At 54.5% G+C, this 57671-nt stretch carries 52 protein-coding genes, 2 tRNA genes, 1 other RNA gene and 1 pseudogene (2 of these 56 running past the window's edge); 20 read left to right on the top strand and 36 right to left on the bottom strand.

All coding sequences use genetic code 11. From position 1 onward, the window contains the following. The 5 genes from serS to V7Z75_RS03690 all read right to left on the bottom strand — a co-directional run. Positions 1 to 721: the 5' portion of a serine--tRNA ligase gene (serS, locus tag V7Z75_RS03710; protein ID WP_334107260.1), read on the bottom strand. Its footprint begins 575 nt before the window's first position; the window shows 721 of its 1296 coding nt (coding positions 1-721); it begins with the start codon at positions 719 to 721; its stop codon lies beyond the left edge, outside the window. Between the two features lie 441 nt (positions 722 to 1162). Further along, entirely contained in the window at positions 1163 to 1411 is a 249-nt protein-coding gene (locus tag V7Z75_RS03705) for a hypothetical protein (RefSeq protein ID WP_334107259.1), read from the bottom strand. Positions 1412 to 1615: 204 nt separating this feature from the next. Beyond that, entirely contained in the window at positions 1616 to 2917 is a 1302-nt protein-coding gene (locus V7Z75_RS03700) for a replication-associated recombination protein A (RefSeq protein WP_334107258.1), read from the bottom strand. A 47-nt stretch (positions 2918 to 2964) separates the two neighbouring features. Further along, on the bottom strand, positions 2965 to 3573 hold the full coding sequence (lolA, locus tag V7Z75_RS03695) for an outer membrane lipoprotein chaperone LolA (RefSeq protein ID WP_334107257.1): 609 nt from the start codon (positions 3571 to 3573) through the stop codon (positions 2965 to 2967). A gap of 21 nt (positions 3574 to 3594) precedes the next feature. After that, the gene (locus tag V7Z75_RS03690; protein ID WP_334107256.1) at positions 3595 to 5892 is read right to left on the bottom strand and encodes a DNA translocase FtsK; all 2298 of its coding nucleotides are present in this window, start codon (positions 5890 to 5892) and stop codon (positions 3595 to 3597) included. Positions 5893 to 6235: 343 nt separating this feature from the next. Between V7Z75_RS03690 and V7Z75_RS03685 the strand changes: the two genes are divergently transcribed. The 7 genes and pseudogenes from V7Z75_RS03685 (at position 6236) to V7Z75_RS03655 (ending at position 13999) form a co-directional block, all read left to right on the top strand. Continuing rightward, positions 6236 to 6706, top strand: coding sequence for a Dps family protein (locus V7Z75_RS03685; RefSeq protein ID WP_334107255.1), 471 nt, complete (start codon positions 6236 to 6238; stop codon positions 6704 to 6706). Between the two features lie 43 nt (positions 6707 to 6749). After that, positions 6750 to 7700 carry a thioredoxin-disulfide reductase gene (trxB, locus tag V7Z75_RS03680; RefSeq protein WP_334107254.1) on the top strand — a complete coding sequence of 317 codons (951 nt, stop codon included), beginning with the start codon at positions 6750 to 6752 and terminating at the stop codon, positions 7698 to 7700. A 45-nt stretch (positions 7701 to 7745) separates the two neighbouring features. Beyond that, positions 7746 to 8297 (top strand): Smr/MutS family protein, encoded by a 552-nt coding sequence (locus tag V7Z75_RS03675; protein WP_334107253.1) that lies wholly within the window; start codon positions 7746 to 7748, stop codon positions 8295 to 8297. Positions 8298 to 8490: 193 nt separating this feature from the next. After that, positions 8491 to 9138: pseudogene (locus tag V7Z75_RS03670) on the top strand (TolC family protein); the annotation flags it as partial. Between the two features lie 72 nt (positions 9139 to 9210). Beyond that, positions 9211 to 9768, top strand: a complete 558-nt coding sequence (locus V7Z75_RS03665) for a TolC family protein (RefSeq protein WP_334107391.1) — start codon at positions 9211 to 9213, stop codon at positions 9766 to 9768. Positions 9769 to 9787: 19 nt separating this feature from the next. Then, positions 9788 to 10903 (top strand): efflux RND transporter periplasmic adaptor subunit, encoded by a 1116-nt coding sequence (locus V7Z75_RS03660; protein WP_334107252.1) that lies wholly within the window; start codon positions 9788 to 9790, stop codon positions 10901 to 10903. A gap of 9 nt (positions 10904 to 10912) precedes the next feature. Beyond that, on the top strand, positions 10913 to 13999 hold the full coding sequence (locus tag V7Z75_RS03655) for an efflux RND transporter permease subunit (protein WP_334107251.1): 3087 nt from the start codon (positions 10913 to 10915) through the stop codon (positions 13997 to 13999). A 91-nt stretch (positions 14000 to 14090) separates the two neighbouring features. On the opposite strand, the gene V7Z75_RS03650 is transcribed toward V7Z75_RS03655, so the two are convergent. The 5 genes from V7Z75_RS03650 to V7Z75_RS03630 form a co-directional block, all read right to left on the bottom strand. Then, the gene (locus tag V7Z75_RS03650; protein WP_334107250.1) at positions 14091 to 14975 is read right to left on the bottom strand and encodes a universal stress protein; all 885 of its coding nucleotides are present in this window, start codon (positions 14973 to 14975) and stop codon (positions 14091 to 14093) included. A gap of 211 nt (positions 14976 to 15186) precedes the next feature. Beyond that, on the bottom strand, positions 15187 to 15669 hold the full coding sequence (gene ispF / locus V7Z75_RS03645; RefSeq protein ID WP_334107249.1) for a 2-C-methyl-D-erythritol 2,4-cyclodiphosphate synthase: 483 nt from the start codon (positions 15667 to 15669) through the stop codon (positions 15187 to 15189). Then, positions 15666 to 16370 carry a 2-C-methyl-D-erythritol 4-phosphate cytidylyltransferase gene (ispD, locus tag V7Z75_RS03640; RefSeq protein ID WP_334107248.1) on the bottom strand — a complete coding sequence of 235 codons (705 nt, stop codon included), beginning with the start codon at positions 16368 to 16370 and terminating at the stop codon, positions 15666 to 15668. The genes ispF and ispD overlap by 4 nt, the downstream gene beginning before the upstream one ends. A gap of 44 nt (positions 16371 to 16414) precedes the next feature. After that, positions 16415 to 16792, bottom strand: coding sequence for a YbaN family protein (locus V7Z75_RS03635; RefSeq protein WP_334107247.1), 378 nt, complete (start codon positions 16790 to 16792; stop codon positions 16415 to 16417). A 191-nt stretch (positions 16793 to 16983) separates the two neighbouring features. Then, complete coding sequence (locus V7Z75_RS03630; RefSeq protein ID WP_334107246.1) at positions 16984 to 19020, bottom strand: putative bifunctional diguanylate cyclase/phosphodiesterase; 2037 nt, start codon at positions 19018 to 19020, stop codon at positions 16984 to 16986. Positions 19021 to 19383: 363 nt separating this feature from the next. On the opposite strand from V7Z75_RS03630, the gene pap reads away from it, so the two are divergent. After that, entirely contained in the window at positions 19384 to 20874 is a 1491-nt protein-coding gene (gene pap / locus V7Z75_RS03625) for a polyphosphate:AMP phosphotransferase (protein WP_334107245.1), read from the top strand. Positions 20875 to 20932: 58 nt separating this feature from the next. Here the strand turns inward: pap and V7Z75_RS03620 are convergent, their stop codons facing one another. The 3 genes from V7Z75_RS03620 to V7Z75_RS03610 all read right to left on the bottom strand — a co-directional run bounded on the left by V7Z75_RS03620 (position 20933) and on the right by V7Z75_RS03610 (position 23645). Further along, a complete protein-coding gene (locus tag V7Z75_RS03620; protein ID WP_334107244.1) occupies positions 20933 to 21526 on the bottom strand; it encodes a DUF5610 domain-containing protein in 594 nt (197 codons plus the stop codon). A gap of 86 nt (positions 21527 to 21612) precedes the next feature. Next, a complete protein-coding gene (locus tag V7Z75_RS03615) occupies positions 21613 to 22881 on the bottom strand; it encodes an adenylate/guanylate cyclase domain-containing protein (RefSeq protein ID WP_334107243.1) in 1269 nt (422 codons plus the stop codon). Positions 22882 to 22988: 107 nt separating this feature from the next. Further along, positions 22989 to 23645, bottom strand: coding sequence for an HAD family hydrolase (locus V7Z75_RS03610; protein WP_334107242.1), 657 nt, complete (start codon positions 23643 to 23645; stop codon positions 22989 to 22991). Between the two features lie 132 nt (positions 23646 to 23777). On the opposite strand from V7Z75_RS03610, the gene ffs reads away from it, so the two are divergent. From ffs to recR, 4 genes are all read left to right on the top strand, one after another. Then, positions 23778 to 23875, top strand: an RNA gene (ffs, locus tag V7Z75_RS03605) — signal recognition particle sRNA small type. A 126-nt stretch (positions 23876 to 24001) separates the two neighbouring features. After that, a complete protein-coding gene (gene dnaX / locus V7Z75_RS03600) occupies positions 24002 to 25723 on the top strand; it encodes a DNA polymerase III subunit gamma/tau (RefSeq protein ID WP_334107241.1) in 1722 nt (573 codons plus the stop codon). 17 nt (positions 25724 to 25740) lie between these two features. After that, on the top strand, positions 25741 to 26067 hold the full coding sequence (locus V7Z75_RS03595; protein WP_334107240.1) for a YbaB/EbfC family nucleoid-associated protein: 327 nt from the start codon (positions 25741 to 25743) through the stop codon (positions 26065 to 26067). Between the two features lie 13 nt (positions 26068 to 26080). Beyond that, the gene (gene recR, locus V7Z75_RS03590; RefSeq protein ID WP_334107239.1) at positions 26081 to 26680 is read left to right on the top strand and encodes a recombination mediator RecR; all 600 of its coding nucleotides are present in this window, start codon (positions 26081 to 26083) and stop codon (positions 26678 to 26680) included. Positions 26681 to 26719: 39 nt separating this feature from the next. Here recR and V7Z75_RS03585 read toward each other — a convergent pair whose 3' ends face one another. The 19 genes from V7Z75_RS03585 to V7Z75_RS03495 all read right to left on the bottom strand — a co-directional run bounded on the left by V7Z75_RS03585 (position 26720) and on the right by V7Z75_RS03495 (position 47883). Continuing rightward, entirely contained in the window at positions 26720 to 27418 is a 699-nt protein-coding gene (locus V7Z75_RS03585; RefSeq protein ID WP_334107390.1) for an HAD family hydrolase, read from the bottom strand. After that, entirely contained in the window at positions 27418 to 28140 is a 723-nt protein-coding gene (gene ubiG / locus V7Z75_RS03580; RefSeq protein WP_334107238.1) for a bifunctional 2-polyprenyl-6-hydroxyphenol methylase/3-demethylubiquinol 3-O-methyltransferase UbiG, read from the bottom strand. The genes V7Z75_RS03585 and ubiG overlap by 1 nt, the downstream gene beginning before the upstream one ends. Continuing rightward, the gene (locus V7Z75_RS03575; RefSeq protein WP_334107237.1) at positions 28107 to 29489 is read right to left on the bottom strand and encodes a TRZ/ATZ family hydrolase; all 1383 of its coding nucleotides are present in this window, start codon (positions 29487 to 29489) and stop codon (positions 28107 to 28109) included. The genes ubiG and V7Z75_RS03575 overlap by 34 nt, the downstream gene beginning before the upstream one ends. Positions 29490 to 29548: 59 nt before the next feature. Continuing rightward, positions 29549 to 30655: an OmpA family protein gene (locus tag V7Z75_RS03570; protein ID WP_334107236.1), complete on the bottom strand. Its 1107-nt coding sequence runs from the start codon at positions 30653 to 30655 to the stop codon at positions 29549 to 29551. 81 nt (positions 30656 to 30736) lie between these two features. Further along, entirely contained in the window at positions 30737 to 31447 is a 711-nt protein-coding gene (locus V7Z75_RS03565; protein ID WP_334107235.1) for a (5-formylfuran-3-yl)methyl phosphate synthase, read from the bottom strand. Further along, entirely contained in the window at positions 31444 to 32019 is a 576-nt protein-coding gene (locus V7Z75_RS03560; RefSeq protein ID WP_334107234.1) for a DUF447 domain-containing protein, read from the bottom strand. The genes V7Z75_RS03565 and V7Z75_RS03560 overlap by 4 nt, the downstream gene beginning before the upstream one ends. Then, positions 32016 to 33578 carry a DUF6513 domain-containing protein gene (locus V7Z75_RS03555; RefSeq protein WP_334107233.1) on the bottom strand — a complete coding sequence of 521 codons (1563 nt, stop codon included), beginning with the start codon at positions 33576 to 33578 and terminating at the stop codon, positions 32016 to 32018. Before V7Z75_RS03555 ends, V7Z75_RS03560 begins: the two co-directional genes overlap by 4 nt. Beyond that, entirely contained in the window at positions 33554 to 34093 is a 540-nt protein-coding gene (locus V7Z75_RS03550) for a flavoprotein (protein ID WP_442919870.1), read from the bottom strand. Before V7Z75_RS03550 ends, V7Z75_RS03555 begins: the two co-directional genes overlap by 25 nt. 16 nt (positions 34094 to 34109) lie before the next feature. Beyond that, positions 34110 to 35432: an adenylosuccinate synthase gene (locus V7Z75_RS03545; RefSeq protein WP_334107231.1), complete on the bottom strand. Its 1323-nt coding sequence runs from the start codon at positions 35430 to 35432 to the stop codon at positions 34110 to 34112. 21 nt (positions 35433 to 35453) lie between these two features. After that, positions 35454 to 36617 carry an ATP phosphoribosyltransferase regulatory subunit gene (locus tag V7Z75_RS03540; protein WP_334107389.1) on the bottom strand — a complete coding sequence of 388 codons (1164 nt, stop codon included), beginning with the start codon at positions 36615 to 36617 and terminating at the stop codon, positions 35454 to 35456. A 23-nt stretch (positions 36618 to 36640) separates the two neighbouring features. Then, positions 36641 to 36826, bottom strand: a complete 186-nt coding sequence (locus V7Z75_RS03535) for a DUF2065 domain-containing protein (RefSeq protein ID WP_334107230.1) — start codon at positions 36824 to 36826, stop codon at positions 36641 to 36643. A gap of 15 nt (positions 36827 to 36841) precedes the next feature. Beyond that, positions 36842 to 37726 carry a protease modulator HflC gene (gene hflC, locus V7Z75_RS03530; protein WP_334107229.1) on the bottom strand — a complete coding sequence of 295 codons (885 nt, stop codon included), beginning with the start codon at positions 37724 to 37726 and terminating at the stop codon, positions 36842 to 36844. After that, positions 37726 to 38895: an FtsH protease activity modulator HflK gene (gene hflK, locus V7Z75_RS03525; RefSeq protein ID WP_334107228.1), complete on the bottom strand. Its 1170-nt coding sequence runs from the start codon at positions 38893 to 38895 to the stop codon at positions 37726 to 37728. Before hflK ends, hflC begins: the two co-directional genes overlap by 1 nt. Before the next feature lie 24 nt (positions 38896 to 38919). Beyond that, positions 38920 to 40047, bottom strand: a complete 1128-nt coding sequence (gene hflX, locus V7Z75_RS03520) for a ribosome rescue GTPase HflX (protein ID WP_334107227.1) — start codon at positions 40045 to 40047, stop codon at positions 38920 to 38922. Between the two features lie 22 nt (positions 40048 to 40069). Then, complete coding sequence (gene hfq, locus V7Z75_RS03515) at positions 40070 to 40315, bottom strand: RNA chaperone Hfq (RefSeq protein WP_334107226.1); 246 nt, start codon at positions 40313 to 40315, stop codon at positions 40070 to 40072. A 272-nt stretch (positions 40316 to 40587) separates the two neighbouring features. Next, a complete protein-coding gene (gene gltX / locus V7Z75_RS03510) occupies positions 40588 to 41985 on the bottom strand; it encodes a glutamate--tRNA ligase (RefSeq protein WP_334107225.1) in 1398 nt (465 codons plus the stop codon). Positions 41986 to 42112: 127 nt separating this feature from the next. Beyond that, positions 42113 to 43546: an efflux transporter outer membrane subunit gene (locus tag V7Z75_RS03505; RefSeq protein WP_442919860.1), complete on the bottom strand. Its 1434-nt coding sequence runs from the start codon at positions 43544 to 43546 to the stop codon at positions 42113 to 42115. Positions 43547 to 43554: 8 nt separating this feature from the next. Continuing rightward, on the bottom strand, positions 43555 to 46671 hold the full coding sequence (locus V7Z75_RS03500) for an efflux RND transporter permease subunit (RefSeq protein ID WP_334107223.1): 3117 nt from the start codon (positions 46669 to 46671) through the stop codon (positions 43555 to 43557). 12 nt (positions 46672 to 46683) lie between these two features. Next, on the bottom strand, positions 46684 to 47883 hold the full coding sequence (locus V7Z75_RS03495; RefSeq protein WP_334107222.1) for an efflux RND transporter periplasmic adaptor subunit: 1200 nt from the start codon (positions 47881 to 47883) through the stop codon (positions 46684 to 46686). Between the two features lie 131 nt (positions 47884 to 48014). Between V7Z75_RS03495 and V7Z75_RS03490 the strand changes: the two genes are divergently transcribed. Further along, positions 48015 to 48647, top strand: coding sequence for a TetR family transcriptional regulator (locus V7Z75_RS03490; protein WP_334107221.1), 633 nt, complete (start codon positions 48015 to 48017; stop codon positions 48645 to 48647). 66 nt (positions 48648 to 48713) lie between these two features. Then, on the top strand, positions 48714 to 49034 hold the full coding sequence (locus tag V7Z75_RS03485) for a hypothetical protein (protein WP_334107220.1): 321 nt from the start codon (positions 48714 to 48716) through the stop codon (positions 49032 to 49034). A gap of 40 nt (positions 49035 to 49074) precedes the next feature. Here the strand turns inward: V7Z75_RS03485 and rimO are convergent, their stop codons facing one another. The 4 genes from rimO to V7Z75_RS03465 form a co-directional block, all read right to left on the bottom strand. After that, positions 49075 to 50400: a 30S ribosomal protein S12 methylthiotransferase RimO gene (gene rimO / locus V7Z75_RS03480; RefSeq protein ID WP_334107388.1), complete on the bottom strand. Its 1326-nt coding sequence runs from the start codon at positions 50398 to 50400 to the stop codon at positions 49075 to 49077. A 59-nt stretch (positions 50401 to 50459) separates the two neighbouring features. Further along, a complete protein-coding gene (locus V7Z75_RS03475; protein ID WP_334107219.1) occupies positions 50460 to 51245 on the bottom strand; it encodes a ZIP family metal transporter in 786 nt (261 codons plus the stop codon). A gap of 232 nt (positions 51246 to 51477) precedes the next feature. Then, positions 51478 to 51562 (bottom strand) — tRNA-Leu (locus tag V7Z75_RS03470). Positions 51563 to 51611: 49 nt separating this feature from the next. Continuing rightward, positions 51612 to 51687 (bottom strand) — tRNA-Asn (locus V7Z75_RS03465). A 265-nt stretch (positions 51688 to 51952) separates the two neighbouring features. On the opposite strand from V7Z75_RS03465, the gene V7Z75_RS03460 reads away from it, so the two are divergent. The 6 genes from V7Z75_RS03460 to V7Z75_RS03435 all read left to right on the top strand — a co-directional run. Further along, positions 51953 to 54202: a nitric-oxide reductase large subunit gene (locus tag V7Z75_RS03460; RefSeq protein WP_334107218.1), complete on the top strand. Its 2250-nt coding sequence runs from the start codon at positions 51953 to 51955 to the stop codon at positions 54200 to 54202. 39 nt (positions 54203 to 54241) lie between these two features. Beyond that, on the top strand, positions 54242 to 54574 hold the full coding sequence (locus tag V7Z75_RS03455; RefSeq protein ID WP_334107217.1) for a cupin domain-containing protein: 333 nt from the start codon (positions 54242 to 54244) through the stop codon (positions 54572 to 54574). Between the two features lie 117 nt (positions 54575 to 54691). Then, positions 54692 to 54940: a hypothetical protein gene (locus V7Z75_RS03450; protein WP_334107216.1), complete on the top strand. Its 249-nt coding sequence runs from the start codon at positions 54692 to 54694 to the stop codon at positions 54938 to 54940. 168 nt (positions 54941 to 55108) lie between these two features. Next, positions 55109 to 56563, top strand: a complete 1455-nt coding sequence (locus V7Z75_RS03445) for a TolC family protein (RefSeq protein ID WP_334107215.1) — start codon at positions 55109 to 55111, stop codon at positions 56561 to 56563. Next, the gene (locus V7Z75_RS03440; RefSeq protein WP_334107214.1) at positions 56560 to 57624 is read left to right on the top strand and encodes a hypothetical protein; all 1065 of its coding nucleotides are present in this window, start codon (positions 56560 to 56562) and stop codon (positions 57622 to 57624) included. Before V7Z75_RS03445 ends, V7Z75_RS03440 begins: the two co-directional genes overlap by 4 nt. An 11-nt stretch (positions 57625 to 57635) precedes the next feature. Then, positions 57636 to 57671, top strand: the beginning of a protein-coding gene (locus V7Z75_RS03435) for an efflux RND transporter permease subunit (RefSeq protein WP_334107213.1). Its footprint extends 3108 nt past the window's final position; 36 of the gene's 3144 nt are visible here — the first part of the coding sequence; its start codon is at positions 57636 to 57638; its stop codon lies off the right edge, out of view.

Here is a 57671-nt window from a genome sequence, read left to right as displayed (position 1 = left end):
TGACTTCCGAAGTCGGGATCAGATACAGCGTTTCGTTGCTATCGCTCTCCTGTCCGCCCTTTTGCGCGGCGAACAGGTCGGCCTCGAACTTAGGCAATTGCCCCGTCCCGCGCAAGGTCTCGGCATTGACGATATAGGGCGTGTAACACTCGGTGTAGCCGTGCTTTTCCGTCTGGGTATCCAGCATGAACTGCGCCAAGGCGCGGTGCAGCCGAGCAATCTTGCCGCGCATCAGGGTGAAACGCGCGCCTGCCAGCTTGGCGCCAGTATCAAAATCCAGACCCAGCGGCGTGCCGATATCGGTATGGTCCTTGACCTCGAAATCGAAACTGCGCGGCGTGCCGACCCGGCGCACCTCGACGTTATCCTCTTCCGACTTGCCAACCGGCACGCTCTCATGCGGCAGGTTGGGCACATTGAGCAGCAACTGCTGCAATTCCGCCTGTATCGCTGCCAATCGCTCCTCGTCCGCCTTCAACTGCGCGCCCAGGCCAGCCACCTCGGCCATGATGAGCGCCACATCCTCGCCCTTGGACTTGGCAATACCAATCTGCTTGGAAGTGGCATTGCGCTTGGCCTGTAAATCCTGGGTGCGGGTCTGCACCGTCTTGCGTTCATTCTCCAGCGCGGTAAAAGCGCTGGTATCAAAAGCAAAACCCCGGCTGGCAAGACGCGCCACCACGGTATCAAGGTCGTTGCGTAACTGCTGGATATCTAACATGGAAATTCCTGGTATTGATTGCAAATATACAGATGCACACTGGATGATTGTATTGGCACGGGACGCGTTCTTTTGCCCCGCATCCCTGATTTTTTGCACATTTTACTTCAAGTCGAAACTTTATGAAGGAGGCCATGCCACACCCCAAGTGTCAATTAGTCCGGTAGCAAGGGAAAATCAGGGAGATGACTATGCTCTTGCCGCATGCATGTAGTCTGGCAAGACGACCCATCCATGCATGGTGCAAGGATGGGTTCTGTTGACCTTGATAATGCCTTCCTTTAAATATCCAATGTGCTGAACCAGCAAATCGTTGTTTTTGCGTTCAAGGCAATTCATCATGAAAAAGGATGTTTAATCCCAATCATTCATACGGCGCGCTTGCCTTTACAAGGCGAGTACGCCGTACGAGCTAAACATTGATCGTATCAATAAAGCCCGTCAGTCGAGAAACCAGTTAGTAACATAAATCACTAGAAGGGCTAGAAGAACTAGAAGAACTGAGAGGGCCAGCATCATTGCCAACTTTTTCATGAAGCTTGGTTTATCAAATACCATGCCTTCTGCTTCCCTCACCCTCCTCTCTTCATCAAAATGCCATTTAATAGCAAAATAGGCTCCAATACCTAATACAATAAGCTTAAAAGCTCCAGCAAAGTATGGAAAGAAGTTAGCCCAACTGCCGTTCATTATCTATCTCCATTAAATTCAATATCGATTTTGCGGCAGCATAATCAAAGGTTCATGTTTAGTGCGCACCCAAAGTCAGGCGTTCTAGCTAGCGCAAGTCTACTGCTCGCGCTAGCTGTCCATAACTCTTTTGCAATACCTGTAGCAGAGAAACGCCAGAGCATATGGCCCCTTCATCCGTCTTTTAATTGTTGGACAGGCTCATTACTTGTCAGCCTCTTCATCCCACTTTCTCAGCAGCGCCAGCTTCTCGCCTATCTTGCCCTCCAGGCCTCTTGGCGTAGGCTGGTACCAGCCCGGCTCCGCCATATCGTCTGGCATATAGGTTTCCCCAGCGGCATAGGCATTCGGTTCGTCATGGGCATAGCGGTATTCATGCCCGTAGCCAAGCTCCTTCATGAGTTTGGTCGGCGCGTTGCGGAGGTGCACAGGCACTTCCCGGCTTTTGTCTTGCCTGACGAAAGCCTTGGCCTGGTTATAGGCCATATAGCCTGCGTTGCTCTTGGCGGCCACGGCGAGGTAGATGACGGCTTGCCCGAGTGCGAGCTCGCCTTCCGGGCTGCCTAGGCGTTCGTAAGTCAACGCGGCGTCATTGGCAATCTGCATGGCCCTGGGGTCGGCCAAGCCGATGTCTTCCCACGCCATGCGGATAATGCGCCGCGACAGGTAGCGCGGGTCGGCGCCGCCGTCCAGCATGCGGGTCAGCCAATAGAGCGCGGCATCGGGGTGGGAGCCGCGTACCGATTTGTGCAGGGCGGAAATCTGGTCGTAGAAGTTATCACCGCCCTTGTCGAAACGGCGACTGTTCAGGGTCAGGGCATTCTGGATGAAGTCGGCGTCGATCTTCTCCACGCCGGAGGCCTTAGCAGCCATGGCACATTGCTCAAGCAGGTTAAGGAAACGCCGCGCGTCTCCGTCGGCGTAGCCGATGATGGTATCCACTGCCAAGTCGTCGAACTGCAAGTGCGCCAGGGCTTGTTCCTGCACGCGCTTGAGCAGTTGCTTCAGTTCGTCCTCGGTCAGTGATTTGAGCACATAGACCTGCGCACGCGACAGCAAAGCGGAGTTCACCTCAAAGGAAGGGTTTTCCGTGGTGGCGCCGATGAATGTCACCAGGCCGCTTTCCGCGTAAGGCAGCAAGGCGTCCTGCTGAGATTTGTTGAAGCGGTGGATTTCATCGACAAACAGGATGGTGTGCCTGCCGCGCGACAGGTTTTGTTCAGCCTGTTCCATGGCGGCGCGGATATCCTTGACGCCGGAGAACACTGCGGACAAGGCGATGAACTCGCAATCGAACGCTGTGGCTGTCAGCCTTGCCAGCGTGGTCTTGCCAACGCCAGGCGGCCCCCAGAAAATCATGGAGTGCGGCTTGCCGGATTGGAACGCCAACCGCAACGGCTTGCCTTCACCCAGCAAGTGCGACTGGCCGATCACTTCGTCCAGGGTTTTCGGGCGCAGTACTTCCGGCAACGGCGCCACGGGTTCCTGGGTGAAGAGGTCAGCCATGGTATTTTCTCTTCAGATGTATTTCTTGCAACCTGGGCAGCATGACATTACTCACCCACGACATCCGCGCCTGCGGGAACCTTGAATTTAAAGCTGCCGCTGTTCAGGGATGGATTGCGTTCCAGCTTGCTAAAGTGAATGGTAGTGGTGTGGCCAAAGCTGTCATGTAATTCCATTTTCTGCAGCCCATTGCCGCTGAACCCCAGCAGCACCTTGTCGAAACCACTTTCCTCAGCCTTGGGCACGGCCTGCACCCACTCCAGCCCGTCCGAACGGCCCGGTACGGCAGTCAGGGTGAAGTTGCGCTCCGCGTCCTGCGCCCCGGCCAGCAATGAAGCCGGGCTGGAGCCGATGGCCTTGTTCATGGCGCGTACCGTCACCTGGTTGAGGTCGGGGTCGTACAGCCAGACCTTTTCGCCGTCGCCGATAATCTGCTGCACATAGGGCTGGTCATAATCCCAGCGGAACTTGCCCGGGCGCTGCAACTGCATATTGCCCTGCACTTCCTGCACCTTGCCGCCTTGCGCATCCGTCACCACCTGGTGGAAATGCGCCCGCATGGCATTGGTGGACTTGAAAAACGTCTTGAGCGACTCGATGCCGTCCGCATGGGCCAGTAACGGCACGGCCATCAACAATGCTGCTATCAACCTCATGCCTGCTGTCTCTTTCGCTGCTTAATCATGGTTATTCGGGGCAATCACTTCGCGGTTGCCGTTACTCTGCATGGCGGAAACCAGGCCGGCCCGCTCCATTTCCTCGATCAGGCGCGCAGCGCGGTTGTAGCCGATGCGCAACTGGCGCTGCACGGAGGAAATCGAGGCGCGACGCGACTTGAGCACGATCGCCACCGCTTCGTCATACAGCGGGTCGGCCTCGCCTCCGCTTTCGCCCAGCTCGCCGCCTTCCCCGCCGTCTTCGCTCCCGCCGGTCAGTATGCCTTCAATATAGTTGGGTTCGCCCTGCTGCTTGAGGTATTCCACCACGCGGTGCACTTCCTGGTCGGATACGAAGGCACCATGCACACGCTGCGGGTCGCTGGTGCCGGGAGGCTGGTAGAGCATATCGCCCTGGCCCAGCAAGGCCTCCGCGCCCATCTGGTCGAGAATGGTGCGCGAGTCGATCTTGCTCGATACCTGGAACGCCACGCGGGTGGGAATATTGGCCTTGATCAGGCCGGTAATCACATCCACGGAAGGCCGCTGTGTCGCCACTACCAGGTGGATGCCGCAGGCTCGCGCCTTCTGCGCCAAACGCGCAATCGGCTCTTCCACCTTCTTGCCCACCACCATCATCAGGTCGGCCAATTCGTCGATTACCACCACGATCAGCGGCAACTCTTCCAGCGGCTCCGGCTCATCCGGTGTCAGGCTGAACGGATGAGGGATTGAGGTGCCTTCCTTCTCCGCATCGCGGATTTTCTGGTTATAGCCTGCAAGGTTGCGCACGCCGAGCATGGACATCAGCTTGTAGCGGCGCTCCATCTCTGCCACGCTCCAGTTCAGGGCATTGCCCGCCTGGCGCATGTCGGTAATCACGGGCGCCAGCAGATGCGGAATCGCGTCGTAGACAGACAGCTCCAGCATCTTGGGGTCGATCAGGATCAGCCTGACCTTGTTCGGCTCAGCCTTGTAGACCAGGCTCAAGATCATGGCGTTGATGGCCACCGATTTGCCTGAGCCAGTCGTCCCCGCGACCAGGACGTGCGGCATCTTGGCAAGGTCAGCCACCACCGGCTTGCCGGAAATATCCTTGCCCATCGCGATCGCCAGCGGCGAACTGACATCGGCATACACCTGCGAGCCAAGAATCTCGGAGAGATAAACGATCTGGCGCTTGGGGTTTGGAATCTCCAGGCCCATATAGGTCTTGCCAGGGATCGTCTCGACCACGCGCACGCTCACCACAGACAACGCACGTGCCAAATCCTTGGAAAGATTGGCGACCTGGCTGCCCTTGACTCCTGCTGCCGGGTCGATTTCATAGCGGGTAATCACTGGGCCGGGCAACGCGGTCACTACCTTGACCTCGATGCCGAAATCCATGAGCTTGCGCTCAATCAGGCGCGAGGTGAATTCCAGCGTCTCGGCGGACTGCACTTCCACCACGCCGGTCGGCTCGTCCAGCAGGTGCAGCGGCGGCAATGGCGAATCGGGCAAGGTTTCGAACAACGGCGTCTGCTTTTCCTTTTGCACCCGCTCGCTTTTCTCGATCTCGAACGTCGGCGGCACTTCGATCTGCACCGGAGGCCGGTCTTCCGTGCGCTTGCGCTCGCTCACGACAAATTCGGTGCGCTCCTGCTCGGCCCTCTTTCCCAGCTTGCGATCCTGGTAATCCTGCCAGCGTTCAATGATGTAGTGGTAGCTGAATTCGAGACCCGCGCCGAGTTTTTCCGCAATCTTGATCCACGACCAGCCCGTGAACAGGCTGAAACCTACCGCCAGCAGTAATAACAGCAGCAAGGTTGATCCGGCAAAACCCAGCATGGCCTGCAGGCCGGTATCCACCAGAGAACCCAGCATGCCGCCTGCCACAGTCGGCAACTCCATGGCAATGGCGTGAAAATGTCCGGCCTCCAGCGCGGCTGAGGACAACAGCAACATAAGAAATCCGGACAGGTTCAGCCAGATCAATGGCTTACGCTCTTCATTCACGGCCTCAAGGCGCAAATACACCAGCCACATGGCATAAAATGCCAATACCACCCACCACCAGGCGGAAAAACCGAACAGATAAAGCAGGATATCCGACAGCCAAGCGCCCAGCGCGCCACCGGCGTTTTGTGTGGCATCGCTATCACTGGCGATATGCGACCACGAAGGATCGCTACTATGATATGTCAACAGAATCAAAGTCAGGTACAGGCCAACCACAACCAGCACCAGCCACCAAGCCTCCTTGACGATACCAGGAGTAGCTTCGGGTTCGGCCTGACGGCGGCTATTGAGCGGCGTGCTTTTTTTCTGGAAAAACAAGATGGTTCGGTATCCGGGACAAAATTAAGCAGCGCTGATTATATCAGTATCATTCCTATTTCGGACCTGTCTGCTACTTCCCTGCCAACACCAGTTTATCCTCACCATAATTAACAGTGTCGACAAGCCATTCTGGATGAGCAGCCATGACGATTGAGTTTTTCTATCATCCAGATAAACACAATCAATTTGCACCTATTACGTACTGACGCCTACACTAGCAGAACTTATCGCGAAACTTAGTAATTGTCAGGAATGTCTGATATAAAGCATGACTGGAAATCACCACAGTCACGTTCAGCATGATGTATTTCATACACCTCATCAATAAGGAGAAGTTAAGATGGTAGACATTGGCATCAGCGAAAAAGATCGCAAAAAAATAGCTGAAGGACTTTCCCGCTTTCTAGCAGATACTTACACCCTGTATCTCAAAACCCATTACTTCCACTGGAATGTAACAGGTCCACAATTCCGCACCCTGCACCTGATGTTCGAGGAGCAATACAACGAACTATGGGCTGCTGTTGACCAGATCGCTGAACGCATCCGCTCGCTGGATTTTCCTGCACCGGGTACTTACAAGGAGTTCAGCAAGCTGACCTCCATCGAGGAAACCGATGGCATTCCCCATGCCCAGGATATGATCAAGGCATTGATTGCCGGCCATGAAGCCGTTGTGCGCACAGCCCGTTCGGCCTTCCCCATTGCAGACAAAGCCGCTGACGAAGCCACGGCAGACCTGCTGACCCAGCGCCTGCAAGTCCATGAAAAAACCGCATGGATGCTGCGCAGCATGCTGGAAAAAGCCTAACTATTAACCAATTTAATTATTGCATCCTAGGAGTACTCACCGTATGGCAACAAAACACGCTCGCCTGCTGATTCTGGGTTCCGGCCCGGCGGGTTATTCTGCCGCTGTGTATGCAGCACGCGCCAACCTGAAACCCGTGCTGGTTACCGGCCTCGCCCAGGGCGGTCAGCTCATGACCACCACTGAAGTCGATAACTGGCCCGCTGATGCCGATGGTGTCCAGGGGCCAGAGCTGATGGCGCGCTTCCAGAAACACGCTGAGCGCTTCAATACGGAAATGGTTTTCGACCATATCCACACCGCCAAGCTGACCGAAAAACCCATCCGCTTGATCGGTGACAGCGGTGAGTACACCTGCGATGCCCTGATTATTGCCACCGGCGCTTCCGCCAAATATCTCGGCCTGCCTTCCGAAGAAGCCTTCGCCGGCAAGGGTGTTTCTGCCTGCGCCACCTGCGACGGCTTTTTCTACCGTAACCAGGAAGTCGCAGTGGTCGGCGGCGGCAATACAGCTGTCGAGGAAGCCCTTTATCTGGCCAATATCGCCAGCAAAGTGACCCTGGTACACCGCCGCGACAAATTCAAGGCAGAGGCCATCCTGGTGGATAAGCTCATGGAACGCGTCAAGGAAGGCCGCATCGTGCTCGAAACCTTCCATACGCTGGATGAAGTGCTGGGCGACGACTCAGGCGTCACAGGCATGCGCATCAAGGATGTCAACAGCGGCGCCACCAAGGAAATCGCGCTGCAAGGCGTATTTATCGCGATTGGCCACAAGCCCAATACCGATCTTTTTGCAGGCCAGCTGGACATGGAATGGGGCTATATCATTACCAAGGCCGGGCGTGAGGGCAACTTCACCGCCACCAGCATTCCAGGCGTTTTCGCCGCCGGCGATGTACAGGATCACATCTATCGCCAGGCTGTCACCAGCGCAGGCACAGGCTGCATGGCAGCTCTCGATGCCGAACGCTATTTGGATCAATTGTCATAATCCAGAAATCCCCGCAGGCTAAACCTGCGGGGATTCTTTGCAGGTATGGCTGAGCACGACGATGACATTGAAGATGATGAAAGCAGGCTGTTTCTTGACGCCATCAAGGGCGCTCGCCCGCTGAAACCCTCCCGCGTTTACCATACCCCGCCCCCGCCTAAACCCAAACCCATTCCCCGCCAGTTTCTGCGCGACGAACGCCAGGCGCTCGCAGACTCACTGAGCGACGGCTATATCCCCGCCCATGAAATGGAAAGCGGCGAAGAGCTGCTGTACCTGCGCGAAGGCCATTCGCCCGATATCCTGGGCAAACTGCGCCGCGGCCATTGGGTCGTGCAAGCCACCATAGACTTGCATGGCATGGTCAGTGACGAAGCCCGGCTCTATGTCGCCGAATTCCTTTCTCACTGCAAGAAACGCGGCATCCGCTGCGTGCGCATCATCCACGGCAAGGGCCTGAGCTCCCGCAACCGCGAGCCAGTCCTGAAGCACAAGCTGCGCAACTGGCTGATGCAGAAAGATGAAGTCATCGCCTACGCCCAGGCACGCCAGCAGGATGGCGGCAGTGGCGCAGTCATCGTATTGATCAAGGCTTAAATACTGCCTTCCCTACCCCTCAACCTTTCCATTTTGTCAGCCTATTGCCAGGCTGCATTAAGGCTGGCCTAGGGCAACTCTGCCAATATTCAAATCCGGCAAATTAAAGTTAATGAATCTGTAAACTAAAGCGTTTTAGTCGCGTTTACTATTCACCGCACACCCGTGTCCTGAATGGAAAGAGAGATTCTGCATGCCATTGCGTCACTTGGCGTTTACCAGTCTCATCGTGTTAAGCCTGAACCTGCCTCCCGTACTTCATGCTGAAGAAAATACCCCGCTCGGTGCCTTGACCTTGCCGCAAGCCAGCGAGCTGTTCTATCGCAACAACCGGGAGCTCCTACTTTCGCGGCGCAACGTGGAAGGCGCAAAAGCGGATTCCCTTGCTGCCGCGCAACGTCCCAACCCGACCTTCTCGCTCAATACCAGCAATTTCAGCTATTCCAGGAGCAATGGCAGCAGCAATCTCAACGACAAGACGTTGGATACCATTGCCCGCATAGACCAGCCCATCGAGCGCGGCAACAAGCGTGGCCTACGCATGGCCATGGCCGCCAGCGCGGTGCAGGCAAGCAAACTCGAACAGACCGATAGCCTGCGCCAGCAGAAACTGAATCTCTAGACCGCTTTTTACAACCTGCTGCTGGCGCAGGAAACCGAGCGCATCCTCACGGAAAACCAGGCGCTGTATGACAATATGCTCAAGGTGGCGGAGCTGCGCCTGAAAGCCGGGGATATTTCCAGCACGGATACCGCGCGTATCCGCATCGACGTGCTGCGCGCGCAGAATCACCTGCGCCAGGCGCGTGCCGACAAGGAAAAAGCCCAGGCGGACCTGGCTTATCTCCTCGGCCGGGAACAGGATGCCCGCAGCATCGTCATCAGCGACCACTGGCGCGCAGTCGAAAATGCAGTGACGGACATCAACACCGCGCTGGAACAGCGCCCGGATATCCTGGCTGCCATGGCCCGCATCCAGATGGCGGATGACAACCGCAAGCTCGCGCAATCCCTGACCACGCGGGACATCACGGTCGGCCTGCAGCTTGAGCACTATCCCGGCAATGGCCCCAGCCGCAACACGATAGGCGCGGGATTCAGCATTCCCTTGTTCACCGGCTATCAGTATCAGGGAGAAATCGCCCGCGCGGAAGTCGACTATACCGCGTCGCTGGAAGCGGAAGAGCGCATCCGCGCCAACGCCGTCAGCGAAATCCAGCGGGCCCGTGCCGACCTGGACGCCGCCATTGAAAAAACTACCCGCTATGATGAGCATATGTTGCAGGAAGCCGAGAAAACCGCCCAGGCCGCGGAATTCGCCTACCAGCACGGCGCCATGGGCGTCACTGACCTGCTGGATGCACGCCGGGTGTTCCGCGCCTTGCAGATTGATGCCGCCACCGCACATGCCGATTACGCTATCTCCCTCGCCAATTGGCAGGCGGCCCTGAACCGCAATACCAACGAATAACCAAGAAGCCATCCATACCATGCAGAAAACATTCCTGATTCCGCTTATCGCCCTGTCTTTCAGTGCCGTTTCCGGCTGGGCAGCTGCCGACGTCAAGCCCGCCACAGCCCCCAAAGCCGCCGATGAAATCGTGCTGGCCCCCGATGCTCCGCAGCTGGCCAGCCTGAAAATAGAGACCGTGACCGAAATTCCCGCGCCGGCCGCGCCGCCATTGAACGGCAAAATCATCTTCAACGAGAACTATACCGCCAGGGTCAGTTCCCCGATTGCGGGCCGCGCGCTCAAGATCAGCGCGGAAATAGGCGACAGCGTCAAGACGGGACAAGTGTTGATGACCCTGGATTCCCCCGACCTCGGCAGCGCGCTCGCCGACGCCCACAAGGCCGCTGCCGACCTGCAGCTGAAAAAACAGGCTTACGAGCGTAACCAGATGTTATTGGAAGGCGGCGTCATCCCCCGCAAGGAGCTGGAAGCCAGCAAAGCGGACCTGGATGCGGCGGCGGCGGAATCCGCGCGAACGCATGCGCTGCTCGGCAACCTCGGCGCCAGCCGCAACAGCACGCAGGACTACACCGTGCGTGCGCCGCTTGCCGGGGTGATCGTCGACCGCAAGGCCAATCCCGGCAGCGAAATCCGGCCGGATGCGGCCAGCCCATTGTTCATCATCACCGACCCCAACCACCTGTGGGCCAGCATAGACCTGCCGGAGCGCGACCTGGGCAAAGTCAGCATCGGGCAGCCTGTTTTCGTGGAAGTGGATGCCTATCCGGGCGAAACCTTTACCGGCAAGGTGCTTTCCATCGGCGGCATGATAGACCCCGCCACGCGGCGCATTCCAATACGTTGCGCGATTGACGGTCAAGGCAGGCTCAAGCCGGAGATGTATGCCCGCATCACGCCTTTGAGCCAGGATCAGCGCAAGGTCATCCGCATCCCCAACAGCGCTCTGATTACCGAGGGGCTATACAGCTATGTATTCGTCGAAACCAGCCCCGGTCATATCAAGAAGCGCCGCGTCACCCTAGACGTGCAGGCACGCGATTACGCCACCGTCAAGCAGGGGCTTTCCAGCAATGAAAAGCTGGTGATCTCAGGCGCCATCCTGCTCAACTCCGAACTCGCAGCGGGTAAATAAGGGCATATCATGCTGGAAAAACTCATTACCTTCTCGCTGCAACAGCGCGTGTTCGTGCTGCTCGGCACCCTGGCGCTGATCATTGCCGGGTATTTTGCCGTGGATAACATGCCGATCGAGGCATTTCCCGATGTCGAGGATGTGCATGTCGGCATCGTCACCCAGGTGCCAGGTCTCGCGCCGGAGGAGGTCGAGCGGGTCGTCACCCTGCCGATCGAGCATGAGATGAGCGGCGTGCCCCACCTGACGCAGATGCGCTCGGTATCCATCACTGGCCTGTCGGTGATCACCCTCACCTTCTCTGAAAAAACCGACGACTATTTCGCACGGCAACAAGTACTGGAGCGCTTGCAAGGCGTAGACCTGCCGCCCGAATACCAGCCCACCCTCGCCCCGCTCTCCACCGCGGTAGGCGAAATCTTCCGTTACCTGGTGGAAGCGCCCAAGGATATGCCGCAGCGTGAAATCCGCGCGATACAGGATTGGCAGATCCGCCCCATGCTGCGCACCGTGCCCGGCGTGGCTGACATCACCAGCTTCGGCGGCAGCATCAAGGAATATCAGGTTAGGCTGGATCCATACCTGCTGAAGAAATTCAATCTCACCGTCGACCAGGTCAATCAGGCGCTGAGCGGCAACAGCAGCAATGTCGGCGGCGGCCTCATGCACCGTGGCGATGAAGACCTCGTCGTGCGCGGCATCGGCCTCTACAAGAGCCTGGACGATATTGCCAATACCGTCATTGATTCCCGGGATGGCAAGCCCATCCTGGTCAGCGATATCGGCCAGGTCGCGATCGGCGACCGCACCCGCTCAGGCATCGTCGCCTTCAACGACCAGGATGACGTGGTGGAAGGCATTGTTATCATGAGCAAGGGCCAGAACCCGGCCAAGGTAATTGACGCGCTACGGGAAAAAGTAAATGAAATCAACACCCGGCTGCCATCCGGCGTGAAAATCATGCCTTTCTACGACCGCACCACCCTGATCCAGCACACTATGCACACCGTCACGGAAAACCTGATCGTCGGCGCGCTGCTCGTAGTCAGCATCCTCATCATCTTCCTGCGCAACTGGCGCGCTGCCCTGATCGTGGCGTCGGTCATCCCGCTTTCCCTGCTGTTCGCCTTCGTCATCATGGATATCCGCGGCGTTTCCGCCAACCTGATCTCGCTGGGCGCAGTGGACTTCGGCATCATCATCGACAGCGCCGTGGTGCTGGTCGAGGCGCTCATGGTCAGGCTGGCGACCACACAGGTGGACAAGCTGCCGCAACAGGCCACCTTCGGCTGGCGCCTGCATACCCTGAAACAGACCGCCGTGGAAATGGGCCGCCCCATCCTGTTTTCCAAGGCCATCATCATCCTGGCCTTCTTGCCCATCTTCACGTTCCAGCGGGTGGAAGGAAAAATCTTCTCTCCCATGGCTTTCACCCTGAGCTTTGCCTTGCTGGGCGCGATCCTGCTGACATTGACGCTGGTGCCCGCCCTGCTCTCCTACACCATGCGCCGCGAAGACATGGCAGAAAAACACAGCAAGTGGATGCACAAGCTGCAGGAAGGCTACGGCGCATTGCTGCTGAAAACCGAAAATCTCCGCTGGCCGCTAGTCGTTGTTTCCACCGGCTTGCTGGCAGTGTCGCTGTTACTGGCACCCAGGCTAGGTTCCGAATTCCTGCCCAAGCTGGACGAAGGCAACATCTGGCTCACTATCAGCCTGCCGCCCTCCACAGGCCTCATGAAAACCAAGGAAGTGGAACGGCATGTGCGCGGCATCCTGCAAAGCTATCCGGAAGTCCGCCTGGTGGTCAGCCATGTGGGCCGCCCGGACGACGGCACCGACCCCAAAGGCCCCAACAATATCGAGATACTTGCCGACCTCAAGCCGCATAACGAATGGCGCTTTGCCAGCAAGGAAGCGCTGATCGAGAACATTTCCGAGAAAATCCATACCATCCCCGGCATCCCCACCAACTTTTCCCAGGTGATCCAGGACAATGTGGAAGAAGCCCTGTCCGGCGTGAAAGGCGAAATCTCGGTCAAAATCTTCGGGTCGGACCTTGCCGTGCTCGAAGACAAGGCAGATCAGGTCGTCACCGTCCTCAACAGCATCCAGGGCGCCAGAGATGTGGCGGCCATCCGCATTTCCGGCAATTCCGAGCTCAATATCACGCTGGACCGGGCCAAGCTCGCCCGCTACGGCATGACGGTCAACGACGTCAACAGCACCATACAGACCGCATTGGCCAGCAATGCCACCAATACCTTCTATGACGGTGACCGCCGTTTTGACGTCACCCTGCGCCTGGAGCAAGAATACCGCGACAGCGTGGATGACATTGCGGAATTGCCGGTAGCTCTGCCCAATAACGCAGGCACCATTCCGCTGGGTGAAGTCGCCGACGTCAGCATCAAGCAGGGTGCATCGCGCGTCAGCCGCGAAGGCGTTTCGCGGATTGTGGCGATCAAGGCCAACCTCATGAATCGCGACCAGGGCAGCTTCGTCGCTGAAGCCATGAGCAAGGTCAAGGAGCAGGTCAAGCTGCCGCCCGGCTACAGCATGACCTGGGGTGGGCAATTCGAGAACCAGCAGCGCGCCATGAAGCGCCTGCAGGTCATTGTGCCGCTGTCGCTTATGATGATCTTCATCCTACTGTTCATGGCGTTCAGGTCAGTAAAAAATGCCCTGCTGGTGCTGCTCATGATTCCCTTCACCCTGATCGGTGGCCTTGCAGCGCTCGGATTAGCGGGTCTGCATCTTTCCGTCTCGGCAGCCGTGGGGTTCATCGCCCTGGCCGGCGTATCGGTGCAGAACGGCGTCATCATGGTCGAGCAGATCAAGCACCTGGTGCGTGAAGGCTACGCCCTGAAAAAAGCCGTGATCGACGGTGCAGTAGCGCGTTTGCGCCCTATCATCATGACCGCCCTCATGGCAGGCCTAGGCTTGCTGCCCGCCGCACTCTCGCACAGCATAGGCTCCGAGACCCAGCGCCCGTTCGCCGTCGTCATCGTCGGTGGTCTGATCTCCGCCACCCTATTCACCTTGCTGTTGCTTCCCCTGCTCTACCCTTATTTTTCAGACGAACGCAGAGACTAACTACCAATGGCACAGACATCTCTACCTGTCATCCTTAGCATGATGCAGGCGCTTTGCCTGCATCATGCGCCCACCTCCGTTATCAAGGTTCTCAGGTGCTTGTGACCAGAACATCGCAGGCAGCTCTTCCAAGCACATATTGTGCAACACTGCCGAGAAAAGCTTGCAGAACTACTCCGCGCCCATGGGTTCCCAAGGCCAGCAAATCAACATGCGAGTTTTTCGAGAAGCGCACCAGTGCAGACCCAGGTTCGCCATTAAGGATTTCGATAGTAGACTCAGCCGCGCCAAGACTATCCTGCTGGAATGCATATAGTTTCTCGCGAGCCTTTTCAACCAGCGCCACACGGTAACGCTTCATATCAGCCTGCGTAGTCCCGGCGCGCAACATCGACTGCTGAAAAGTAAAAGGAATATCGACTGCACGAACCAGCTGAAAGGTTGCGCCGGGCACCAACCTGCGAGCCTCGGCAAAAGCGCTTGCAGCCTGTGGCGAGTCATCGACGGCAACTGCCACATTTTGATAAGGCTTTACTGATGATTCCCTGGCGACAAGAACCGGTATAGAGGACATTCTGATCACCCTGTCCGCAATTGATCCGAGAAATTTATCCTTTAGCGTGCTGCCTTTTCCCGGCCCTATCACGACGACGTCTGCGCACAATTGAACCATGACCTGCTTGATTACTTCATATGGCCGCCCAAACTCCACCCGTACATCTGCGCATTGTGCAAGCTCGCCTTTGGCAACAAGAGCCTCGACTGCGGTAACCGCTTCATGCTGAAGAAGTTTCCGCAACTCACTCTCATCTCTTTTCATATGATGTGCCGCATGAGATAGCTGCTCATCCTCAATCACATGGAGTACGATCAGCCGGGCTGCGTGCGTGCTTGCCAGATGTGCTGCCCGTCTCAGAACAGCACGGCTGCCATCCTCAAAGTCGATGGCAGTTAACACTACCTCTACCTTTTTCACTTTCGATATCCTTTTCTATGGATTATTCAGAGTGAACACATGTGTTTGTGTCCTCACAGGAGAAACCACGAATGAACACCCTACAAAGAATAGTGCGTCGACAGTGCATGAAATAGATAGGCAAAACCTTATAAGTTCATCAACCATTTATGTATTTAATGTGGCACTGCGCTCCGGCATACGAGCCAGAATAACCTTTCCCATCCCAGTATCAGATCTGGTACCGCTGAATCAGGCACACCGCCTGCGCCGCAATACCCTCGCCACGCCCGGTGAAACCCAGTTTTTCCGTGGTGGTTGCCTTGACATTGACACAATCGATTGGCAAACCGCAGTCATCAGCAATGTTTTGGCACATTGCGCCGATATACGGGGCCATTTTCGGCGCTTCAGCCATGATGGTGGCATCGATATTGACAATGCTGTAATGCTTACCCTTGAGCAAGGCAACCACACGGCGCAAAAGAACTCTGGAGTCCGCATCCTTGAAGCGTTCATCGGTATCAGGAAAGTGTTTGCCGATATCGCCCAGCGCTGCTGCGCCGAGCAAGGCGTCACTGATAGTATGCAGCAGCACATCGGCATCCGAATGCCCTTTCAGGCCTTTGGCGAAGGGAATATCCACGCCGCCGATAATGCAGGGCCGCCCTTCCACCAATTGATGCACGTCAAACCCGCTTCCTACTCTAATCATAATTTTTTCTGCTCCTTGGCATCTGCAAGCAGAATCGCTTCTGCCAGTTGTAAATCCTGTGGATAGGTAATCTTGAGGTTCCTGAGCTCACCAAGCACCAACTTGGGACTGTAGCCCAGCGCTTCCACTGCTTGCGCTTCATCCGTAGGCGCTGCGCCTGCATGCTGCAGGGCTTGTTTCAATAGTCCGTAGCGGAACATTTGCGGCGTTTGCGCTTGCCACAAACCATCACGCGGTTCAGTTTTGGCAACGCGTTGCGCGACATCCGCGCGCTTCAAGGTGTCGGCCAGGGGAATCGCCAGCAATCCGCCCACGTCGTCATCCTGCACACTATCCAGCAAGCGTTCCAGCATGGCATGGCTCAAGCCGGGACGGGCCGCATCATGCACCAGCACCCAGTCATTCGCTGCCACCTGCCCCGCCATAGCTTCCAGGCCGTTGAATACAGTTGCTGCGCGCGTGTCGCCGCCATGTCTGTGTATATGCAGCTTGGCATCGACATCTATCACATGCTGCGCCCAAAGATGATCATCCGGGCTGATGATGACATGTACGGAGCTGATGCGCTGTGCCGCAGCGAATAATGCCAGGGTATGGTGTATCAGCGGCTTGCCAAGCAATGGCAAATATTGCTTGGGGCATTCAGTCCCCATGCGGCTGCCGGTACCAGCAGCGGGGATCAGGACATGAAATTTCGACATGGGCGGGATTCTAGCATGCACTCCTGCTTGTGCTGCACCCGTCCTCAAGAGCGCTCTGGCTCAGGACGCTTCCACAGCCAGATTGCCACAGTTGCCATGATCAAGGTGACTGCCCATTTCGCCCACTGCGGCGCAGGTGAGAACCATAAACCGGTGGCGCTGCAAGACATCATGAAGATCGCAATATATTTCGCCTTGCGCGACACCGCGCCGCATTCACGCCAATCGCGGATATGGTGGCCATATTTGGGGTGGTTGAGCAGATAACGCTCCAGTTGCGGCCAGCCACGCTCGCCCGCCCAGGCTGCCAGCAAGATAAACGGCACTGTCGGCATGATGGGCAGAAATGCTCCAATTACACCCAGGATGAGCGACACCACCGCCAACACACGCCATAAAATAATCTTGGTCTGCCTGAGCATAAACACTTTCCATTTTTAACCAATTGAAGATACCACGGCTGGCTATCACCCGCCCAGCCAATCTTCCGTCTCTGCGCCCGGCTATGCGTGTGTCGAGAAAAGTATTGGGAGTGACGCACAAATAGCATAAAAGCGAACAGGGAAAGCCATATCAGCTTTCCCTGCCCTGTTTCATTCCTGCTGCAACCAAATTAAATCACTGGAGCAGGCTTGCCGAAGTAATATCCTTGGAAGGCATGGCAGCCATGCTGTTGCAGAAAATCAAACTGATCAATGGCGTCTATGCCTTCTGCCACCACTGCAAGATCGAGAATTTTGGCGAGCGCCAAAATGGTGTGCACAATCGCAGCGTCATTGGGATCGTCGATGACATCCTTCACAAAGCAACGATCAATCTTCACCTGATCAAGGGGCAATAATTTCAGTACGCTGAGCGAGGAATAGCCTGTCCCGAAATCATCCAGCGAGAACCGCACGCCGATATCCTTCAGCTCCTGCATTTTCTCAATGGTCTGCTGGATATCCGTGTGGAACATGCTTTCGGTCAGCTCCAGCCACAAGCGCTGCGGGTTGGCTCCCGATTGCTGAATAGCATATTTGACCTTGGCGACAAAGTGCGGATCCCTGAATTGCCGGGCGCTGACATTCACCGATAGCGTCCATCTGGATTTGACCTCATCCCGGCTCCATGCATGCAACTGATGGCATGCCGTGACCAGCACCCATTGCCCAATATCCTGGATCAGCCCGGTTTGCTCGGCCAGCCCGATGAACTCGACCGGAGGCACTAATCCGCGCACTGGATGACTCCATCGTATCAATGCCTCATGCCCGATAATCTGGTGCTGCTGGTTGACGACCGGCTGGTAATACAACCGGAACTCCTCTTTCTGCAAGGCCTGCCGCAGGTCTGCCAGCATGGAAGCGCGCGCGACCACTTCAGCCTGCAATGATGGGTCGAAAATGCAAATCTGGTTTTTACCATGCGCTTTTGCACGGTACAGCGCCATATCTGCCTGTTTCAATAGATCGCCATGAGATTTAGATTCATCCGCAAACGTCACGATGCCGATGCTGGGAGATGCATACAGCTCAAAGCGATCGACATGATAAGGCTCATTGATGATGCCGCGCACTTTCTCAGCAATGTTATAGGCCTGGATGGAAGCCTGGACGGGGTCTTCGCTCAGGTCGGCCAGCAGCAGGATGAACTCGTCTCCGCCAGCGCGGGCGACCGTATCCACTTGGCGGACATTCTCGCTCAGTCGCTGCGCCACTTGCTTCAGCAACTCGTCGCCCAGCTCATGCCCATGGGTATCGTTGATTTCCTTGAAATTATCAAGATCGAGAAACATCACCGCGCCATGGTGCCGGGACCGTGCAGCGGTAGAGCAGATCACCTGCAATCGGTCAGTCATCAACCTGCGGTTGGGCAAGCCGGTCAGCTCATCATAAAGCGCCATGTGCTGGATGCTTTGCTCCAGTTCTTTCCGCTGGGTGATATCCGCGCGGATTGAAATATATTGCATAGGCACGCCTGCGCTATCCATGAAGGGCACGATGGTAGTATGCACCCAATAAAGAGAACCATCCTTGGCGCGATTGCAGATTTCCCCATTCCAGACCTGGCCGGAGGAAATAGTGCGCCACAGCTGCTGGAAAAACGCTTTGGGATGATAGCCGGAGTTGATAATCCGGTGCGTGTGGCCGATCAGCTCGCTGCGTTCGTATTGTGAGATGGAACAGAACTTATCGTTGACCCTGATAATGACGCCGCGCGCATCCGTCACCGCCACGATGGCATGCGCATCCAGCGCTACCTTGAGCTCCTCATGGTCGCTGAGCAAGGCCATGAGTTTCTGCTGCGCCATTGCTTGTTCGGAATAGTCGGAAACCAGCATCAGCAAGCCCATACGGGTCTTGCCAGCTCCCAGCATGCCATGCTGCGGCACGATCATGGCATGCTTGTATAACACCTGCCCATCCTCTGCCGTGACTGAAAAATTAAGGCTGGTCTTCCTGCCGCACAATGCTCGCACCATCATTGGTTGAAGATGCTCCAGCCAATTTTCTGGCAGTATTTCCTCCAGCCTGGCGCCTATCCACTGTTCGGGAGCATGCCCGAAAGTATCGCAAAATGACTGATTGACAATAATGACAATAAAACTCAATATCGAAGCACGCGATATGGATGGATAGGTTATTGAGTATATAACCCAGTTGCACATCCCGTTCTTCCTGCATATCCAATTCCAGATGATGCAAACGCCCTTGCACCGCACCAACCCCAGTCTCATCAGATTCAGCCCATGCCTCTCCTGAGAGTCTATCCACTTGCATCAGGTAATCCTTTTCTTTCACATTCTGCCGATGATTGAGCTATATCGCTCAGTCACGCTATACCACATAAGCCGTTAGCTTCCTAAATAGTTAGTGGATGGCGATAGACTCATGCTCGTTATTCACAATATCGGCACAACCATGCTGAAATTAAGGCTGCATGGTCGTTATGGCTGCCCATTTTGACAGCGGTCAGGAATTTATGCACCATGAACCGATATTCACGTCGATCACGCCAAGGCACATATATCATGTTTGAATCCGCTGAACTGGGCCACAGCATTCCCGATGAGGTTTACAAGAAAGAAATTCCTGCCTTGCGGGAAGCGTTGCTTGATATGCAGTACGATCTCGCCCAGGCCAAGAAATTTCCTGTCCTGATCCTGATTGGCGGTGTCGATGGCGCTGGCAAAGGAGAAACGGCTAACCTGCTCAATGAGTGGATGGATCCGCGCCTGATCCACACCCATGCCTTCGGGCCAACAACAGAAGATGAAGCCGAGCGCCCTCCCATGTGGCGCTACTGGCAGAAAATGCCGCCCAAAGGCAGGATAGGCATCTTGTTTGGCGCATGGTACACCGCCCCCATCCTGGAAAACCGCGATAGCAAACCGGGGCAATCGCTGGATAACCACCTCAATGACATCGTGCGTTTCGAGCGCATGCTCACGGATGAAGGCACGCTGATCATCAAGCTCTGGTTCCACCTGTCCAAGAAACAGCAGAAACAACGGATTGCCGAGCTGGAAGCCAACCCCAAGACGCGCTGGCGCGTTACCGACCAGGACAAACAACACCTCAAGCATTACGAAGCGTTCCGCACCCTCACCGGGCACATCCTGCGCGAAACCAGTACGGCCAATGCGCCATGGATGGTGATTGAAGGCTCCGACCCGAACTATCGCGGCCTTACTACGGGCAGATATCTGCTGGACACCATACGCAACCGCCTGGACAGCAAAACCCCTCCTCCACGCAAAGCTTCCGCCCCGGCATTGGAGCTGGTGGCGTCCGATGGCCGCAATGTGCTGAATACGCTTGACCTGAGCAAATCCCTGGAAAAAGACGAATACAAAGAGCAGCTCGAAGAATATCAAGGCAAGATCAATCTGCTGACCCGGCATGAGAAATTCAAGCAGATTTCCGTGATTATCGCGTTTGAGGGCGTAGATGCCGCAGGTAAGGGCGGCGCCATCCGCCGTGTCACCCAGGCGATGGATGCGCGGACTTACAGCATCATTCCCATTGCCGCACCTTCGGATGAAGAAAGCGCCCAACCCTACCTCTGGCGCTTCTGGCGCCAGATACCCCGCCGCGGACGGGTGACGATCTTCGACCGCACATGGTATGGGCGTGTATTAGTGGAAAGGGTGGAAGGTTTTTGCAACTCCCAGGATTGGATGCGTGCCTATGCCGAGATCAATGATTTTGAAGAGCAACTGACCCAACACAACATCGTGCTGGTGAAATTCTGGTTGAATATCGACAAGGATGAGCAGCTAAAGCGCTTCAAGGAACGAGAAGATACGGCATTCAAGCGCTACAAGATCACCGAGGAAGATTGGCGCAACCGCGAAAAGTGGGATGACTACCAGCAGGCAGTCTGCGACATGATAGACCGCACCAGCACCGAGCGAGCGCCCTGGACCCTGGTGGAATCGAATGACAAGAAATTCGCTCGCATCAAGATACTCAAAACGATATGCGAACAGGTGGAACACAAGCTGGAGTCACTCAAATAAACCGCATCCGGATAAACATATTGCATGCGCCCAGATGCGTCGTCTGCGAGCCCGTCAGTTAACCAGCTTTGTTGTCAGCCTCGCCCTGGATGGCAGCAAGCTTGGTTTGCAGAAAATCGTCATATCCTTTCTGCACCAGTTCGTATGTCTTGGCAATGCCAGCGGCAATCGAACTACCCTCGCCCAGCACGTTCAAGCCGCTAAGAATATCCTTGGCTTCGGCAAATCCCTTTTCAAAACCACCACGTATCAATTGAACAAAATCACGTGCCACGGTTTCAGGATCCTTGCCTGGGTAACGGGCGGCATAGGCTTCATAAAAGCCGGTGGACATTGATAGTATCCGTCCGGCAGTGGCCTCGGCGCTATTGTCCTGCCCCATGGCATTATTGATGGCATCGGGCCCAAGCTCCGGCGCCAGTACATTGTTGATATGTTCGACTGCGGAACGGTACAGCAAAGCCAGGCCATCGTTACCGGACTTAAGGGAGACTTGCAGGGAGGCTTGCAAAATTTGTCCATTGAGCACCGCTTTCTGGCCATCTGGACGCAACTGTGCCGCTTTTTTTGCCTCTTCCAGGGAAGTGTTGGCAGAGGCAGGCACACTAGAGGTAGCGGTAGCTGTTGATATATCGTTACCGGATGCAATCATGGTTGGTCTCCCTGGGATTATTTCGCAATGATAAAAGCTTATCGGCAGAAACCAGGAAATATTGAATCCGTCCTGCCAGTCGCGCCTTACTCTGCAGGCTGGTATTTCCTGCCCTTCAACAGGTAAGTATCGACAGTGCCCTTGCCCTTGACCTCAACCCCATCGCGGGCTTCAAACACATAATCCTGCTTGAGCAAGGCATAAGTGGCGGCGGATACCTGTATTTCATTGGGCAGCCCGGTATGTTCCATACGGCTGGCCACATTGACGGCATCGCCCCACAAGTCATAGCTGAATCGCATATTGCCGATGATGCCGGCTACCACAGCCCCGCTATTGATACCGATACGCATGGAGATCGGCCTGCCTATTTCCAGGGAAATACTCTCCAATAAGGCCAGCATTTCCAGCGCCATATCTGCAATGGCCTGGGCATGGTCGGCACGCGGCGCGGGCGCGCCGGCAATCACCATATAGGCGTCTCCGATGGTCTTGATCTTTTCCACCCCGTATTGCGTCGCGAGCAGGTCGAACCGGGAAAACACATGGTTGAGCATATCCACCACTTGCGTCGGCGTCATGTTGGCGGACATTTGCGTGAAATTGACAATATCCGCAAACAAAATAGTCACAGCCTCATGACTATCCGCGATCCGCACTCCATGTGCATCCTGCAAACGTTCGGCGACCGAATCGGGCAATATGCTGCGCAACAGTTGTTCGGAGCGGGTTTTCTCAATGGCAAGCGCTTCCAGCACTTTGGCTTTCTGGGTCTGGAAATAGCGCATCACGGTATAAAGAATCGCCGACACGCCCGCCATGTTGAGCGCGAAGAAAGCATCGCGAACATCGCCGGGAATGGGCAGGGCATGCATGGAGAATACGGGGTTCAGCCACCAGGAAAGCATAGCCAGCACTGCGAACAGAAGGAACCAGGGCGTGGACTGTCGGGTGCCAAGAATCATCAATGCTCCTACCGGCGAGAGGACCGCCCAGAACGCCACGCCGCTGGAAGCCTGGAAACCGCCGATGATCCATTGCATGAAGAATGGCATGACCAGCAGCATGACCAGTTGCGTGAAAGTGAAAGCATCAAAGCGCTTGAAATGGTAAAACACCAGCAGGCTGCTGTAGGAAATGATGATGTAGAGGTAAGGCATCGCCGCCATCACTGCATATCCCTCTCCCAGGCTGGAAAGGGTGAATATCCACAATACGCAGGCCAGACTTTCAGCAACCACCAGGATAGACAGGATGACCACGCCCAGCACAACCGTCCTGGCGACTTCAGGTGGCTTGTTCCCCAGGAAAGGCTGGATTAGCCGCATGAAATAACGGTCAGCCTGCTGCTGCATGAATCATGTTCTCTTTGTTGTTATCCAGTAACTTGGCAATATATAGCAAGGTCAGCAGTTTATCTATCCAATGCTGCTGGCGATTCTATCGCTCGCCTTTCACTCCTTTATTGCACCTCACGCCCCTGCATCAATGCCGGCAACTCTTGCATATCGTCAAATACCCGCTCCGCGCCTGCCTGCAGCAACCGGTTGCCATCCATGGTGCCGGTATAGGCATAGACTCGCATGCCAGCCGCAACCGCAGCACTCACCCCAACTTCGGTATCCTCAATCACCAGGCAGGTGGATGGTGAATACCCGAAACTGGCAGCAGCATGCAGATAGACATCCGGTGCAGGCTTGGGGTGCCCCAGATCGGCAGCGCTGAATATCCTGTCATCGAAATACATGGCCAGATCTGTCAAGGCCAGCATTTCCCGCACCTTGGCGGCGCTGCTGTTGGAAGCAACGCAACGCGGCAAGGCAAGCTGCTGCAATACATCTCTCACGCCAGCCACCGGTTGGAGCTCTGCGCGCAGAACAATATCGCGCCGTGGACGGTAGCGCTGAAGAAAATCCGCCTGTGGTTCCCGGCCATAGACTTGCTTGACCACGCTGATGCTCTGATCCAGCGAGTAGCCGACAAAATAACGCGCCATATCCTCAAGATTTGCAGGAATGCCTTCTTCATTCAGCACATCGACAAACACCTGGTTGGTGATCCGCTCGCTATCCACCAATACCCCGTCGCAATCAAAAATCACCAGTTCATGGGCTGGCATGTTCCCCCCGTTGCATTATCCAAAACGAATCATCATGCCTGAAAGCCGCCAGCAATGCATCTTGCCGCTTGAGCCCATCAAAAATCTGAAATTACTGGCTGTCGATGGGCGCTTTGGGTTAGAATCACGGCTGGCGGGCCTCCCCGCATTGCAAAGTAGCCAACCTGGTCAGGTCCGGAAGGAAGCAGCCACAGTTATTGAAGCAAGTGCCGGGGGTTGGGCTCGCCTCCTGGACATCAGCAACCTGACGTGACCAATGATGCCAATGTCATCCCGCTTGGAAATACTCTTCTTAAACCTCCGGCAATGCAGGCACCTGTAATGCAATGCATGACACCCATTGAGTTTATACGCCCATGAGCTATCAGGTCCTTGCCCGCAAATGGCGTCCGAAATCCTTTGATGCGCTGGTCGGCCAGGAGCACGTCGTCCGCGCCCTCACCAATGCGCTGGAACAGCAGCGCCTGCACCATGCCTACCTGTTCACGGGTACCCGCGGCGTCGGCAAGACTACCCTGTCCCGCATCCTGGCGAAATCCCTAAATTGCGAAGCGGGCGTCAGCGCCCACCCCTGCGGACAATGCGCGGCCTGCGTCGCCATCGACAAAGGCAGCTTCCTCGATTATGTCGAGATGGATGCCGCCTCCAATCGCGGCGTGGATGACATGACCTCGCTACTGGAAAAAGCCGTTTACGCACCCACGCAGGGTCGCTACAAGGTTTACATGCTGGATGAGGTGCACCAGCTCACCGGGCATGCATTCAACGCCATGCTGAAAACGCTGGAAGAGCCTCCGGCCCACGTCAAGTTCATCCTGGCCACCACCGATCCGCAGAAAGTCCCGGTCACCATCCTCTCGCGCTGCCTGCAATTCAATCTGCGCCAGATGTCAGGCAGCGGCATCGCCGATCACCTGCAATATGTGCTGACCCAGGAGAACATCGTCTTCGAGCCTGTCGCGCTGCAATTGATCGGCCGCTCCGCCAACGGTAGCATGCGCGATGCGCTTTCCTTGCTGGATCAGGCGATTGCCTATGGCGGCAACAGCGTCAATGAAAAGGAAGTGCGCGCCATGCTGGGCGCGATTGACCAATCTTATCTATTTGATCTGCTCAATGCACTACTCGCCCACGATGGCAATGCCATGCTGAATCAAGCACGCGCGATGGAGCAACGAGCCATTTCCTTTGATGCCGCGTTAAATGATCTTGCCAACCTGCTGCATGAAATTGCCATTGCACAAGCAGTGCCGGATAGCATTCCCCAGGACCACCCCGAGCGGCAGGCCATGCTGGATATTGCCGCGCGCATAGGCGCGGAAGAAATCCAGCTGTATTACCAGATTGTCCTGCTGGCGCGACGCGACCTAGGCCTGGCACCTGATGAGTTTGCCGGGTTCACCATGGCATTGCTACGCATGCTGGCCTTCAACCCGGGAGAACAGAAATCCCCGGTCAAAGCGGCAAAACCCAGCCCTGCCGCAGCCAATCATCTCAATACCCCCAGCACGCCTGACTCTACTGCGTCACGCGCCAGCGCTGCCTTGGCCATCAGCCAGTCTACGGCGCGTATCTCTGCTCCAGATGCTGCTTCCGTGGCTACTGCTGCGCCAGCGATAGTAGAAACCCCGCCTCCTGCCGCATCGACGCCCACCCCTGTTGCAGCAACCGATACCGGCACAGCATTGGCCATCACGCGCAGCTTCGATGGTGACTGGCGTTCCCTGGTTGATCGGCTCAAGCTGGGCCTGGCGCGCACGCTGGCGCAGAACTGTGAATTAGCCAGTTTCGATGACAATCACATTGCTTTCTCCGTCCCGCCTTCGCAGAAAAACCTGCTAGGCATGGGTTATGAGGAAAAACTGAAAAGCGCGGTAGAGCAGCATTTTGGCCGCAAGATCAACCTGACATTTTCGCTGGGAGGTAGCGGCAACACCCCTGCCCAGTTGATGAGCCAGGAAAAAGCCGCGCAGCAGGAGCAAGCAGAAAACGCAATTCACACGGATGTTTTCGTACAGGCGCTGATCAACGATTTCGGCGCCCAGATCATTCCATCCAGTATCAAACCCCTACAATAAACCCGGAGGATATCCAAATGATGAAAGGTGGCTTGGGCAACCTGATGAAGCAGGCCCAGCAAATGCAGGAAAATATGAAACGCACTCAGGAGGAATTGGGCAAGGTTGAAGTGGAAGGCCAGGCTGCTTCCGGCTTGGTGAAAATCACCATGACCTGCCGCCATGAAGTGCGCCGCGTCAGCATTGATGACAGTTTATTGAGCGACGACAAGGACATGCTGGAAGACCTGATCGCCACGGCATTCAACGATGCCGCGCGCAAGGCGGAAGCAACCTCGCAGGAACGCATGGGTAGCCTGACTGCCGGCCTGCCTCTTCCACCTGGTATGAAATTACCTTTCTAAGAAATCCATACCCATGCGCAATCCACCCGCCCTGGAACAACTGGTTGAAGCCTTACGCTGCCTGCCTGGGGTAGGTCCGAAATCAGCCTTGCGCATGGCCTACTATCTGCTGCAGCGAGACCGTAAAGGCGCTGGCCTGCTCGCCCAATCGCTTGAACAGGCTTTACAAGTCGTCAGCCACTGTACCTTGTGTAACAACTTCAGCGAACAGGAAATCTGTCCTCTCTGCGCCTCGCCAGCACGCGACCATTCCCTGCTCTGCGTTGTGGAAATGCCCAGCGACCTCATGATGCTGGAGCAGACACAATCCTATCAAGGCATGTACTTTGTCCTCATGGGCAGGCTATCCCCGCTGGATGGGGTCGGCCCACGGGACATTCACCTGGACAAGCTGCTCAAGCGCGCCCAGGATGGCAAGGTCGAGGAAGTGATTCTGGCGACCAACTACACAGTCGAGGGCGAGGCCACGGCCCACTATGTCAGCGAGTTGCTGCAGGCCCGCGGCATCAAGGTTAGCCGTATTGCGCGCGGCCTGCCCATGGGCGGGGAAATTGAGCATGTGGATAGCGGCACGCTGGCACAAGCCATGTTGGAACGCCGCCACATCCGCTAACCAAGGCTTGAAAGAAGCCCTAGCTAATCTAACTTAAGCCTAATCCGCTGCTTCATCCACAAAGCCATTAGCTAATGTTTGCTGCCATGCAGCGAGACAGGTTTCTATCCCGGCCACCTCATGCGCAACATAATCTGCACCCCACTCCAGTGGACGGTCAGTCTGATCCAGGTAACCATACAAGGCCACAACTGTCGGCATTCCTGCCGCCATCCCAGCCTCGATATCCCGCTGGGCATCGCCGATATAAATACAGTTTTCCGGGCCAACATCCCCCTGCTGGCAAGCCAGCAATAAAGAGTCAGGATATGGCTTGGGACGCGGTGCATCATCCGCGCAAACTAGGCAAGCCATGCGCTGGTCAAGCTCCAGCGCCTCCAGCAGCGGCGCTGAAAAACGCCGGGGCTTATTGGTAACGACTCCCCAGCCCAGCCCAGCTGCTTCAATGCTTTTCAGCAAGGCTTCCATACCTTCGAATAACAGCGGAGTCCGCGCGAAGACTTCATCATATAGCGCCAGATATTCGTCGCGCATAGCCACGAAATCAGCATCCCCCGGCTTGAGGCCAAAACCAATGCCAAGCAATCCCCTGGAACCGTGGGAAGCATATGGCCTGATAATATCTTGATCGAGAAAGGGCAAGCCATGGCGCTTGCGTTGCAGGTTGAGCGCAAGACCAAGATCAGGCGCAGTATCGGCCAGCGTGCCATCCAGGTCAAACAGGACAAGGTGCTTCATCATGACTTGACCGTTTGCAGGATATAGTTGACTGACACATCATTATTCAATTTGTATTGCTTGGTCAGCGGGTTATATCCCATGCCTTTCGAACCAACCACATCCAGCCCCGCCGCGCGCGCCCAGGCAGCCAGCTCGGAAGGCTTGATAAACTTCTCATATTCATGGGTGCCGCGTGGCAGCAGGCTCAATACATACTCCGCACCCACCACGGCAAACAAATAGGCCTTGGGGTTGCGGTTAATGGTAGAGAAAAATACCTTGCCTCCTGGCTTGACCAGCCTGGAGCAGGCATGCACCACCGCAGCAGGGTCAGGCACATGCTCCAGCATTTCCATGCAGGTCACAGCATCAAAACTTTCCGGCATTTCCTGCGCCAGCTCTTCTACCGCAACCAGCCGGTATTCCACCTTGGCATTACTTTCATATTGGTGCAGTTGCGCTACCTTGAGCGCTTTCTCGCCCAAGTCTATGCCCATGACCTCGGCGCCACGCTCGCTCATCGACTCCGAGAGTATGCCCCCGCCACAGCCGACATCCAGCACACGCTTGCCTGCCAGCCCGGCATGCTCATCTATATAGTTGAGGCGCAAAGGGTTGATTTCATGCAGCGGCTTGAATTCGCTGTTCTTGTCCCACCATTTATGGGCCAACTCAGCAAATTTCTGTAGCTCTGCCTGGTCTACATTCAGGCCAGATACTGACTCAGTCTGGTTTGCCATTCGGTACTGATCTCCTTTAACTCGGCAGGCTCGATATCGGCATAAATGCCCGCCTGCCCCTGCAATTTCTGATACTTCAATTCCCCAGCTATCCAGACATGGCTTACATGCTCCCGTCCAGCGCTGTATACAAGATGGGAAATGACATCGTAACAAGGCTGTATTTCCACCGCAGACAGATCGACCGCCACGATATCCGCATATTTGCCAGCTTCCAGGGAACCCAGCTTGTTGTCCTGCCCCAATGCCTTTGCCGCATTGATGGTCGCCATTGCCAAGGCTTGGGCAGCAGGCACACTTTCCGCATCTCCGCTAGCGCCCTTGGCCAATAAAGCAGCCAGGCGCATTTCCGCGAACATATCCTGCCGGTTGTTGCTGGCAGCCCCATCCGTGCCTAGCACTACATTCACGCCCGCCTTTACTAGCGCATCAACCGGCGCAATCCCGCTCGCCAGTTTGAGGTTCGAGGTTGGACAGTGCGCAATATGACAGCTATGTCTTGCCAAGGAGGTCATTTCTGCTTCGGTCAAATACACTCCATGCGCTGCCACCAGGCTCGGCCCCAGCAACCCAAGAGATTCCAAGCGCTGTAATGGCCGGATACCATACTGCTTGAGGCTTTCCTCAATTTCTATCCGGGTCTCGTGCAGATGCATATGGATATTCAGGCCCAATTGCTCTGCATAAGTGATGATCTGCTCAAAAGTAGCATTGCTGACAGTATAAGGCGCATGAGGTGCCAGACTGGCACTCAACAACTCGTTATCGCGCCAACTATCTCTCGCCTGCAATCCTTTCTGCAAGTAGTCCTCAGCATCACAGGCGTAATTGCTTAAGAGTTCCATCACAAGCAGTCCAATATTCGCCCGCATGCCTGCCTGTACTGCCGCTTCCGCAACCGACTGGGGGAAGAAGTACATATCACTGAAACAAGTCGTTCCGCCTGCCAGCATTTCCGCACAGCCCAGCAAGGTGCCCTGCCGTACAAATAGCTCCGAGACAAAATGCTTTTCTGCCGGCCAGATATGCTGTTGCAGCCATTGCATCAATGGCTTGTCATCCGCAAAGCCCCGCATCAGGCTCATTGCCGCATGGGTATGCAGATTGATCAAACCGGGAATCAATACATGCTCATTGAGATCGACTATCCGCGCCGATGGATACTGCGCCCTGGCCTGCTCCTGTGGCAGAATCGCCAGAATACAGTTATCGCTTGTGACAACGCTGTAATGCTCAAGCACCATACCTTGTGGCAGGACAGGCACAACCCAACGCGCCTCCAATACTTGCAATGCGGACGAAGCTAAAGAGGAGGATGAAGAATATTGCTTATTTGAAGTTGTATTCATGAACAACCATATATAAAAAAGCCCCGCATAGCGGGGCTTTTTCAACACTTAGGCCTTGATTATTCGCCAGCGCGTTGTACTTCGATTTCAACCACTACACGACGGTTAGGTTGCAGGCACTCGATTGCCTTCTTGCCGCGTACGCCAGCGCACTCAGCAACAGGCTCGCTCTCACCCTTACCAACTGCGTGCAGGCGACTTTCTTCGATACCTTGGGAAATTAGGTAGTTCTTAACGGTGCTTGCACGACGCTCAGACAGCTTCTGGTTGTAGTTTGCATCACCGATACGGTCAGTGTGACCAGTGATCAGAACCAGCTCAACTTCTGGGTGAGCCTTCATCTTTTCAACTACGTCAGCGTTCAGTGCTGCCTTACCTTCTTCCTTCAGGTTGTCCTTGTCGAAACCGAAGAGAACTTCAGAAGACAGGGTAACCTTTTCGAAAGCTGGCTCTGCAGGACCAACTGGAGCAGGTGCAGGCTCTGGAGCTGGTTCTGGTGCAGGAGCTGGCTCTACATAAGCAACTGGCTCTGGAGTTGGCTCAACAACAGGCGCTGGCTTAGGAGCGCCGAAACGGAAGATCGCACCCAGGTTCAGGTAAGTGTTGCCAACGGTTTCATTGCCATGGCCTGTGAAGCCATTAGCAGAGTTATTACCAAAGTCAGCACGGCTCCAAACGTGACGCAAGTCAGCTTGCAGACCAAAGGACTCGTTGAACAGGTACTGTGCACCAAAACCAACGTTGGCCATCCAGGATGTCTTCTTGTCGCCAAGATCAACACCACCAGCGGTGTAGTCAATGTTGTTGCGAGCAGCGCCAACACCAGCCAGCAAGAATGGACGGAACTTGTCGCGGCTGAAGAAGTACAGCGCATCAACGCCGAACAGAGTCTGACGGTACTTGCCGCTTACGCCGTCCAGATCGTTATCAGCACGGTTGTGGCTCAGACCAACCTGCACATCCCAGTGCTCGCTGATTTCCTTACCAAACTTCAGGAAACCACCAACGCTACGGCTTTTTGCTTCAAGGTCGCTATCTGCGTGCATGACATTAACGCCAGGCAACGCATACCAAGCACCATCATAAGCAACATCATCAGCAGTCGCTGCGGATGCGGCAAATGCAAAAGCTCCAGCAACTGCCAGACCAATCAGATTTTTTTTCATTCAATTAACTCCATATATGACTAACGGACGGTTCGACTATACTTAATGCATAAAAGCTACGCAATAACATCACTTCTCAAATCAAGCCAGATCGGCACTTACAGCTAATTTGTTGCAATTATACAACAGCCCACTCAATGCAGCCACCCTGCTTTTACAAAGTCGCGCAACCCGATCAAGTCCTTCGCATGCCGCACCTCTCATCCCTATATACGAAGGATTCAAGCGGGCGATAGTGTCGATATTTTCCATCTTCAAGGACCCCGCTAAGCCAGTCTGCAAACCCTCAGCCATCTGCAGGAACATTTGCAGCTTTTCCTGCTCAATATGCGCCAACAGATTGCGACCATCCTTATTGGCCGTATCCAGCATAACGCCCCAGAAACCTGCCTTGCGCAGTAATGGCAATAAGGCGAACTGCGGGGAAAGATCGGCCATCAGCACAGCCACTATGCTCAGATGATGCTGCACAATCAATGGCTGCAATGCCTCGACACAGGCAGCGTTGCTGCGTTCGTCACCAAAAAAACCAACCTTGATCAGGTCTACACCCGTCGCTGCCATTTGCATGACGGCCTCGCACACCTCTATCGGCTGCATAGGCAAATCACCGGTAGTAGCGCTGGTAATGCGCCTACCATTCACAGCAGCTACCGCCTCGGTGACCACAGATAATGGCAAGGCACCCAAGGCACCCTCTAGCGGATTCTTCATATCAATGATATCTGCCCCACCCTCCAGCGCCAGCAGGGCCTCTTCAGCAGATATAACGCTTACGAGCAACTTGCTCATGCCAGGTTGCTCCCTGCCATCATGGCCTTATGATTTTCCACTTTGTCGATCAGCCACTGCCAGGCTTGCAGCTCTTTTTCGCCCGCAGTCTTGTCTATGGCGATGCTGAGATACTCCAGTTCGGCATCAATCTTTTCTATTGGCAACATATGCAAACGACTGACCAGTACAGCCAGCTCAATCACGGCTGCCTGCGCTCGGTTGAACCCACGGAAGGGAGTGTGCATTTCTTCATGCACGATACGGAAATACAACTCAGGTCGCACCTCATCATCCCGCACCTCAACCAGCTCCAACTCCTGATGCGTCAATGCTGAAATCAGTACCTGGCCATTCACCTGGGTGGCAGGACGCAATGGCCAATCACGGTGCCCAGTCAGGCTGCCGGCGAACACCCGCACATCATCAGTAAAATTCAATACTGCTTGCCTGGTCGCCAGCAAATTATCCAGCGTGGTGGAAGGCCTGAAGGGCGCAATGAATATCAGGCCTTGATGTTCACGAACACCAAACGGCGCGATATGAGGAATTCCATCGCTGCTCACCGAGGTCAGTATGCTTTCATATATCATGCGTCTTTTGCCTTTACTGCCCGGCGCGGGCCGCAAGTAGGTTCTTCTTCTGTAGTGGGATTGGTTTCAGATTTTTCTACCCTTCGAGGGCCGCATGTCACCTCTGCAGCGACAGCCTCTGTTTTTTCAATTTTACGCGGCCCGCATGTGGATTCAGTTCCATTCGCCTGTTGCTCGCGCTGCTTTTCCTTGGCTGCGTCCCGGTGAGCCGCCCTGCCTTCAGGATTCTTGCCAGGCGTAGCGCAACCCCATTCCAGTTCCTCATCCTGGCTGTAGCGTTTTTTCAGTTGCCAGGCAATTTGCGCCCGCGCTAACTCCACACCAAGGTAAAACGCATGGGAGCCATCCTCATCGACATTCAGATGAGGATACAACCGGAACGGGTCAGTATCACAATGCATGCCATCGCGATTAAAAACATGCATGCCCTGCTCGCTGATAATCACGCGGAAACTGGGGTCTTTGATCTGCGAGGCCAGTTCTGCCACCTCTTCCGGGGTATAGGTAAAGGGGCGTTTATCATGCAGGCCCAGCAGACCATTGCTGTAATCGCGAGGCAACCGGTTTTCTTCGCGTGCAGCATACATGATGCGACGTGCAATATCTGCCTCCGCCACTGCAAATGTGGCATGGGTACTGACGGAGGTCGCCAGCACTGCGTTGATGCCAAGTTCAGTGATCATGCCGAACAACATGGCGTTGATGCCAGTGGTATCCGCATCGGTGAGTTCCGTCAGGTTGCCAACGCCCATCATGATGTCAATCTCTGGATAACGCTTGCGTAGACGCTGATAGCGCACGATGGAATCAGTAAAGCCAAACGGGATAGGATCAAGAATCGCATCGGCGATAAAAGGCCGTTCGCGCTTCTGCATTCCCTCAATAGCACGATACAGGGAGCGCAGGTTGGTAGGTGTCGTCGGGATCAGAATCGGAATGGCATCCACCTCATCCACAATCCATAAGGTTTTTTCCGTCAGGCTCAACAGGTAATCCGCTCCAGCTTTGCCAGCTAGCAGCAAATCGTCCGGGTTCAGGGAGTCCACACTGACTTTGAAGCCTTGCTGCTTGAGCGCTTCGATCGAATCCTTGAGATGGGGAAAAGGCGTATTGGGCAAGCAACCGAGGTCCACCACATCAGCGCCTTGGCGCCTGAATTCCTCGGCGCGGGCAATAACGCCTTCAACCGTCAGTTGCGGCGCCTCGACAATCTCGGCAAAAATCTTGACATCATATCGGGACAAATCCACCTCACGCCCTCCTCTGCCAAAGAACTGCGGCAAATCCTTGAGATCATCCGGGCCACGCTCTACCGGGATACCATATTTTTCCACCAACATGCCCAGATCGCCCTTACACAACCCAGGCACAATGATGCGATTGGCGTCTCCTGCATCTGGCAAGCGGCGCAGTATCAATTGCGGTGTCATCAATGCTGCGACTGTGACGCCGAGTTGCGCCACGCGGTAGTTGAACTCGGTCGGCTGCATATCTTCCAGGATTTTATGCAGGCTTTTTTCTGCGAGTTTTCCCGTCAGGAAGAGGATGTTTTCAGACATGCGAGCCTGGCCTGAATAGCTGCCTGCAATTGCTGCATATCACTGACTACGGTTGTCTCTTCAAATGTAGCCAGTTTTTGGATATTGTCCAGGTCAATCCGGCGAGGATATACCGTCACCATATTGTCGCGTGGCGCTTCCGATTCCACTTCTGGCGCGGTATCGCAAGCAAACACGATACTGGGCACACTGCATTTGCCAGCCTGCGCATAGACATTGGTTACCAGTGTGTCAGAAATACCGCACACCATCTTGGCAATGGTATTGGAGGTCGCAGGCGCGATTACCACGGTATGGTAGTGCCCGTAATAAAACATCTCTACGGGTACTGCGCTGGCGGTCTTGTCCTGGAATATTCGTGCCATATTATGTTTGTAACCATACTGTTGCAGCACTTCCATCCCGGCACGGCTCAAGAACAAATCCACATCTTCAAGACCATCCGCGATTTCCAGACACTCTCGCAGATAATGGCCCGAGCCAGTAATCGCCCAGGCCAGTCTTGATTTTTCTATCGTCTTCACGCCAGCCTTACACTCCAAATGGATGGCGCAACACAATGGTTTCGTCGCGCTCGGGCCCTGTGGAAACAATATCCACCGGCACCTCGCACAAGGCTTCCAGACGTTTCAGGTAATTGCGGGCGTTGAGCGGCAAATCCTCCCAGCGGCTAATGCCGAAGGTGTTTTCATCCCAGCCGGGCAAGGTTTCATAAACCGGCTGGCAACGCGCAACATCTTCCGCGCCTACAGGCAGCAGATCAACCGGCTTGCCATCCAGCTCATAACCGGTGCAAATATTCAGCTCCCTGATACCATCCAGCACATCCAGCTTGGTGATGCACAAACCGGTCAAACCATTGATGCGCGCAGAACGGCGCAATGCCGCAGCATCGAACCAGCCACAGCGGCGCTTGCGCTTAGTGACGGTGCCAATTTCACGGCCCTTGGTGGACATCTGGTAGCCTGGGCAATCCTCGGTTTCAATGTCGAGCTCGCTCGGGAATGGGCCGCCGCCCACGCGCGTGGTGTAAGCCTTGGTAATGCCCAGTACATAATGCAGCATGCCAGGTCCGACCCCGGTACCAGCCGCAGCCTGACCGGAAATACAGTTGGAGGAAGTCACATAAGGATAAGTACCGTGATCCACATCCAGCAAGGTACCCTGCGCGCCCTCAAACAACAGGTTTTGACCTGCCTTGTTGGCATCATAGAGCGCAGCGGAAATATCGGTGATCAATGGTTGCAGCAATGGCGCCTTGGACAGCGCATCGTCAAGCTGCTGCTGATAATCCACGGCTTCTGTGTTCAAGTATTTCGTCAGTACAAAATTGTGGTAATCCAGCACTTCGCGCAGCTTTTCCGCAAACTGCTCAGGATAGAACAGATCGTAAACACGCAAAGCACGGCGCGCAACCTTATCCTCATAAGTTGGACCTATGCCCTTGCCTGTGGTGCCAATTTTGCGGCCCGGGTCACGCGCAGCTTCGCGCGCCTTGTCCAGCCGCACATGGTAATCAAGAATCAGGGGACATCCAGGGCTAACTTTCAGCCGATTGCGCACTTCAAGCCCGGCTTTTTCCAAACCATCAATCTCGAAAAGAAGATGGTTGGCATCCAACACCACGCCGTTGCCGATATAGCAATTCACACCCTCCCGGACAATGCCGGAAGGCACCAGGTTCAGCTTGTACTCACGCTGTGAAGCGCCTTGGCCAATGACCAGCGTATGCCCGGCATTATGACCACCCTGGAAGCGCACTACACCTTGGGCATGATCGGTCAGCCAATCCACGATCTTACCTTTACCCTCATCCCCCCATTGGGTACCGATAACAACGACGTTCTTACTCATGAATAGATCCAATAGATAGATTTATAACTCGGGAGCGGCAATTACAACCCACTCGCCATTTTGCTGAACCAGCATGCGATCACAGCCCAATTCCGCGCGATGAGATTCCTGCCCTGGCAGATCCTGAATCACTATATGCCCTTGGGAACGCAGGCTCTCAATTGTCTCGTCCAGCAATGCATCGCCCATTGATGGAGCAAATATGGCGTTCGTCATCTCGACCACTGGCAATGAACTCACCACCCCTCGCAAATCAAGACTGAATCCCGTTGCCGGGCGAGCACGGCCAAAAATTGCTCCCACTTCGTCATAGCGTCCGCCTCTTGCCAGAGGACCGGCATATCCTTGCGCGTAAGCCGCGAAGACCACACCGCTGTGATAGTGGTATCCACGCAACTCTGCAAGATCAAAACAAACCTTGACATCAAGGTCAGCCAGACTCGCGCCGATTGCTCTCAAATCATTCAGCGCGTGCTGGATGCGGGCAGTCTGCGGCAAGCGCCTGACCGCCTCATCCAGCACGCTGACATCCCCATTTAGCTCGGTCAACGCACACAAAGCGGCCAAGATATCCTGGCTCAGGCTACGCCCTAATTCGCGCACAGCAGCTTGGTCCTTGCTTTGCAAAGCAGCATACAACTCCTGCTCCAGGGTTTCATCAAGCTCCACACCTTCTACCAGGCTGTCAAAAATACCGACATGGCTGATATCAATGTATAAGGTACCTAATCCGACGGCATGCAAAGCCTTGACCATCAACCGCTGGATTTCAATATCGCTTTCGATATCCGCATGCCCATAAAGCTCGGCACCCACATGCAAAGGCTCGCGGCTGCGGGCCAGGCCATCCGGCGTAGTACGCAACACACTTCCGGCATAGCACAGGCGGGTCACTCCCTGGTTATCCAGCATATGAGCATCAATACGCGCAGTTTGCGGCGTCATATCCGCCCGGATACCCATAAGCTTGCCAGTCAATTGATCGACCACCTTGAAAGTGGCAAGATCTAGATCATGGCCAATACCGGCTGTCAGTGACTCCATATATTCCATCATGGGAGGAATCACATATTGATAACCATGCACCTTGAACAAATCCAACAGATTACGGCGCAATTGCTCAACACGAGCCGCCTCTGTGGGGAGCACATCTTCAATGTATTCAGGAAGTAACCAGTTACGTATCATTATTTTTTGAGATTTTTAGGCTAGTGCGACAGGAGCACAATCACCAGTCCTGCGAGCATTGAAATCAGCCCGACAAAACGCAGCTGCCCATCCTTCATTTCCACCATGCGTTGGAATGTCTGCTTCCAGGCCTGTGGCGCGATCAAAGGCAATACTCCCTCAATCACCAACACCAGGCCGAAAGCAAGCAACAAGCTGGAATTCAAGGTGAGCTTTCCTGATTACTTGCTCGCGCCGCCTGTGCGGCCAGAGTTGCGCATATATTTGAAGAAATCAGAATTAGGCTCAAGCACCATCACATCGCTCTTGCTCTTGAAGCTGTTGCGGTAAGCATCCAGGCTGCGGTAAAAGGCATAGAACTCAGGATTCTTGCTATAAGCCTGAGAATAGATTTCTGCAGCTTTGGCATCGCCCTCACCCTTGATTTTTTGCGCTTCGCTGAATGCTTCAGCAACAATGATTTCACGCTGCTTATCGGCATCCGCACGGATTTTTTCAGCTTCACTGGCACCAAGCGAACGGCGTTCATTGGCCACACGCTTACGCTCTGCTTCCATACGCTGATATACAGACTCACTAACTTCTTGCGGCAAGTCCACGCGGCGCAAGCGTACATCCAGCACCTGGATACCCATCTGGCGCGAATCACGGTCAGCACGTTCGCGCAGGATATCCATAATCTGACTACGCTCGCCCGACACTACCTCATGAATAGTGCGCTTACCAAACTCGGCACGCAGCCCGTCATTCACTGTTTGCGACAGGCGTCGCTCTGCCTGCAATTCGTCGCCCTTGACGGAGACATAGTATTTAGCAGGGTCGACAATGCGCCACTTGATGAATGAATCCACCAGCACGTTCATTTTCTCGCTGGTCAGGAAACGATCAGGCTCCACCCAGTTCAAGGTCAGGATACGCTTATCGAAATAGCGAACGTTGTCCACCAGCGGTACCTTGAAGTAAAGGCCTGGCTCCTTCTTCACCGACACGATTTCGCCTAGGCGGAATACCAAGGCATATTCACGCTGATCTACACTGAAAGCAGACAAGCTCAACAGCAGCAAGGCTGCAATCAGGCCTATCAACACTGTTCCAAGATTTTTCATTATCGACTCTCCCTGTCACGGCTACGGAATGAGTCACGTGAACGCTGAACATTGGCAGTATCCAGTTCCGGCAAGCTACTTGGCGTAACAGGCTGTACAGCCGCAGCAGAAGGATGCGCACCGGAAGCGGAAAGCAATTTATCAAGTGGCAAATACAGCAAGCTATTATTACCCTTCTGGTCAACAATCACCTTGCTGACACTGGACATGATCTGCTCCTGGGCGTCCAGGTACAAACGCTGGCGCGTTACTTCAGGAGCACGCTGATATTGAGTCAGAATCTGCTCGAAGCGGCTTGCGTTACCCGTTGCCTCATTTTCGACGCGCAACTTGTAACCTGCCGCCTCTTCCAAGAGACGGGAAGCAGTACCGTGCGCACGCGGGACTACATCATTGGCGTAGGCATAGCCTTCGTTTTTCTGACGCTCCCGATCCTGACCAGCCTTCACAGCATCATCAAAAGCGGCCTGCACCTGCTCAGGAGGTTGAGCATTCTGCATCGTTACGTTGACAACATTCACGCCGGTGGAATAACGGTCGAGTATTTCCTGCATCATCTTCTTCGTCAACGCAGCAATCTCTTCACGCCCTTCGTACAAGGCAAAGTCCATCTTGCTCTTGCCCACAATTTCACGGATAGCCGTTTCGGCAATGCCGCGTACAGACTCCTCTGCAAAGCGATTGTTGAAGAGCGTATCTTCCACATTCTTCAGGTTATATTGCACGGCAAACTGCAGATCGATGATATTTTCGTCATCCGTCAGCATGAGAGATTCCCTGAGCTCACGCCCACGACCGCTGCCACCCTCAGCAGAACGATAGCCGACTTCCACAGTACGTACCTGCTCCATGTTGACCACAGTCACGCTTTCAACCGGATAAGGCAAGTGCCAGCGCGGCCCCGGCATGGTCGTTTCGACATGCTTGCCAAAACGCAGCACTACCCCACGGGAACCCTGATCAACAATATAAAAGCCTGTTGCGAACCAGATCACAGCCACCAAACCCAATACTGGCAATACAGGAATTGCCTTGGCTTCTGGAGGTTCACCTGCCCCGCCATTTCTTCCAAACAAACCGTTCAGCTTGCGACTGAGCTGTCGGAACACTTCATCCAAATCGGGCGGACCATCGTTGTTACGATTGCCCCAACCGGGATCGTTAGCCATGCATTACTCCGAAAAATCAATAAATTATGCGTTAAGGTAAGATTGAGACAGTTTATCGTGCAATGTCCGCTGGTGCTCAAGCAATGCTTGACGCAACAGATCCATTCCCTCGCCAGTCATGGCAGACACGCGTATTTTCGAGATTCTACCATATTCGTCACGATCCAGCCCCGGTGCGATTCCGACACGATCAATCTGGTTCAGCACCAGTATCTGCGGCACATCCTGCGCGCCAATTTCGGACAACACCAGATTCACCTGCTCGACCTGCTCATCTCGACTCTCACTGGCCACATCCACCACATGAAACAGCAGGTCAGCTTGCGCCGCCTCTTCCAGCGTTGCGCCGAAAGCTTCCACCAGGGCATGCGGCAAATGCTTGATGAACCCCACCGTATCAGAGATCACCACGGGACCGCCATCGGGAATATAAAGCTTGCGCGAAGTAGTATCCAGGGTGGCGAACAACTGGTCTGCCGCATAAACGCCAGACTGGGTCAGCCGATTGAACAAGGTTGACTTGCCTGCATTGGTATACCCAACCAGAGAAACAGAAAGCACTTGAGAACGCCGACGAGCTCGGCGCTGCATACCACGTTGTTGCTTGAGCTTATCTAGCTTTTCGCGCAATTGCTTGACGCGAATACGCAACATGCGCCTATCCAGTTCAAGCTGGGTTTCACCTGGGCCACCGCGAACGCCGATACCGCCTTTTTGCCGTTCGAGGTGAGTCCAGCCGCGCACCAGCCGTGTGGACAAATGCTCAAGCTGAGCAAGCTCGACCTGTAGCTTGCCCTCGTGGCTTTGCGCGCGCTGCGCAAAGATATCCAGAATCAATCCAGTCCTGTCTATCACCCTCGCTTCGAGCAACCTTTCGAGATTACGCTGCTGGGAAGGGCTGAGGTCGTGATTGAATACTGCGACCTTGGCTTCCACTGCCTGCATGGAGGCAAGCAATTCGTCAGCCTTGCCGCTGCCAACAAAAAACTTGGGGTCCGGTTTTGGGCGACAACCTTCCACCACTCCTGCAATCGACATGCCTGCACTGATTACAAGTTGCCGTAGCTCTTGCAGACTGTCCTCATACCCCGAATCACCAAAATCCACGCTCACCAGTACGGCAGCATCCCCACCGACTGGCCGATCAAACATATAGATAGAGACTCAACGACGATCAACCTTCAGATGAGGGGGCTGGCCCATGTGGAATGGAAACCGCGCGGCCAGGCACGATAGTGGAAATAGCATGCTTGTATACCATCTGGGTGACAGTATTCTTGAGCAGGATGACATATTGATCAAAAGAATCCACCTGCCCCTGCAGCTTGATCCCGTTAACGAGATAAATGGAAACAGGCACGTGCTCCTTGCGCAACGTGTTCAGGAAGGGGTCTTGTAACATCTGCCCTTTAACGCTCATTTTGATGCTCCTTTAACTTGTAGTTGTATATATAGGGAGTTTTATTCTGCCGAGTAACTGTACGTGAAAAACTTTCCCCAAGCCAGAGATTTGCTATGCAAGACCCAACAAACCCAAGCTTCTCATTGATGGGGCCGATTTACTGAAAAACAAGCCTGTTTTTAACGCTTCAACCCCATCAACTTCACATTAGGACTGCCTGCCCGCTAAATTGTTCTACCGTGGAGCAGGCTTTTTTAAGGGAATTAATTTATACCCTTTCTTTAAAACTATTAAGCCTGCAAAACAGCCTTTATACGAGCCAATCCCTCGTCCCTGCCCAAGAGTGCCATCACTGCATCGATACTGGGAGATTGCGCGCCGCCAGTCAGCATGACGCGCAATGGCATGGCGATCTTCGGGAATTTCAAGCCATTTTCAGTCACAGCAGCCTCAATAGCTTCGTGTAGTCTTTCCTGCGTCCAATTCATATCCTCCAACCTCTCGAACAAGGCAGTGAGCACCGGCAATATCTCCGGCGTCACATGCTTTGCCAATGCCGCCACATCAATCTGTGGTTTCTGGTAGAAATAAGCAATACTATCGGCGAGCTGGTTAAGAGTATTGGCACGGTCGCGATAAAGCGCGATCACAGCTTGCAGATCCACGCCAGGATGAACAGTCACGCCAGCCTTAGCCAAGCGCTGGGCGATATCTTCTGCCAAACGGCCCAGGTCGGCTTGCTTGATGTAATGTGCATTGAGCCAGTTAAGTTTTTCAGTGTTGAACTGCGCCGCAGATGGCGTGATATGGTCGAGATCGAACCATTCGCAGAATTGTGCCATGCTGAAAATCTCATCGTCACCATGTGACCAGCCCAGTCGGGCAAGATAATTCAGCACGGCTTCAGGCAAATAGCCATCTTCGTGATACTGCATCACGCTGACCGCACCATGGCGTTTGGATAGTTTCTGTCCATCGTCGCCCAGAATCATGGAGAGGTGGGCATATTGCGGAATATCCGCCCCAAGCGCATGCAGCAAGTTGATCTGACGTGGCGTGTTATTCACATGGTCGTCGCCACGAATTACCTGGGTAATGCCCATGTCCCAATCGTCCACCACTACGCAGAAGTTATAAGTCGGCGTGCCGTCGGCACGCGCAATGATCAGGTCATCCAATTCTTCATTGGAAATGCTGATCTGCCCCTTGACCAAGTCATTCCACACCACATTGCCGCTCAAAGGATTCTTGAAGCGTATCACCGGCGGAATATCTGCCGGCATATCAGGCAATGCCTTGCCTGCTTCGGGACGCCAACGGCCGTCATAACGCGGTTTCTTACCTTCTTTCATCTGTTGCTCGCGCAGGATATCCAACTCTTCCTTGCTGCAATAACAATGGTAGGCCTTGCCTTCATCCAGCAGTTTCCGGATGACTTCCTTATATCTATCCATACGCTGCATCTGATAGAACGGGCCTTCATCCCACTCCAAGCCCAGCCAGCTCATGCCATCCAGGATGGCCTGCACTGCTTCAGGCGTGGATCGCGCTACATCCGTATCCTCGATACGCAACACAAACTGTCCCGCATGCTTGCGCGCGAAAGCCCAGGAAAACAAGGCAGTCCTGGCACCGCCAATATGAAGAAATCCAGTGGGGCTAGGAGCAAAACGGGTGCGTACGGTCATGGCAGGCAACTATCAGTGAAAAGGTAGAATTTTAACATGGGCATCCAACACAGTCGCATTCAGCATCTGGACACTCATAAAAGAAAACCGGGACATGCCCGGTTTTCACTTCACTATTCAAGCGAGATCAGTTCCCGGCTTGCTGCTCGGCCTGCTCATACCCCTGCGCAGTTTTCCAGCCGCCGCCCAGCGCCTTGAACAAATCCACCGTCGCCGTCAGTCGGGCTTGGCGGCTCTGAATAAAGGTCAGCGCAGCATCGTTGTAGGTGCGTTGCGAATCCAGCACATCCAGATAGGCGGAATAACCAGACTTATAGCGGTTTTCGGCAATCTGCCAGGCTTTCTTGGCGGACTCCTGGCTGATATTCAGCGCATCTTCACGCTCACGATTTTGCCGTACGGTTACCAGCGCATCATTCACTTCCTTAAACGCGGTTTGAATCGTGCCTTGATATCCAGCCACGGCCTGTTTCTGCCTTGCCGTTGCCTGGTCTACCCTGGCTGACAGTCGTCCGGCGTTGAAAATAGGCAGGCTCAGGCCGAAACCTGCCGACCAGATGCGTGAAGGCGCTTTCAGCAGATTGCTCAAATCCGCGCTTTCGCCGCCGTAGATGGCAGTCAGGCTGATGGTTGGGAACAATGCCGCTTTCGCCACACCAATCTGCGCATTTTCCGAGATCAAGATCTGCTCGGCTTCTCGCACATCCGGTCTGGCCTCAAGCAAGCTCGAAGGCAAGCCAACTGGCGGTACTGGTGGGATCGGCAAATTATGAATGTCGCCATCCGGCACCCGCAACGTGAGATCACCGGTCAGCACGGCAAGCTGGTGTTGCACGACTTCGCGTTGGCGCACTAGGTCCGCAATCTGCGCCACCAAGTTGGAATTAGCCACTTCCGCCTGATGCACATCCAGCATTGAAACAGCGCCACCATCGAACAAACGCCTGGTCAGCGTCAGGCTTTCTTCCCGGCTTTTCAGGCTGTCTTGCGACACAGCAATCTGGGCTTCCAGACTGCGTAGCAGGAGATAATTGTTGGCAACCAGCCCTGAAAGCGAAAGGCTTACCGTATCCTTGGCAAAGTAGGTTCCCAACGCCTCGGCGCGCGCCGCCTCGCGTGCGCGGCGCAGCTTGCCCCAGAAATCGAGCTCGAAAGAAGTCCCCAATTGCAGGTTGACGCTCTCACGGATCGTCGGCATCGTGGAAGACAACGGCACTGCACCGGTTTCCGTGACGCGTTGCCGCGCCCCGCTGGAACTCAGGTCAACCTGTGGATACAGCAGAGCACCTGCTTCACGCAGGGCAGCCTCGGCCTCCTCGATCCTCGCCACTGCCCTGACAATATCCAGATTGTCGGCAAAGGCTTTATTCATGAGGTCATTCAATACTGGATCATGAAAATTCTCCCACCAATGATCCAGTTCGAGTGCAGCCTGTCCATTTTCCTGTGCGCCATCCGCCACGCTGAAACTGGTCGGCAGCTTGGTTTCAGGCCGCTGGTAATCAGGTCCGACCATGCAGCCTGTCAATGCCAACGCGACAGCAACATGTATTAAATTCATACGCAACATCATGCTGTTTCCTTGAAGTCATCGTGATGCACACGGCTACTGGTGTTGCCAGACAACCACGTAAAGAACATCGGTATAAAGATAGTGGCAATGAAAGTCGCCATCAACATGCCGCCGAACACGCCTGTACCCATGGATTGACGCGCAGCAGCGCCCGCGCCTGTGGCAATCACCAGTGGCACGATACCCAGCACGAAGGCCATTGAGGTCATGACAATCGGGCGGAAACGCAGGCGCGCAGCCTCAATCGCCGCTTGTTTGATCGGCAAGCCCTCTTCCAGCTTCTGGCTGGCAAATTCCACAATCAGGATCGCATTTTTCGCCGCCAGGCCAACCAGTGTCACCAGGCCGATCTGGAAGTAGATGTCATTTGGCATGCCTCGGAATAGCACTGCCAACAATGCGCCCACCAGTGCGAACGGCACTGCCATGATCACCGCCAGGGGCAAGGCCCAGGTTTCAAACTGCGCAGCCAGGATCAGGAACACCATGATGATCGCGAAACTAAAGGCGAAAATCGCGGCATGCCCTGTCAACTTTTCCTGGTAGGCCTGGCTGGTCCATGCCAACTGGTAGCCATCAGGCAAGGTTTCATTGGCAATTTTCTCGACCAGCTTGATCGCATCACCGGAACTGACGCCAGGCGCGCCGCCTGCCATTACCTTGGCGGCCAGCAGACCCTGATATCGCTCTAATTGCTCGGCACCAACAATTTCACGCACCTTGCTCAGGGCGGACATCGGTACCATTTCACCAGTAGTTGCAGAGCGCACATAGACACGCCCTATATCTTCCGGCGTCATGCGATAGGCTGGCTCTGCCTGCAATTGCACGCGATAGGTACGCCCCATGCGGTTGAAGTCATTGATATACAACGACCCCATGGTACTTTGCAAGGTGGCATATACATCTGCAATCGCCACGCCCAAGGACAATGCCTTGGCTTCATCCACCTCAATCGACAATTGCGGCACAGTGGGACGGAAGAAGGTATTGATACCGGTCAGACGCGGCTCCTTGCGCATAGCATCTATCAGGTTATTAATCACTTCCGACAAATGCAGCGGATTCGTATCTCCACGGCTTTGGATATACATTTCCATACTGCCTGAGCTACCCAATCCACGAATGGCAGGTGGATTGAAAGCAATCGCCATGCCGTCCGTCTGCATCATGCCAATACCAAACAAGCGTTGCACGATCTGCTCCGCAGTGGTAGTACGCTCATCCCAATCCTTCATCCGCACAAACATGGTCGCGGCGCTAGTCTTGTTGCCACCGCCGATCAAGTCGAAACCATTGATAACGAACTGGCTGGCCACTGCCGGGTCTTCGGAAATCGCCTTGCGCACCCGCTCCATGGTATTGGTGGTACGGGAAAGGCTGGCACCATCCGGCATGATGGCTGCAGTCACGACGTAGCCCTGATCTTCAGGCGGCACAAAACTGGTTGGCACCGTGCGGAACAGATAAACCCCGGCTGCAATGATGCCGATAAACACTACCGCTCCGATAATGCGGTGACGCAAGGTCAAACCCACTGTTGCAGTATAAAAGTTGGTCAGCTTTTCAAAGCCACGGTTGAACGGCCTGAACAACCGCGATTCGCCATGCACATGCTTGAGCAATATGGCACACAGCGCTGGCGTCAATGTCAGGGCCACGATGCCGGAAATCACTACAGCGACAGCAACAGTTACCGCAAACTGGCGATAAAGCTCACCAGCGATACCGCCCATGAACGCCACCGGCACGAATACGGCACACAACACCAGCACAATCGCCACCACGGCGCTGGACACCTGCTCCATGGATTTGATCGCAGCATGCAGTGGTGACAGTTTCTCCTGACTCATCAACCGCTCGATATTTTCCAGCACCACGATCGCATCATCCACCACGATACCGATCGCCAGCACCATTGCGAACAATGTCAAAGTGTTAATGGAAAATCCAAACAGCCACAAACCGGCAAACGTCCCGATCAGGGAAATCGGTACTGCAATGATAGGAATCAAGGTCGCACGCCAGTTTTGCAGGAACAGGAACACCACCAGCACCACCAGCACCATGGCTTCCGCCAGGGTATGCACCACTTCGCCGATGGAAGCCTTGACGAAATCACTGGTGTCATAAGGAATGCGGTAGTCCACGTCCTCCGGGAAGCGCTCCTTGAGTTCATCCATCTTGGCCTTGATGGCATTCGCCGTATCCAGCGCATTGGCGCCAGTCTGCAGGAACACAGGAACACCCGCACCGGGCTGACCATCCAGCGTGGTGCGGATATTGTAGTTCTGTGCGCCCAGCTCAACACTGGCAACATCCTTGAGGTACAGCACACCGCGCGGACCATCGGCCTTGATAATGATATTGGCAAACTCCGCAGGCTCGACCAATCGCCCCTTGGTTGTCACGGTATAGACGATCTGCTGATCCGCTGGCACCGGATCCTGACCAATACGGCCCGCAGCGTACTGAGCATTTTGCGCGGTAATGGCAGCCGCGATATCGCTGGTTGTCACGCCCAATTGCGCCATACGGTCAGGCCGCAGCCAGACGCGCATGGAGTAATCCTGGGTACCGAATACCGTTGCATCGCCCACACCTTTGACGCGTTTCAACTCATCCAGCACATTCAGGGTGACGTAGTTGCTCAGGTAGAGCGGATCATAGGTTTTATTGGGAGAAATCAGCATCAACGCCATCAGAATATCGTTCGAGCGCTTCTGCACCACTACACCAGTACGCCGCACCTCTTCTGGCAAGCGCGGAGTAGCGATATTGACGCGATTGCTGACGTTGAACGTCGCCTGATTCACATCCGTGCCGGTTTCAAAGGTCACGGTAATCGTCAAGGTGCCACTGGAGTCGGCGCTGGACTGGTAGTAAAGCAGGCCCTCGATTCCGCTGAGCTGCTCCTCAATCGGCGCAGCGACTGTCTTGGAAAGCGTTTCCGCACTCGCACCAGGATAGGTCGCGGTCACCATGACCGTTGGCGGTGCGATCTGCGGATATTGCGCAATTGGCAACTGGAATGCGGCAGCAAGTCCAGCCAGCACAATGATGATCGATACTACCGAGGCAAATATCGGTCGGGTAATAAAAAATCTCGTCATGATTGTTCTCGCTTACGCCAGCTTGCTATGTGCTTTATCGGCAGATTTCTGCGGCTCGGCTGCAGGTGCGCCCTGCTCTGCAGGAGGATGCGGTTGCAATGGCGCGCCTGGGCGAATCTTGATCAGGTTATCCACAACCACCTTCTCGCCTGCGTTCAAGCCGTTCAGGATAACCCAGTCGCGGCCTTGCCAGTCCCCCGTCACCACCGGACGCACCGCAGCATGATTGTTTTCATCCACGACATAAACAAAACGCCCCTGCTGGGAACTCATCACTGCTGTCTGCGGCACCAGGAATACGCCTTCACGTTCGCCGACAACCACCTTGGCACGCACAAACTGGCCTGGCAGCAATTTGCGCCCCGCATTAACAAAGGTAGCTCGTAACTGCTGCGTACCTAGTGCAGGATCAATCTGGCTTGCAGCAAAGTTAAGCTTGCCGCCCTCGTCATATTCAGAGCCGTCAGGCAACTTCAATGTGATTTTCTTAACGCTTTTTTCAGTGACCGCACCACCGAGCTGCTGTAGTTCATTATCAGACAGACTGAAACGTACCCAGATCGGAGAAAGCTGTACCACAGTCGTCAACAGGCTGCTGTTGGCAGAAACCAAAGCGCCTTCGGAAAACTGGAAGCGGCCAGATATGCCGCCAACAGGCGCAGTCACCTTGGTATAGGAAAGGTTTAACTCAGCTTCGCGCACGCTAGCCTGTGCCTGTAAAACCGCTGCCTTGGAGACATCGTTGTCGGAAACAGCATTGTCATATTCCCGCTGACTGATGGAATGAGATTCCAGCAAACCCTTCAAACGATCCGCCTCACGACGGGTCTGGGCAACTTTGGCTTGCGCCTGCTCCAATTGGGCTCTGGCCTGCTCAAGCGCGATTTGATATGGCACTGGATCAATCTGAAACAGCACCTGGCCCTCCTTGACGGGAGCTCCTTCGTCATACAAGCGCTTCAGCAAAATGCCACCGACACGGGGACGAATTTCCACTTCGCGCGCACCCTCTGTCTGCGCTACGGCCTCAGCGGAAACAGGCACGCTGGCTGGATGCATTTCCAGTACAGTCACGGGCATTGCCTGGGGAGCAGCCTGAGCTCCCTGCTGTCCATCTTTACTACAGGAAACCAGAGTAAAAGCCGCCATCATGGCGAGGACAATTTTTTTGCCAGCATACAGCCCGCCCATACTGGTATGACCTTGATTCATCACACGTACCTTCATATATAACCCCATGTCTTATAAACAAATATCTTGCTTACATTCAATAACGACTGTAAATTATATACAATCACGTTTGTATGTAAAACTGTTTTCTTACTAAGGATAATCATCACTTCATGGCTCGAAAAACCAAAGAAGATGCTGAACTCACCCGCCAGCGGATCATCACTGCTGCGCGTGAAGTCTTCGCAAAACGAGGCGTCAGCCACTCCACCATGGAACAAATCGCCACCCATGCCCAAGTTACTCGCGGCGCCGTATATTGGCACTTCGCCAACAAAATCGAGCTATTCCAGGCTATGCGCGACCAGGCCATGCGCCCTTTCATCGAACATATAGACGCTGCCATCCTTGACCCGCAGTCAGAAGATCCGCTTGCCTGCATCGAACATATTTTCGTCAATACCATCAAGACATTGGAACAGGATTGCTCTACCCGGCAGACCTATGAAATCATGATGGCAAAATGTGAATATGTCGATGAGTTCAACGATGTGCTACAGCAACTGCTCATCTACTGCCGCGTGTTTGTGGCAAAAACACAACTACTTTACGAAAAGGCAAAACAAAAAGGACAGATTCATCCAGATTTGGATCCAGCTGCGTTAGCAATGGATACGCACATGTTTTTTGGTGGCGTCATCCATATGTGGATCAAGGATAATTCCAACCTGGGGTATCGTTCCCAGGCCTACGATCTGATCAGGCAGCATATCAACCTGAGACGCGTCACCCAGATCAGCCGCTGATTTCATGAACCTTGTAAAGTCTTTTCCATAACGATATGATTCGAAAAATTATTGGGAAGCAAAATCTTGGATATTCACAGCGGCGAGATCTATGGCAAACAAACCGGCAACAAGTTTGTCATGTATCACGTGCTCAAGGTTGGCAAAAGCTCCCTCACCCTGCAGAACATAGATAATCCACTCAGCCTGTTCGAAACCACTCCGGAAAAACTACAGGCTTCGGGTTATATTCGCATCAGCCAGACGCCGTATGTCAATCTTCACTCGACAGGCAAAAAACGTAAACTCATGAAAAATCCGACGCGCTGCCCGCATACCCTGGATTTTCTGGAAGACCGTGCGGACTCGGAACGCCCCGCGCCCATCATGCCCGACCTATTCAGCTAAGTCAGGCGTTCGTTCTCTTACCTCCAGGCCCAGTTCAGTTTCAGTTCCGCGCAGGCGGCGCAGCCCAAAGGTCATGTCCATCTGAATTGACAATCTGCGCTTCAACCAGGTCGCCAGGCTGCAATCCATCCGCGCCAGACAAATACACCACACCGTCAATCTCCGGCGCATCCGCAGCAGTGCGTCCTATGGCTTCATCGCCATCCACCTCATCAATCAACACGGTTTCAATACGCCCGACCTTGGCCTTCTGTTTTTCCGCGCTAATTGCTTCCTGCACCTCCATGAAGCGCGCCAGGCGCTCCTGTTTCAACGATTCCGGCACATGCTGATCAAGCGCATTGGCCGCCGCACCATCCACCGCTGAATAGGCGAAGCACCCCACCCTGTCCAGTTGGGCTTCCTGGAGAAAATCAAGCAAATGCTCAAAATCCTCATCGGTTTCGCCGGGGAAGCCGACAATGAACGTGCTGCGAATCGTGATATCCGGACAGATATCGCGCCATGCCTTGATGCGCGCAAGATTGTTCTCGCTGCTGGCCGGGCGCTTCATTGCCTTGAGTATGCGTGGGCTGGAATGTTGAAACGGCACATCCAGGTAAGGCAGGATCAAGCCATCCGCCATTAACGGGATAATTTCATCCACATGCGGATAGGGATAGACATAATGCATGCGCACCCAAACGCCGAAATCACCAAGCGCACGCGCCAACTCCGTCATCCGAGTTTTGACCGGGCGGCCATTCCAGAAGCCAGTACGATATTTCACATCAACGCCGTAAGCACTGGTGTCCTGTGAAATCACCAGCAATTCCGACACGCCGGCATTGACGAGATTTTCTGCCTCCGTCATTACCTCGCCTATCGGACGGCTCACCAAATCTCCTCTCATGGAAGGAATAATGCAGAAACTGCAACGATGATTGCAGCCTTCGGAAATTTTGAGATACGCATAATGCTGCGGCGTCAGGCGTATTCCCTGTGGCGGCACCAGATCGGTATAAGGATCATGCAGCTTGGGCAGGTGGGCATGTACCGCCGTCATGACTTCTTCCAAGGCATGCGGACCGGTCACCGCCAGCACGTCGGGGTGAGCAGCCTTGACCACATCGCTTTTCGCTCCCAGGCATCCGGTCACGATCACCTTGCCATTTTCAGCTAGCGCCTCGCCAATCGCATCCAGCGACTCCTCAACCGCGCTATCGATAAAACCACAGGTATTGACTACCACCAGATCGGCATCGTCATAGCTGCCGGAAATCGCGTAGCCCTCGGCTCTTAATTGGGTCAGTATACGCTCCGAATCGGAGGACGCCTTGGGACAGCCCAAGGACACAAAACCAACTTTTGGACTTTGCAAACTCATCATCTATTCATACTTAGTCAATATTAAGGAATCAGCCACCCTGCTCAGGGAAGTACTGATCAACTCACCAACGCACTAGCCAGCCAAATGGAGGCAATACCCAGCCCGATCAACCCGACTTGTTGCAAGGTAGCATGCAACTCGGTGCGCTTATGCAAACCGGGGATTAAATCTGCCACTGCCACATAAATCATGCTGGCAGCTGCCAATCCAAGAATAGTAGGAACCCAGCTCTCAACTAGGCCCAATGCAAAATACGCCCCTACCCCGCCCACCATTGTTGCCATGCTGGACACCAGATTGAACAGTAGAGCCTGTTTCTTGCTATAGCCGGAATGCAACAAAATCAGGAAATCGCCTACTTCCTGCGGAATTTCGTGGGCAATGATAGCTACCGCGGTGACAAACCCCAGGCGCACATCAACCAGGAATGCAGCGGCAATCAATATGCCATCCACAAAATTGTGAAAAGTGTCGCCGATCATGATCATCATCCCGCTACGACCATGATCATGGTTGTGCCCGTCGTGCTGATGATGCGCATGGCCTGCGTGCATCTCGCAATCATCGCCATGGCAATGCCGCCACAACACCAGCTTTTCCAGCATGAAAAACAATAATATGCCCAACAGCACAGTAGCAGACATGGATTCAGTACTGCTGGATATCTCGAATGCATGCGGCAGGATTTCCAGGAATACCGCCCCCAGCAACGCACCAATCGCGTAACTTACCAGCATAGGCACCCAGGTAGGCTTGGCTTTCAGCGCGAACACTGCCGCAGTGAGCACACTCAGCACCCCGCCAGCAATACACACCAGAATAATCGTGACTAATACGGACATAGCTTTAAATTATACGGGATGCCTTTACTCCATATTGCTGACCGGAGCTGTTTTTTTACAGATGAGAATTAGATGTAATTCTCAGATGGAAGAATTTTCGTCAAATGTGTAATTTGTGGGGAATTTGTTCTTATAAACTTACACATGAAACGTCAACAGATGCAAAGTCATTGACCAGAAACTGCGTTTTTATGCGGATTTTGACACTGCACGATAATAAAGGAAAATATTATGGTGCGAAAGGAGAGACTCGAACTCTCACGCCTCGCGGCGCTGGAACCTAAATCCAGTGCGTCTACCAATTCCGCCACTTTCGCTTGCTCTATAGTTTGCCAAGGTCCGCATTGCGCAGACCTTTTGGTAGTTTGGCTCCCCGACCTGGGCTCGAACCAGGGACACACGGATTAACAGTCCGTTGCTCTACCGACTGAGCTATCGGGGAATCGATAGGGGCGCCATTATCGCATATCAAAACAAAAATGCCAGCGATTTTTAAGAAAGTATTTTAAATGCGAGCTGAATATCATCAGTACCAGAGGCTACTTGATATCCGAGGCAAACAATCTTGAGGACTAATCCCATAAAAATCCCATGGATTCTTTCATTTTTGATGCAATTTCAGGTTATATTATCCCTAAAATAAAAATGGTATAGCGCCGCAATCCCATCGCGCCAAACCATAAGCCAACCTCAAGGAGAAAGAATAAATGGGCGCTTACAAGAAGCTCTGGTTCACCCTCATCGCCGTTCTGACTATCACACTCACTATTCTTGGCTATTACGGAGCAGAAATTTACCGCTTGGCTCCTCCAATTCCCGAAAGAGTGGTGAGTACTGATCAGCGTCTGGAATTCAGCCGGGATGACATCCTACAAGGACAATCCCGCTGGCAATCCATCGGTGGTATGCAAATCGGCTCCATCTGGGGGCATGGCGCTTACCAGGCGCCTGACTGGACGGCGGACTGGCTGCACCGCGAGTTGGTGGCCTGGCTGGATATCGCGGCCAACGACATGTACCAAAAAGCTTATCAAGACCTTGATGCCATCCAGCAGGCCGGACTGCGCGAAATGCTCAGGCAGGAATACCGCGGCAACAAGCTGGACGACACTGGCACCCTGACGCTGACGCCGCGTCGGGCCGAGGCCATTCAACAGACCACTGCCTATTACGAAGCCCTGTTCTCGGATGACCCTGCGCTCAAGCAAACACGTGTTGCCTTCGCCATGAAGGACAACACCCTGCCTGGCACGGAGAATCGGCAGAAACTATCCAATTTCTTTTTCTGGACCGCATGGGCGGCAGCTACCGAACGTCCTGACAGCAAGATTACCTATACCAATAACTGGCCGCATGAGCCGCTGATCGCCAACGTTCCCAGCAGCGAGAATATCTTGTGGTCCATCGGCAGCGTGGCGCTGTTGCTGGCAGGTGTTGGCTTTCTGGTATTGGCCTGGTCCATCCTGCGCAAGGAAGATGAAACCGTGCCGGTAGCGGGAAAGCTCGACCCTATCTCCGGCTTTACTCTCACACCCTCCCAGCGTGCATTGGGGAAATACCTCTTTATCGTGGCGGCGCTGCTGGTGTTCCAAGTGTTCATTGGCGGCTTTACCGCGCATTACACCGTGGAAGGGCAAGAGTTCTATGGGGTGAATGTATCCCAGTGGTTCCCTTATGCCCTCACCCGAACCTGGCATATCCAGAGCGCCCTGTTCTGGATAGCCACGGGTTTTCTGGCTGCCGGCTTGTTCCTCGCCCCCATCATCAATGGCGGACGTGACCCGGCTTACCAAAAGCTGGGCGTGAATATCCTCTTCGTGGCACTACTGATCGTCGTAGTAGGCTCCTTCCTCGGCCAATACACCGCGATTGCCAATATCATGCCGATCAATTTCAACTTCTGGTTCGGACACCAAGGTTATGAATATCTTGACCTTGGTCGCTTCTGGCAAGCTGCCCTGTTCATCGGCCTGTTGCTGTGGCTGGGCCTGATGTTGAGGTGCATGGTTCCCGCCCTGAAATCAGGCGATAGCGACAAGAACTTGCTGGCGCTGCTCACCGCCTCTGTCGTTGCCATCGGCCTGTTCTATGGCACGGGGTTGTTCTATGGCGAACACAGCAATATTTCAGTCATGGAATACTGGCGCTGGTGGGTGGTGCACCTGTGGGTGGAAGGCATCTTCGAGGTCTTCGCCACTGTTGCACTGGCCTATATCTTCATGTCGCTGGGCCTGGTGTCGCGCACCATGGCGACCACCGCCAGCCTGGCCTCTGCCTCGCTGTTCATGGTGGGCGGCATTCCTGGCACTTTCCACCATCTCTATTTCTCCGGCACGACTACTCCGGTCATGGCTATAGGGGCCACCTTCAGCGCGCTTGAAGTAGTGCCGCTGCTGGTGCTAGGCCATGAAGCATGGCATAACTGGCATATCCACACCCGCGCGCCTTGGCTCAACAACCTGCGCTGGCCGCTGTGCTGCTTCGCAGCCGTCGCGTTCTGGAACATGCTCGGGGCCGGCGTGTTTGGCTTCCTAATCAACCCGCCAATTTCCCTGTATTACATTCAGGGGCTCAACACTACCGCCGTGCATGCGCATGCCGCCCTGTTTGGGGTTTATGGCTTCCTTGCCCTGGGCTTCGTCCTGCTGGTGCTGCGTTATATCCATCCTCATATGATCTTCAACGAAAAGCTCATGAAAACCGGCTTCTGGTCGCTCAATATCGGTTTGCTGCTGATGATCTTCACCAGCCTGCTGCCGATAGGCTTCATGCAATTCCAGGCCAGTTTTACTGAAGGCCTATGGTATGCTCGCAGCGAAGAGTTCATGCAGCAGGCGCATCTGCAAACCCTGCGCTGGATCAGAACCATCGGCGATGTCGTGTTCATCGTTGGCGCAGTGGCGATTGCTACCCAGATCGCGCTGGGCTTGTTCAAAAAACAGGCCCAGCCAAGATAAATCCCAAAGGTACTTAAATCTGAATGGAGGATGACCATCATGAGTATCCAACACTGTGTTCCCGGCGAGATCATTGACATCAGCCCCTTTGGGGGCAATTTTGATAGCGCCACCTCCGCCACCCTGATCCGTGAAAACCATCTGGAGGTGTTTCGCTTCGTGCTCAAGGCTGGCAAGGCTACGCCCGAGCATATTGCTGCGGGCGCGCTCACAATCCAGTGTATTGAGGGTGAGGTTGAACTAGTCTGCTGTGGACAAACCCAACTATTGAAAGCCAATACCCTGGTCTACCTGAAAGAGAATGACGCACACACGGTCAAGGCACTGGCTGACTCCACCCTGCTGATTACCATTCTCCTAAAGCGGGAATAAGCGTTGCCGGGATGGGGCGTAATCTCTGTCTTTCCTACTTGCGCCCGCTGATTTGACACAGGCAGGAAAGACAGCCAACATCACAGCTATCCAGAACCATCCTGAAGAAAATAGCACATGCAAAGCACGATCAACCAAGATGAAATCAACATGCTGCGGACAGAGTTGGAAATACTCATGCGCGAGCGACAGGCATTGCTGAAAGTGGCAGGCGCTGCCGCAAGCCTGGTAGCCGAACTGGACAGCCATGCCCTGCCACCCGGCACCGAAGAATCAGCAGAACTGCTCGCCAGCAATATCAACACCCTCACTGAAGAAACCTTGCAGGATGCCCTGAATTCAGTTCAGGCAGTGATCGCGGGTTAAGTGTCAGTCCTGTTTTCATCCGAAACAACATTCTCCAACACCTGCTCCTTACTGAATTTAGGATGATGCCTTAGCGCTCGCTCATTCTTCCATTCTTAAGGCAACATTGCCGATTGCCTCCCCTCTTCTCACGCTGTACTATCGCGTTTGGAGTGAACAACAAGTGCGATGAAAACAATAAAATCATCATCGCCCGGATTAAAGACAACAACTATTATTCTGTGCAGCCTACTGGCCGCAGGATGCGGCTATCAGCAATACCAGGCGCATCCCCTGGCTGCAGAACAAGGCCAAGTCTCGTTCCGGGTACACGATATACAAGATAGCGGCTTTCTTGCCTACCTGCAGGAGTCTGGCTATGACCATGTGCCTGCGCAATGGGACTGGCAAGAGCTGTTGTTCTGTACGCTATATTTCCATCCCGATCTTGACGTGGCACGTGCCCAGCTCAGCCGCGCCACAGCAGCCATCACCACTGCGCAACAACGCCCCAATCCAGGCATTTCCACCGGAGCAGGCCATCGCAACGAGCCCGGTGCCACCGAAGTTTACAGCCTAGGATTCAACATCCCGATCGAAACCGCAGGCAAGCGCCAGGCAAGAATAGACATGGCCAGCCAGCTTTCCGAGAGCGCGCGCCTCAATATTGCCCAGACCGCCTGGAATCTGCGTCATCGTCTGCTTTCCAGCTGGATAGAGTTCAGCGCGGCTCATCAAGCTCTTTCCATGCTGGAGCAGGAATCGGCTTTGCGTGAAAAAATCGTTTCCATGCTGACCGAGCGTTTGCAGGCCGGGATGATTTCCAGCGTCGAGTTAAGCAATGCCCGCTTGCAATGGCAAAAGGTTCAGCAATCACTGGTGGAAGAGCGCGGCAAAATGGATGAACTAAAAGCCCAGCTCGCCAGCAACGCCGGACTCCCGCTGGATAAATTTGACCAGCTCAAGCTCAAACTAGCATCTGCAGACCAACTGTTTGTAGCTCAACATAATGTGGAACTGGCAAATCCGCTCAACCCGGCTGCGCAGGACGCCGCCCTGCTCAATCGTCTGGATATCCGGGCCGGCTTGGCCAGTTACGCAGCCAGCGAAGCGCGGCTACGGCTGGAAATTGCCCGGCAATATCCCGATATCAGCCTGGAACCTGCTTATAACTATGAAGAAGGATTCCATATTTGGTCGCTCGGCATCAGCAGCCTCTTGAGCGTGTTACATCGTAACCAGGGCCAGATTGCGGAAGCCAAGGCCTTGCGCGAAACCGAAGCTGCGCAATTTGAGGCCTTGCAAGCCAGAGTCATTGCCGCGATGGACAGCGCCCGAAGCCGCTACCACTCTGCCCTGCAAGCACTGGAACAGGCGCGCCTTCTACATGAAGCGCAGCTATCTCAAGCGCAGCAGGTCAACCTGCGTTTTGAACATGGCTTTGCCGACCGGCTGGAACTCGTCACTCATCAACTGGAAGGCGTGCTCGCCAAACAACGCCTGCTGGCGGCGGAATACCAGGTACAACGTGCCGCGGCTGCACTTGAAGACAGCATGCAATTGCCGCTGGAAAATCTTACCCCACTGCCAGCCGTCCCGCGCCAATCTCCCTCCCGCCAGACCTTGCAGGAAGCCACGCCATGAATAAAAAAGCCGCTGCCGTCATCATTGTCCAGGCATGCCTCATCGTGATCCTGCTCTGGCTGCTGGTGATATTCAGCAAAGATGAATTCGAGGCCTTCAATGAAGAGGAGGAAATTGAAAGCCCGCAACGCGTCCACACCGAATCTGGTATCAGCACCATTATCTTGAGCGCTGAAACCCAGCTACAAAGCGATATCCGTACTGAATCCCTGACCCAAACAAAATACCAGCCTTCATTGGAGGGCCTTGGGGCAGTGGTGAGCCTGGAAGGATTGCTAAACCTGCGCATGCAATACATGAATACCTTGGGCGAACTGGCGGCTGCCAAGGCTTCGCTGAACAACAGCCAGAATGATTATGAGCGCCTGGTATTGCTCAACCAGCATGACCGCAATGTCTCAGACAGGATGCTGATAGCCGCTGAAGCTCTCTATAAAGGCGACATCGCCAAGGTACAGTCTCATGAGGCCGCTCTGGACAACTTGCGCCACGCCGCCCTTCAGCAATGGGGCGAGCGCCTGGGGCTGGGTGCGCTGGAATCACAACCCGCGCCTGTCATCAAGGCATTGCTCGAATATAAACAGGTCTTGCTGCGCATCACCCTGCCTACGCAACAGACCCAACCTGCAGCAACCCTGCACGTCGCCCCCGTAGGCAGCGGACTCACGCCCATTGCCGCCCAACTGCTTGCTTCCTCGCCACAGGCAGACCCGCTGCTGCAAGGAAAAACCTATTTTTACACCGCCCCGGCAGAAAACCTGCGTGCTGGCATGCGCCTCAACACGCAATACCTGGATAGCGCCAACACGGCCAGCGGCGTCATCGTGCCTCACAATGCCGTGGTCTGGTATGGCGGCAAGGCTTGGGTATATCACAGATACGATATGGAAAAATTCGTCCGGGAACCCATTCATACTGATATGGAAAGCAACAACGGCTGGTTTATCCCGGAGAAGAATGCATCCGGACTCAAATCCGGAGATGCCATTGTCACCAATGGCGCGCAGCTCCTGCTCTCCGAAGAGCTTAAGTACCAGATCACCAACGAGAATGATGATTAGGAGCTGAAACCATGATGTCAGCCCTCATCCGCTTTTCCATCCGCCAT

It is taken from the genome of Methylobacillus sp., from assembly GCF_036844465.1.
Taxonomy (GTDB): domain Bacteria; phylum Pseudomonadota; class Gammaproteobacteria; order Burkholderiales; family Methylophilaceae; genus Methylobacillus.
Note: the sequence above shows the minus strand (reverse complement) of the source record. Positions and strands in the feature narration are given on the sequence as shown.

Bases quoted from the DNA above. Each gene is read 5' to 3' on its own strand.
- V7Z75_RS03475 (WP_334107219.1), bottom strand. From the start codon at position 51,245: ATGTCCGTATTAGTCACGATTATTCTGGTGTGTATTGCTGGCGGGGTG.
- V7Z75_RS03565 (WP_334107235.1), bottom strand. From the start codon at position 31,447: ATGAGCAAGTTGCTCGTAAGCGTTATATCTGCTGAAGAGGCCCTGCTG.
- V7Z75_RS03610 (WP_334107242.1), bottom strand. From the start codon at position 23,645: ATGCCAGCCCATGAACTGGTGATTTTTGATTGCGACGGGGTATTGGTG.
- V7Z75_RS03585 (WP_334107390.1), bottom strand. From the start codon at position 27,418: ATGAAGCACCTTGTCCTGTTTGACCTGGATGGCACGCTGGCCGATACT.
- V7Z75_RS03490 (WP_334107221.1), top strand. From the start codon at position 48,015: ATGGCTCGAAAAACCAAAGAAGATGCTGAACTCACCCGCCAGCGGATC.
- V7Z75_RS03460 (WP_334107218.1), top strand. From the start codon at position 51,953: ATGGGCGCTTACAAGAAGCTCTGGTTCACCCTCATCGCCGTTCTGACT.
- V7Z75_RS03445 (WP_334107215.1), top strand. From the start codon at position 55,109: ATGAAAACAATAAAATCATCATCGCCCGGATTAAAGACAACAACTATT.
- recR (WP_334107239.1), top strand. From the start codon at position 26,081: ATGCGCAATCCACCCGCCCTGGAACAACTGGTTGAAGCCTTACGCTGC.
- V7Z75_RS03495 (WP_334107222.1), bottom strand. From the start codon at position 47,883: ATGAATCAAGGTCATACCAGTATGGGCGGGCTGTATGCTGGCAAAAAA.
- V7Z75_RS03635 (WP_334107247.1), bottom strand. From the start codon at position 16,792: ATGCTCAGGCAGACCAAGATTATTTTATGGCGTGTGTTGGCGGTGGTG.
- V7Z75_RS03675 (WP_334107253.1), top strand. From the start codon at position 7,746: ATGGCTGAGCACGACGATGACATTGAAGATGATGAAAGCAGGCTGTTT.
- V7Z75_RS03615 (WP_334107243.1), bottom strand. From the start codon at position 22,881: ATGCAGCAGCAGGCTGACCGTTATTTCATGCGGCTAATCCAGCCTTTC.
- trxB (WP_334107254.1), top strand. From the start codon at position 6,750: ATGGCAACAAAACACGCTCGCCTGCTGATTCTGGGTTCCGGCCCGGCG.
- gltX (WP_334107225.1), bottom strand. From the start codon at position 41,985: ATGACCGTACGCACCCGTTTTGCTCCTAGCCCCACTGGATTTCTTCAT.
- V7Z75_RS03630 (WP_334107246.1), bottom strand. From the start codon at position 19,020: ATGTGCAACTGGGTTATATACTCAATAACCTATCCATCCATATCGCGT.
- hfq (WP_334107226.1), bottom strand. From the start codon at position 40,315: ATGAGCGTTAAAGGGCAGATGTTACAAGACCCCTTCCTGAACACGTTG.
- hflC (WP_334107229.1), bottom strand. From the start codon at position 37,726: ATGAAAAATCTTGGAACAGTGTTGATAGGCCTGATTGCAGCCTTGCTG.
- V7Z75_RS03440 (WP_334107214.1), top strand. From the start codon at position 56,560: ATGAATAAAAAAGCCGCTGCCGTCATCATTGTCCAGGCATGCCTCATC.
- hflK (WP_334107228.1), bottom strand. From the start codon at position 38,895: ATGGCTAACGATCCCGGTTGGGGCAATCGTAACAACGATGGTCCGCCC.
- V7Z75_RS03555 (WP_334107233.1), bottom strand. From the start codon at position 33,578: ATGTCTGAAAACATCCTCTTCCTGACGGGAAAACTCGCAGAAAAAAGC.
- ispD (WP_334107248.1), bottom strand. From the start codon at position 16,370: ATGTCGAAATTTCATGTCCTGATCCCCGCTGCTGGTACCGGCAGCCGC.
- V7Z75_RS03595 (WP_334107240.1), top strand. From the start codon at position 25,741: ATGATGAAAGGTGGCTTGGGCAACCTGATGAAGCAGGCCCAGCAAATG.
- V7Z75_RS03685 (WP_334107255.1), top strand. From the start codon at position 6,236: ATGGTAGACATTGGCATCAGCGAAAAAGATCGCAAAAAAATAGCTGAA.
- rimO (WP_334107388.1), bottom strand. From the start codon at position 50,400: ATGAGTTTGCAAAGTCCAAAAGTTGGTTTTGTGTCCTTGGGCTGTCCC.
- V7Z75_RS03620 (WP_334107244.1), bottom strand. From the start codon at position 21,526: ATGATTGCATCCGGTAACGATATATCAACAGCTACCGCTACCTCTAGT.
- dnaX (WP_334107241.1), top strand. From the start codon at position 24,002: ATGAGCTATCAGGTCCTTGCCCGCAAATGGCGTCCGAAATCCTTTGAT.
- lolA (WP_334107257.1), bottom strand. From the start codon at position 3,573: ATGAGGTTGATAGCAGCATTGTTGATGGCCGTGCCGTTACTGGCCCAT.
- V7Z75_RS03655 (WP_334107251.1), top strand. From the start codon at position 10,913: ATGCTGGAAAAACTCATTACCTTCTCGCTGCAACAGCGCGTGTTCGTG.
- V7Z75_RS03560 (WP_334107234.1), bottom strand. From the start codon at position 32,019: ATGATATATGAAAGCATACTGACCTCGGTGAGCAGCGATGGAATTCCT.
- V7Z75_RS03450 (WP_334107216.1), top strand. From the start codon at position 54,692: ATGCAAAGCACGATCAACCAAGATGAAATCAACATGCTGCGGACAGAG.
- V7Z75_RS03705 (WP_334107259.1), bottom strand. From the start codon at position 1,411: ATGAACGGCAGTTGGGCTAACTTCTTTCCATACTTTGCTGGAGCTTTT.
- V7Z75_RS03575 (WP_334107237.1), bottom strand. From the start codon at position 29,489: ATGAATACAACTTCAAATAAGCAATATTCTTCATCCTCCTCTTTAGCT.
- V7Z75_RS03455 (WP_334107217.1), top strand. From the start codon at position 54,242: ATGAGTATCCAACACTGTGTTCCCGGCGAGATCATTGACATCAGCCCC.
- hflX (WP_334107227.1), bottom strand. From the start codon at position 40,047: ATGTTTGATCGGCCAGTCGGTGGGGATGCTGCCGTACTGGTGAGCGTG.
- V7Z75_RS03505 (WP_442919860.1), bottom strand. From the start codon at position 43,546: ATGAATTTAATACATGTTGCTGTCGCGTTGGCATTGACAGGCTGCATG.
- ispF (WP_334107249.1), bottom strand. From the start codon at position 15,669: ATGATTAGAGTAGGAAGCGGGTTTGACGTGCATCAATTGGTGGAAGGG.
- ubiG (WP_334107238.1), bottom strand. From the start codon at position 28,140: ATGGCAAACCAGACTGAGTCAGTATCTGGCCTGAATGTAGACCAGGCA.
- pap (WP_334107245.1), top strand. From the start codon at position 19,384: ATGTTTGAATCCGCTGAACTGGGCCACAGCATTCCCGATGAGGTTTAC.
- V7Z75_RS03500 (WP_334107223.1), bottom strand. From the start codon at position 46,671: ATGACGAGATTTTTTATTACCCGACCGATATTTGCCTCGGTAGTATCG.
- V7Z75_RS03545 (WP_334107231.1), bottom strand. From the start codon at position 35,432: ATGAGTAAGAACGTCGTTGTTATCGGTACCCAATGGGGGGATGAGGGT.
- V7Z75_RS03570 (WP_334107236.1), bottom strand. From the start codon at position 30,655: ATGAAAAAAAATCTGATTGGTCTGGCAGTTGCTGGAGCTTTTGCATTT.
- V7Z75_RS03700 (WP_334107258.1), bottom strand. From the start codon at position 2,917: ATGGCTGACCTCTTCACCCAGGAACCCGTGGCGCCGTTGCCGGAAGTA.
- V7Z75_RS03660 (WP_334107252.1), top strand. From the start codon at position 9,788: ATGCAGAAAACATTCCTGATTCCGCTTATCGCCCTGTCTTTCAGTGCC.